General features: G+C 60.9%; 49 protein-coding genes and 4 tRNA genes (2 of these 53 running past the window's edge). 15 read left to right on the top strand and 38 right to left on the bottom strand.

The genetic code is table 11. The features are described 5' to 3' along the window. Nucleotides 1-270, bottom strand: partial view of a TetR/AcrR family transcriptional regulator gene (locus ACS5Q8_RS09525; RefSeq protein WP_443694801.1) — the 5' portion only. It extends 276 nt beyond the left edge of the window; the window shows 270 of its 546 coding nt (coding positions 1-270); its start codon is at nucleotides 268-270; its stop codon lies off the left edge, out of view. 91 nt (nucleotides 271-361) lie between these two features. Here ACS5Q8_RS09525 and ACS5Q8_RS09530 point away from each other — a divergent pair, with 91 nt between their 5' ends. The 3 genes from ACS5Q8_RS09530 (at nucleotide 362) to ACS5Q8_RS09540 (ending at nucleotide 4744) form a co-directional block, all read left to right on the top strand. Beyond that, nucleotides 362-1555, top strand: coding sequence for an MFS transporter (locus ACS5Q8_RS09530; RefSeq protein ID WP_465160103.1), 1194 nt, complete (start codon nucleotides 362-364; stop codon nucleotides 1553-1555). A gap of 107 nt (nucleotides 1556-1662) precedes the next feature. Further along, the gene (locus tag ACS5Q8_RS09535; protein ID WP_465160104.1) at nucleotides 1663-2811 is read left to right on the top strand and encodes a TDT family transporter; all 1149 of its coding nucleotides are present in this window, start codon (nucleotides 1663-1665) and stop codon (nucleotides 2809-2811) included. A gap of 58 nt (nucleotides 2812-2869) precedes the next feature. Next, the gene (locus ACS5Q8_RS09540; protein ID WP_465160105.1) at nucleotides 2870-4744 is read left to right on the top strand and encodes an MFS transporter; all 1875 of its coding nucleotides are present in this window, start codon (nucleotides 2870-2872) and stop codon (nucleotides 4742-4744) included. Nucleotides 4745-4765: 21 nt separating this feature from the next. Here ACS5Q8_RS09540 and sugE read toward each other — a convergent pair whose 3' ends face one another. The 3 genes from sugE to rdgC form a co-directional block, all read right to left on the bottom strand. After that, on the bottom strand, nucleotides 4766-5080 hold the full coding sequence (sugE, locus tag ACS5Q8_RS09545) for a quaternary ammonium compound efflux SMR transporter SugE (RefSeq protein WP_017136389.1): 315 nt from the start codon (nucleotides 5078-5080) through the stop codon (nucleotides 4766-4768). Between the two features lie 106 nt (nucleotides 5081-5186). After that, the gene (locus ACS5Q8_RS09550; protein WP_276197284.1) at nucleotides 5187-6152 is read right to left on the bottom strand and encodes a bile acid:sodium symporter family protein; all 966 of its coding nucleotides are present in this window, start codon (nucleotides 6150-6152) and stop codon (nucleotides 5187-5189) included. Nucleotides 6153-6244: 92 nt separating this feature from the next. After that, nucleotides 6245-7165: a recombination-associated protein RdgC gene (rdgC, locus tag ACS5Q8_RS09555; protein WP_276197285.1), complete on the bottom strand. Its 921-nt coding sequence runs from the start codon at nucleotides 7163-7165 to the stop codon at nucleotides 6245-6247. Between the two features lie 159 nt (nucleotides 7166-7324). On the opposite strand from rdgC, the gene ACS5Q8_RS09560 reads away from it, so the two are divergent. Further along, nucleotides 7325-7400 (top strand) — tRNA-Val (locus tag ACS5Q8_RS09560). Nucleotides 7401-7419: 19 nt separating this feature from the next. Beyond that, nucleotides 7420-7496, top strand: a tRNA-Asp gene (locus ACS5Q8_RS09565). Between the two features lie 210 nt (nucleotides 7497-7706). On the opposite strand, the gene ACS5Q8_RS09570 is transcribed toward ACS5Q8_RS09565, so the two are convergent. From ACS5Q8_RS09570 to ACS5Q8_RS09625, 12 genes are all read right to left on the bottom strand, one after another. Further along, a complete protein-coding gene (locus ACS5Q8_RS09570) occupies nucleotides 7707-8462 on the bottom strand; it encodes an ABC transporter ATP-binding protein (RefSeq protein WP_276197286.1) in 756 nt (251 codons plus the stop codon). Continuing rightward, entirely contained in the window at nucleotides 8456-9502 is a 1047-nt protein-coding gene (locus ACS5Q8_RS09575; RefSeq protein WP_276197287.1) for a FecCD family ABC transporter permease, read from the bottom strand. Before ACS5Q8_RS09575 ends, ACS5Q8_RS09570 begins: the two co-directional genes overlap by 7 nt. After that, the gene (locus ACS5Q8_RS09580; RefSeq protein ID WP_426099375.1) at nucleotides 9499-10653 is read right to left on the bottom strand and encodes an ABC transporter substrate-binding protein; all 1155 of its coding nucleotides are present in this window, start codon (nucleotides 10651-10653) and stop codon (nucleotides 9499-9501) included. Before ACS5Q8_RS09580 ends, ACS5Q8_RS09575 begins: the two co-directional genes overlap by 4 nt. Before the next feature lie 59 nt (nucleotides 10654-10712). Further along, complete coding sequence (locus tag ACS5Q8_RS09585; RefSeq protein WP_443695379.1) at nucleotides 10713-13127, bottom strand: TonB-dependent siderophore receptor; 2415 nt, start codon at nucleotides 13125-13127, stop codon at nucleotides 10713-10715. A 101-nt stretch (nucleotides 13128-13228) separates the two neighbouring features. Beyond that, complete coding sequence (locus ACS5Q8_RS09590) at nucleotides 13229-14206, bottom strand: FecR domain-containing protein (RefSeq protein WP_276197290.1); 978 nt, start codon at nucleotides 14204-14206, stop codon at nucleotides 13229-13231. Next, nucleotides 14207-14722, bottom strand: a complete 516-nt coding sequence (locus ACS5Q8_RS09595; RefSeq protein WP_276197291.1) for a sigma-70 family RNA polymerase sigma factor — start codon at nucleotides 14720-14722, stop codon at nucleotides 14207-14209. A gap of 85 nt (nucleotides 14723-14807) precedes the next feature. Beyond that, nucleotides 14808-15992 (bottom strand): aminotransferase class V-fold PLP-dependent enzyme, encoded by a 1185-nt coding sequence (locus ACS5Q8_RS09600; protein ID WP_443695377.1) that lies wholly within the window; start codon nucleotides 15990-15992, stop codon nucleotides 14808-14810. Nucleotides 15993-16007: 15 nt separating this feature from the next. After that, nucleotides 16008-17252 (bottom strand): MFS transporter, encoded by a 1245-nt coding sequence (locus tag ACS5Q8_RS09605; protein WP_276197293.1) that lies wholly within the window; start codon nucleotides 17250-17252, stop codon nucleotides 16008-16010. A gap of 16 nt (nucleotides 17253-17268) precedes the next feature. Further along, nucleotides 17269-19119 carry an IucA/IucC family protein gene (locus tag ACS5Q8_RS09610; RefSeq protein ID WP_465160106.1) on the bottom strand — a complete coding sequence of 617 codons (1851 nt, stop codon included), beginning with the start codon at nucleotides 19117-19119 and terminating at the stop codon, nucleotides 17269-17271. Nucleotides 19120-19156: 37 nt separating this feature from the next. Beyond that, entirely contained in the window at nucleotides 19157-20305 is a 1149-nt protein-coding gene (locus tag ACS5Q8_RS09615; RefSeq protein WP_276197295.1) for an NAD/NADP-dependent octopine/nopaline dehydrogenase family protein, read from the bottom strand. Between the two features lie 28 nt (nucleotides 20306-20333). Next, the gene (locus tag ACS5Q8_RS09620) at nucleotides 20334-21377 is read right to left on the bottom strand and encodes a PLP-dependent cysteine synthase family protein (RefSeq protein ID WP_276197296.1); all 1044 of its coding nucleotides are present in this window, start codon (nucleotides 21375-21377) and stop codon (nucleotides 20334-20336) included. A gap of 14 nt (nucleotides 21378-21391) precedes the next feature. Then, nucleotides 21392-22786: a Y4yA family PLP-dependent enzyme gene (locus tag ACS5Q8_RS09625; protein WP_276197297.1), complete on the bottom strand. Its 1395-nt coding sequence runs from the start codon at nucleotides 22784-22786 to the stop codon at nucleotides 21392-21394. Nucleotides 22787-23396: 610 nt separating this feature from the next. Here ACS5Q8_RS09625 and ACS5Q8_RS09630 point away from each other — a divergent pair. The 3 genes from ACS5Q8_RS09630 (at nucleotide 23397) to ACS5Q8_RS09640 (ending at nucleotide 27012) form a co-directional block, all read left to right on the top strand. After that, nucleotides 23397-24287, top strand: coding sequence for an HpcH/HpaI aldolase/citrate lyase family protein (locus tag ACS5Q8_RS09630; protein WP_276197298.1), 891 nt, complete (start codon nucleotides 23397-23399; stop codon nucleotides 24285-24287). A gap of 2 nt (nucleotides 24288-24289) precedes the next feature. Then, complete coding sequence (locus ACS5Q8_RS09635) at nucleotides 24290-24715, top strand: ParB N-terminal domain-containing protein (protein ID WP_276197299.1); 426 nt, start codon at nucleotides 24290-24292, stop codon at nucleotides 24713-24715. 98 nt (nucleotides 24716-24813) lie between these two features. Further along, nucleotides 24814-27012: a TonB-dependent receptor gene (locus ACS5Q8_RS09640; RefSeq protein WP_465160108.1), complete on the top strand. Its 2199-nt coding sequence runs from the start codon at nucleotides 24814-24816 to the stop codon at nucleotides 27010-27012. A gap of 434 nt (nucleotides 27013-27446) precedes the next feature. Here ACS5Q8_RS09640 and ACS5Q8_RS09645 read toward each other — a convergent pair whose 3' ends face one another. The 9 genes from ACS5Q8_RS09645 to ACS5Q8_RS09685 all read right to left on the bottom strand — a co-directional run bounded on the left by ACS5Q8_RS09645 (nucleotide 27447) and on the right by ACS5Q8_RS09685 (nucleotide 36477). Next, on the bottom strand, nucleotides 27447-28064 hold the full coding sequence (locus tag ACS5Q8_RS09645) for a PqiC family protein (protein ID WP_443700121.1): 618 nt from the start codon (nucleotides 28062-28064) through the stop codon (nucleotides 27447-27449). Further along, on the bottom strand, nucleotides 28061-29740 hold the full coding sequence (locus ACS5Q8_RS09650; RefSeq protein WP_465160109.1) for a PqiB family protein: 1680 nt from the start codon (nucleotides 29738-29740) through the stop codon (nucleotides 28061-28063). Before ACS5Q8_RS09650 ends, ACS5Q8_RS09645 begins: the two co-directional genes overlap by 4 nt. Next, entirely contained in the window at nucleotides 29733-30347 is a 615-nt protein-coding gene (locus ACS5Q8_RS09655) for a paraquat-inducible protein A (RefSeq protein ID WP_276197303.1), read from the bottom strand. Before ACS5Q8_RS09655 ends, ACS5Q8_RS09650 begins: the two co-directional genes overlap by 8 nt. After that, nucleotides 30344-30973: a paraquat-inducible protein A gene (locus tag ACS5Q8_RS09660; RefSeq protein WP_276197304.1), complete on the bottom strand. Its 630-nt coding sequence runs from the start codon at nucleotides 30971-30973 to the stop codon at nucleotides 30344-30346. Before ACS5Q8_RS09660 ends, ACS5Q8_RS09655 begins: the two co-directional genes overlap by 4 nt. Nucleotides 30974-31292: 319 nt before the next feature. Then, nucleotides 31293-31685, bottom strand: a complete 393-nt coding sequence (locus ACS5Q8_RS09665) for a hypothetical protein (RefSeq protein ID WP_426099365.1) — start codon at nucleotides 31683-31685, stop codon at nucleotides 31293-31295. Nucleotides 31686-31753: 68 nt separating this feature from the next. Further along, nucleotides 31754-33487 carry an FAD-dependent oxidoreductase gene (locus ACS5Q8_RS09670; RefSeq protein ID WP_465160110.1) on the bottom strand — a complete coding sequence of 578 codons (1734 nt, stop codon included), beginning with the start codon at nucleotides 33485-33487 and terminating at the stop codon, nucleotides 31754-31756. Between the two features lie 68 nt (nucleotides 33488-33555). Further along, nucleotides 33556-33876, bottom strand: a complete 321-nt coding sequence (locus ACS5Q8_RS09675; RefSeq protein WP_079443204.1) for an NIPSNAP family protein — start codon at nucleotides 33874-33876, stop codon at nucleotides 33556-33558. Further along, complete coding sequence (locus tag ACS5Q8_RS09680) at nucleotides 33845-35623, bottom strand: FAD-dependent oxidoreductase (protein WP_465160111.1); 1779 nt, start codon at nucleotides 35621-35623, stop codon at nucleotides 33845-33847. The genes ACS5Q8_RS09675 and ACS5Q8_RS09680 overlap by 32 nt, the downstream gene beginning before the upstream one ends. Nucleotides 35624-35658: 35 nt before the next feature. Further along, the gene (locus ACS5Q8_RS09685; protein WP_465160112.1) at nucleotides 35659-36477 is read right to left on the bottom strand and encodes a shikimate dehydrogenase family protein; all 819 of its coding nucleotides are present in this window, start codon (nucleotides 36475-36477) and stop codon (nucleotides 35659-35661) included. A gap of 145 nt (nucleotides 36478-36622) precedes the next feature. Between ACS5Q8_RS09685 and ACS5Q8_RS09690 the strand changes: the two genes are divergently transcribed. After that, complete coding sequence (locus ACS5Q8_RS09690) at nucleotides 36623-37396, top strand: IclR family transcriptional regulator domain-containing protein (RefSeq protein WP_465160113.1); 774 nt, start codon at nucleotides 36623-36625, stop codon at nucleotides 37394-37396. A gap of 29 nt (nucleotides 37397-37425) precedes the next feature. Here ACS5Q8_RS09690 and ACS5Q8_RS09695 read toward each other — a convergent pair whose 3' ends face one another. Further along, entirely contained in the window at nucleotides 37426-39183 is a 1758-nt protein-coding gene (locus ACS5Q8_RS09695) for an FAD-dependent oxidoreductase (RefSeq protein WP_465160114.1), read from the bottom strand. Beyond that, nucleotides 39180-40034 (bottom strand): IclR family transcriptional regulator, encoded by an 855-nt coding sequence (locus ACS5Q8_RS09700; protein WP_426099361.1) that lies wholly within the window; start codon nucleotides 40032-40034, stop codon nucleotides 39180-39182. Before ACS5Q8_RS09700 ends, ACS5Q8_RS09695 begins: the two co-directional genes overlap by 4 nt. Nucleotides 40035-40418: 384 nt before the next feature. Between ACS5Q8_RS09700 and ACS5Q8_RS09705 the strand changes: the two genes are divergently transcribed. The 6 genes from ACS5Q8_RS09705 (at nucleotide 40419) to ACS5Q8_RS09730 (ending at nucleotide 44152) form a co-directional block, all read left to right on the top strand. Further along, nucleotides 40419-41243 (top strand): sugar phosphate isomerase/epimerase family protein, encoded by an 825-nt coding sequence (locus tag ACS5Q8_RS09705; RefSeq protein ID WP_465160115.1) that lies wholly within the window; start codon nucleotides 40419-40421, stop codon nucleotides 41241-41243. 70 nt (nucleotides 41244-41313) lie between these two features. Next, nucleotides 41314-42243 carry a pca operon transcription factor PcaQ gene (gene pcaQ / locus ACS5Q8_RS09710; RefSeq protein WP_465160116.1) on the top strand — a complete coding sequence of 310 codons (930 nt, stop codon included), beginning with the start codon at nucleotides 41314-41316 and terminating at the stop codon, nucleotides 42241-42243. Nucleotides 42244-42373: 130 nt separating this feature from the next. After that, nucleotides 42374-43093 (top strand): protocatechuate 3,4-dioxygenase subunit beta, encoded by a 720-nt coding sequence (gene pcaH, locus ACS5Q8_RS09715; protein WP_465160117.1) that lies wholly within the window; start codon nucleotides 42374-42376, stop codon nucleotides 43091-43093. Nucleotides 43094-43105: 12 nt separating this feature from the next. Further along, nucleotides 43106-43708: a protocatechuate 3,4-dioxygenase subunit alpha gene (gene pcaG / locus ACS5Q8_RS09720; RefSeq protein WP_276197314.1), complete on the top strand. Its 603-nt coding sequence runs from the start codon at nucleotides 43106-43108 to the stop codon at nucleotides 43706-43708. A gap of 272 nt (nucleotides 43709-43980) precedes the next feature. Next, a tRNA-Val gene (locus ACS5Q8_RS09725) sits at nucleotides 43981-44056 on the top strand. A 19-nt stretch (nucleotides 44057-44075) separates the two neighbouring features. Beyond that, nucleotides 44076-44152: transfer RNA gene (locus ACS5Q8_RS09730), tRNA-Asp, on the top strand. A 221-nt stretch (nucleotides 44153-44373) separates the two neighbouring features. Here the strand turns inward: ACS5Q8_RS09730 and ACS5Q8_RS09735 are convergent. The 11 genes from ACS5Q8_RS09735 to ACS5Q8_RS09785 all read right to left on the bottom strand — a co-directional run. Beyond that, nucleotides 44374-45327, bottom strand: a complete 954-nt coding sequence (locus ACS5Q8_RS09735; protein ID WP_276197315.1) for a sensor domain-containing diguanylate cyclase — start codon at nucleotides 45325-45327, stop codon at nucleotides 44374-44376. Between the two features lie 3 nt (nucleotides 45328-45330). Next, nucleotides 45331-46344 (bottom strand): response regulator, encoded by a 1014-nt coding sequence (locus ACS5Q8_RS09740; RefSeq protein ID WP_443694806.1) that lies wholly within the window; start codon nucleotides 46342-46344, stop codon nucleotides 45331-45333. 346 nt (nucleotides 46345-46690) lie between these two features. After that, nucleotides 46691-47461, bottom strand: a complete 771-nt coding sequence (locus tag ACS5Q8_RS09745) for an APH(3')-II family aminoglycoside O-phosphotransferase (protein ID WP_465160118.1) — start codon at nucleotides 47459-47461, stop codon at nucleotides 46691-46693. Nucleotides 47462-47548: 87 nt separating this feature from the next. Beyond that, a complete protein-coding gene (locus ACS5Q8_RS09750; RefSeq protein ID WP_276197318.1) occupies nucleotides 47549-48241 on the bottom strand; it encodes a response regulator in 693 nt (230 codons plus the stop codon). After that, nucleotides 48238-50889 carry a DUF4118 domain-containing protein gene (locus ACS5Q8_RS09755; RefSeq protein WP_426099355.1) on the bottom strand — a complete coding sequence of 884 codons (2652 nt, stop codon included), beginning with the start codon at nucleotides 50887-50889 and terminating at the stop codon, nucleotides 48238-48240. The genes ACS5Q8_RS09750 and ACS5Q8_RS09755 overlap by 4 nt, the downstream gene beginning before the upstream one ends. A gap of 130 nt (nucleotides 50890-51019) precedes the next feature. Further along, on the bottom strand, nucleotides 51020-53089 hold the full coding sequence (gene kdpB, locus ACS5Q8_RS09760; protein WP_276197320.1) for a potassium-transporting ATPase subunit KdpB: 2070 nt from the start codon (nucleotides 53087-53089) through the stop codon (nucleotides 51020-51022). Nucleotides 53090-53101: 12 nt separating this feature from the next. After that, nucleotides 53102-53761: a K(+)-transporting ATPase subunit C gene (gene kdpC, locus ACS5Q8_RS09765; RefSeq protein WP_426099354.1), complete on the bottom strand. Its 660-nt coding sequence runs from the start codon at nucleotides 53759-53761 to the stop codon at nucleotides 53102-53104. 10 nt (nucleotides 53762-53771) lie between these two features. Further along, a complete protein-coding gene (gene kdpA, locus ACS5Q8_RS09770; RefSeq protein ID WP_426099353.1) occupies nucleotides 53772-55478 on the bottom strand; it encodes a potassium-transporting ATPase subunit KdpA in 1707 nt (568 codons plus the stop codon). Nucleotides 55479-55585: 107 nt separating this feature from the next. Then, nucleotides 55586-55684 carry a K(+)-transporting ATPase subunit F gene (kdpF, locus tag ACS5Q8_RS09775; RefSeq protein WP_074851717.1) on the bottom strand — a complete coding sequence of 33 codons (99 nt, stop codon included), beginning with the start codon at nucleotides 55682-55684 and terminating at the stop codon, nucleotides 55586-55588. A gap of 599 nt (nucleotides 55685-56283) precedes the next feature. Further along, a complete protein-coding gene (locus tag ACS5Q8_RS09780; RefSeq protein WP_443694830.1) occupies nucleotides 56284-57414 on the bottom strand; it encodes a catalase family protein in 1131 nt (376 codons plus the stop codon). 29 nt (nucleotides 57415-57443) lie between these two features. Beyond that, a protein-coding gene (locus ACS5Q8_RS09785; RefSeq protein ID WP_465160119.1) for a di-heme-cytochrome C peroxidase crosses the window boundary here: on the bottom strand, nucleotides 57444-57671 show its final stretch. The gene runs 1584 nt beyond the window's last position; the window shows 228 of its 1812 coding nt (coding positions 1585-1812); its start codon lies off the right edge, out of view; it ends in the stop codon at nucleotides 57444-57446.

Genomic DNA, 57671 nt, shown 5'->3' on the forward strand with positions numbered 1-57671 from the left:
CCACGCCTGCAGGTCGCCGCGCAGGCTGCCGGTGTGGGCCGGCTCGCTGTCCGGGCGCATGCGCGCCAGGGCCACATCGGCGAGCAGCACGGAGAGGTCGCCCCAGCGGCGGTAGATGGTCGAAGGTGTGACACCCGCACGCGCCGCAATCATCGGCACAGTCACGCTGGAACGCTCATGAGCTTCCAGCAGTTCGCGTACCGCCGAATGGACGGATTCTTGTACCCGGGCACTACGACCCCCCGGGCGGAGGCCTTCTTTTATCGCCATGCGTGCGACCTTAACACAAAGAATTTGCTTTAAGCGGCGGCCAGTAGCACACTGCACAAAAGCAAAATATTAGCTTTAGCGGAGCGTGCCCATGTCCAGCCTCACTTCTCATCGTTCCAGCCTGGTGTTCCTCGCGATCACCTTGCTGACATTCCTGGCGGCGTCCAGCGCGCCGACGCCGTTGTATCACCTGTACCAGGAAGGCCTGCATTTTTCCTCGGGCATGCTCACGCTGATCTTCGGCGTTTACGCCTTGAGCTTGTTGGCGGCGCTGTTGACCGTGGGCTCGCTGTCGGATCACCTGGGGCGCAAGCCGGTGATTTTTGCCGCGCTGGTCCTGAATATGCTGGCGATGTTGCTGTTTATCAATGAGAGCGGCGTGGCCTGGCTGATCGCCGCGCGGACGCTGCAAGGTTTCGCCACCGGCATGGCCACTGCGGTGTTGGGCGCGGCTTTGCTCGACACCGACCGCCAACAGGGACCGCTGGTCAATAGCGTTGCGCCCTTGCTGGGCATGGCCTGTGGCGCGATGGGCAGCAGCCTGCTGGTGGAATTCGCGCCGCTGCCCACCCAGTTGATCTACTCGACGCTGCTCGCGCTGATGCTCGGGCAGGCCGTGTATGTGTGGCGCCTGCCGGAGACCGTCAGCCGCATCCCCGGCGCGCTGGCGTCATTGCGTCCGACCCTGCACGTGCCGCCGCAAGCGCGCCGCGCGTTATGGCTGTCGTTACCGGTGGACGTGGCGGTGTGGGCCATGGGCGGCTTCTATCTGTCCCTGGCGCCGTCGCTGGTGCGGGCGGCGACCGGCTCGACCTCCAACCTGATCGGTGGCGGCTTGGTGGCGGTGCTGACCTTGAGCGGCGCGCTGATGATCTTCAGCCTGCGCAATCGCCCGGCCAATAAGGTCCTGCGGTTGGGCGCGAGCCTGCTGGCCGTTGGTGTGGCGCTGATCCTCGTGGCGGTTCACAGCGCCAGCCTGCCGCTGTTTTTCATCGCGACGTTGATCGCCGGCAGTGGTTTTGGCGCGGGCTTTCTCGGGGCCTTGCGCAGCGTGGTGCCGCTGGCCTTACCCCATGAGCGGGCGGGGTTGATGTCGGCATTTTACGTGCTGAGCTACCTGGCGTTCTGCCTGCCGTCTTTGCTGGCGGGCAATCTGATCCGCAGTTTTGGGCTCATCGCTACCACGGACGGCTACGGCGCCGTGCTGATCGTGCTGACCCTCGGCGCCCTGGCCGGGTTGCTACGCCAGGATGCATTGCGGGTCGGGTGCAAGGGCAGCGCCTGACGGTATATTGGTAAAATAGATAACAGTTAGAGATATTACCCGTTATATAGATATGTGCTCAGGTTCTACCATGGCCTCAACCTCATGCGAGGAAGAGGATTGCCATCATGACCTGCTCGACCACCCTGAACTACAAACCCTTCAGCCACCTGACCCGACCGCGGGAAGTGATTCGCCAGTTCACCCCGAACTGGTTCGCCGCCACCATGGGCACCGGGGTGTTGGCGCTGGCGCTGGCGCAACTGCCGGTCAATCTGCCGGGGGTGTACGCCATCGCCGAAGCGTTGTGGCTGTTCACCATCGGCCTGTTCATCCTGTTCAGCGCCTTGTATGCGGCGCGCTGGGTAATGTTTTTCGACGAGGCGCGGCGGATCTTCGGGCACTCTACGGTGTCGATGTTCTTCGGCACCATTCCCATGGGCCTGGCCACCCTTATCAACGGTTTGCTGTTGTTCGGCCTGCCGCGCTGGGGCGCTGGCGTGGTGCCGCTGGCCGAAGCGCTATGGTGGTTGGACGTGGCGATGGCAGTGGCCTGCGGCGTGCTGATCCCGTTCATGATGTTCACGCGCCAGGAACACAGTATCGACCAGATGACCGCCGTCTGGCTGTTGCCGGTGGTCGCGGCCGAAGTCGCCGCCGCCAGCGGTGGCCTGTTGGCGCCGCACCTGGCGGATGCCCACGGGCAACTGGTGATGCTGGTGACCAGCTACGTGTTGTGGGCGTTTTCCCTGCCGGTGGCGTTCAGCATTCTGACCATCCTGATGCTGCGCATGGCCCTGCATAAGCTGCCCCACGCCAACATGGCGGCGTCGAGCTGGCTGGCGCTTGGCCCGATCGGCACCGGTGCCCTCGGTATGTTGCTGCTGGGCGGCGATGCGCCGGCGATCTTCGCCGCCAATGGCCTGCCCGCTGTCGGTGAAATCGCCAACGGCCTGGGCCTGATAGCCGGTATTACCCTGTGGGGCTTCGGTTTGTGGTGGATGCTGATCGCGGTGCTGATTACCCTGCGTTACTTGCGCGCCGGTATCCCGTTCAATTTGGGCTGGTGGGGCTTCACCTTTCCGTTGGGGGTCTACGCCCTGGCCACGTTGAAGCTGGCGAGCGTGTTGCACCTGGGGTTCTTCAGCGTATTTGGCGGTGTGCTGGTGCTGGCGTTGTCGCTGATGTGGCTGATCGTCGCCAAGCGCACGGTGCAGGGCGCCTATAAAGGTGAGCTTTTTGTTTCACCGTGTATTGCAGGATTAGGGAATAAGTAAGCGGGATTAGGTAAAGTCGTGGCCTCAAAAAAAACCAGGCCACGCAGGAACACGGACGATGAGCCACCCCTCACAATTCACCTTGCTGCGCACGCGGCGCTTTTTGCCGTTCTTCATTACCCAATTGCTGGGTGCCTTCAACGACAACATCTTCAAGCAATCGCTGATCCTGGCGATTCTCTACAAGTTGACCATCGACGGTGACCGCGCCATCTGGGTCAACCTGTGCGCCTTGTTGTTTATCCTGCCGTTCTTCCTGTTCTCGGCGCTGGCCGGGCAGTTTGGCGAGAAATTCAACAAGGACGCGTTGATCCGCGCGATCAAGGTCGGCGAGATCGTGATCATGGCCGTCGGCGCCACGGGCTTTTTGTTCAATCATCTGGAACTGATGCTGCTGGCGTTGTTTGCCATGGGCACCCACTCCGCGCTGTTCGGCCCGGTGAAGTACTCGATCATGCCCCAGGCCCTGCGCGAGGATGAGCTGGTGGGCGGCAACGGCCTGGTGGAAATGGGCACGTTCCTGGCGATCCTGGCCGGTACCATCGGCGCGGGGATCATGATGTCGTCCACCCATTACGCGCCCGTGGTGGCGGCGGCGATTGTCGGCGTGGCGGTGTTGGGCTACCTGGCCAGCCGCCGCATTCCGCGGGCCGCGGCGTCTACGCCACAACTGCAGCTGGACTGGAACATCTTCAGCCAGTCCTGGGCCACCCTGCGCCTGGGCCTGGGGCAGACCCCAGCGGTGTCGCGTTCGATTGTCGGCAACTCGTGGTTCTGGTTCGTCGGCGCGATCTACCTGACGCAGATCCCGGCCTACGCCAAGGAATGGTTGTACGGCGACGAAACCGTGGTGACCCTGATCCTCACAGTGTTCTCGGTGGGTATCGCGCTGGGTTCGATGCTCTGCGAAAAACTCTCCGGGCGTAAGGTGGAAATCGGCCTGGTGCCGTTCGGCTCCTTCGGCCTGACGGTGTTCGGCCTGCTGCTGTGGTGGCATTCCGGCGGTATGCCGCAGAACGTGCAGGCCAACGATTGGCTGGCGGTGCTCGGTTACGGCCAGGCCTGGTGGGTGTTGTTCGATATTCTGGGCCTGGGGGTGTTCGGCGGCTTCTATATCGTGCCGTTGTACGCGCTTATTCAGTCGCGCACCGCCGAGAACGAACGGGCGCGGGTGATCGCCGCCAACAATATTCTCAATGCGTTGTTCATGGTGGTCTCGGCGATTGTGTCGATCCTGCTGCTGAGCGTGGCCAAACTGTCGATCCCCGAGCTGTTCCTGGTGGTGTCGCTGCTCAACGTCGCGGTCAACACCTACATCTTCAAGATCGTCCCCGAGTTCACCATGCGCTTCATGATCTGGCTGCTCAGCCATTCCATGTACCGCGTCGAGCATCGCAACCTGGAGCTGATCCCGGACGAGGGCGCGGCCTTGCTGGTGTGCAACCACGTATCGTTCGTCGATGCGCTGTTGATTGGTGGCGCGGTGCGTCGGCCGATTCGCTTTGTCATGTACTACAAGATCTACCGCTTACCGGTGCTCAACTTTATCTTTCGCACCGCCGGGACGATTCCGATTGCCGGGCGCAATGAAGACATCCAGATCTACGAAAAAGCCTTCACACGGATTGCGCAGTACCTGAAGGACGGCGAGTTGGTGTGCATCTTCCCGGAAGGCAAGTTGACCGCCGATGGTGAGATGAACGAATTCCGTGGCGGCGTGACGCGCATCCTTGAGGAGACGCCGGTGCCGGTGATTCCGTTGGCGTTGCAGGGGTTGTGGGGGAGTTTTTTCAGCCGCGATCCTAACAAGGGCGTCTTTCATCGGATCTGGTCGCGGGTGGTGTTGGTGGCGGGTGAGCCTGTTCGGGTAGAGGAGGCGACACCTGCGCAGTTGCAGGCTGTGGTCGGTGTTTTGCGTGGGGGTGTCAGGTAGTTCTGTGCTGGAGGTACTGGCCTAAGCGCTGATCTTAAGCCCCACAAGCCCGCAAATGATCAACGCCACACTGGCCAGCCGGAACAACGCCATGGATTCCCCAAACAGGATAATCCCGGCGATCACCGTGCCCACTGCACCCACGCCGGTCCAGATGGCGTAGGCGGTGCCCAGCGGCAATTCCTTCATGGCCAGCCCCAGCAGGCCGAGGCTGATGGCCATGGCGGCAATCGTCAGGGCGGTGGGCAGTGGCTTGCTGAAACCGTCGGTGTACTTCAAACCGACGGCCCAGCCGACTTCAAACAGCCCGGCGAAAAACAGAATGATCCAGGACATGATGACCTTCCTCTATAAAAGCGGGGTCGTCCCCTGATGTGTACGCGATAGCGTCGCGGGGTCGTCCCCGCAGCGCTCGGTAGAGTGCCGAAGATTGATCGGTCGATCAAGTTTTCGCGGTGTTCTCCAGTGCGCGGCGGTCTTCCTTTTCACTCATGCGGCGAAAGTACGTCGACAGCAGCGCCCCGGAAATATTGTGCCAGACGCTGAACAGCGCACTCGGCACCGCAGCCAGCGGTGAAAAATGCGCGCTGGCCAAGGCAGCGCCGAGCCCGGAGTTCTGCATGCCCACTTCCAACGCCAGCGACTTGCGTTGCGCCAACGGCAGCTTGAACAGGCGGCCGGTGAAGTAGCCCAGCACGTAACCGAAGCTGTTGTGCAGCATCACCACGGCCATGATCAGCAGGCCCGACTCGGCGATCTTCGCCTGGCTGGCGGCCACCACGGCGGCGACGATGATCACGATGCTGACCACCGACACCAGCGGCAGCACCTCCACCGCATGGCGGACCCGCTCGCCGAGCAGCCGTTGTGCGACGACGCCGAGCACGATCGGCAACAGCACCACTTGCAGGATCGACCAGAACAACTCCATGAACGACACCGGCAGCCAGGCCGAAGCCAGCAGCCAGATCAGCGCCGGGGTCAGCAGCGGGGCGAGGAGGGTGGTGACGGCGGCGATGGCCACCGACAGCGCCAAGTCGCCACGGGCCAGCCAGGTCATCACGTTCGACGAGGTGCCGCTTGGGCAGCAGCCGACCAGGATCACGCCGACGGCAATTTCGGGCGGCAGGTTGAAGGCCTGGCACAGCAACCAAGCCACGCCCGGCATGATCACAAAGTGCGCGACCACGCCCAGGGCCACGCGCCACGGATGGCGGGCGACTTCGGCGAAGTCTTCGAGTTTGAGGGTCAGCCCCATGCCGAACATCACCAGGCCCAGCAGCGGGACGATGGCGCTTTTCAGGCCGATGAACCAGCCGGGTTCGACGAAGGCCAGCACGGCAAAGATCAGCACCCAATAGGCGAAGGTATTGCCGACGAAGCGGCTCAAGGTGGCGAGTGCGCGCATGGGGAGGTCCTTTTTTGTGCGGTTTTTGAATCGCTATGCGATCAAATGTGGGAGGGAGCTAGCCCCCTCCCACAATGTGATCTTCACAAGGTTTAGATGCCCTGTGGGGTCTCTTCGCCGCCCAGGGCTTCGATCAGCGCCGGCAGGAATTCGCCGAAGGTCAGCATCATCAGGGTAAAGCTGGCGTCCAGTTGGCCCAGGGCTTCTTCGCCGCCGTCCTGTTCAGCCTGGTCCTGCAGCAGGTCTTCGAACTTTAGGCGCTTGACGGTCATCTTGTCGTCGAGCATGAAGGACAGCTTGTCCTGCCAGGCCAGCGACAGTTGGGTCACCACTTTGCCGGTGGTCAGGTGCAGCTGGATTTCTTCGCCGGTCAGGTCCTGGCGCTTGCAGCGCACGATGCCGCCGTCTTCGTGGGTGTCGCGCAGTTCGCATTCGTCGAGGACGAAGAAGTCATCGGCCGGTTTCTGGGTGGTGACCCAGTCGGTCATGATCGCGGTTGGCGCGGTTTTCACGGTGAGTGGACGCACCGGCAGGGTGCCGATCACTTCGCGCAGGGTCGACAGCAGGTCTTCGGCGCGTTTCGGGCTGGCCGAGTTGACGAGGATCAGGCCCTGTTTCGGCGCGATCGCGGCGAAGGTCGACGAGCGACGGATAAACGCACGCGGCAGGAAGGCCTGGATGATTTCATCCTTGATCTGGTCCCGTTCCTTTTTATAGACCTTGCGCATTTGCTCGGCTTCGATCTCTTCGACTTTCTCTTTCAGTGCGTCACGCACCACGCTACCCGGCAGGATGCGTTCTTCCTTGCGCGCAGCGATCAGCAGGAAGTCACCGCTGACGTGGACCAGGGGAGCGTCTTCGCCTTTACCGAAAGGCGCGACGAAACCGTAAGTGGTCAACTCCTGGCTTGCACAAGGGCGCGCCAGTTTGGTGGCCATTGCAGTTTCCAACGCCTCGGCATCAACAGGCAGATCTTGGGTCAGGCGATAGATAAGCAGGTTCTTGAACCACATGGGGTGAGTCTCTCCTTTATACAAAGGGGGGCATTATTGTCTTGATAGCGGCTGAGGCCAACCCTGCCTAAGCCATTGGAAGGGCTGAAAAAAAAGATTTAAGAAAGTGCTTGCCAGACCTTAGGTCGCTCCGTAGAATGCGCGCCACACCGAAACGAAGGGTGATTAGCTCAGCTGGGAGAGCATCTGCCTTACAAGCAGAGGGTCGGCGGTTCGATCCCGTCATCACCCACCATTCGCTTCATGTGTTACGCGCAGCGGTAGTTCAGTCGGTTAGAATACCGGCCTGTCACGCCGGGGGTCGCGGGTTCGAGTCCCGTCCGCTGCGCCATATTCGGTTACCTGGAACGCTGAACGCCAGGTCACCACAGAAAGCCCGCTCATTGAGCGGGCTTTTTTGTGCCTGGGATTCAGCTCGGCGATCCCAACGCCCGCCACGGTTTTTAAGTACACCGCTGGCACAGCCTTATCCGTTGACTGATGGGGATGGCCTTCGCACACCCGCTCGCCGTTCTGCAGATGGTTAGCGTTGGATACGTCGTCAAGTAATGCCGTCGATCAAAATATGTCGTTGTCCCTGACTGCACTGCTCAATCCGCGCCTCAACCTGGTACACCTCGCGCAGCATGCGTTCGGTGATCACCTCATGACTCGCGCCGCTGCCCTGTGCGGTGCCGTCGGCAATCACCAAGACCTGGTCGGCAAAGCGCAATGCCTGGTTCAGGTCATGCAGGGCGATGAACACGATGACCTGCTGTTTGCGGGCCAATGCGCCCATGAAGTTCAACACTTGCACCTGGCGATGCATATCGAGGGCGCTGGTGGGCTCGTCCATCAGCAGGATTTCCGGTTCGCGCACCAATGTCTGGGCGATGGACACCAGTTGCTGCTGGCCGCCGCTGAGTTCACCCAGGTTGCGAAAGGACAAGTCGCTGATGCCAAGGGCGTCGAGCATTTCGTCCACCAGGTTCAGTTCGTCATCGTGGACGGTCCATTGCGGTGACAATTGCTTGCGGGCCAGGAGCACCGACTCGTAGACCGTCAACCGCGCACTGGCATTCAAGCCCTGGGGCATGTAGCAAATGCCCTGCTTACCCTTTTTCGCGTCTTGCAGGATCACCTGCCCAGGTCCGTCGATCAGCCCGGCCATGCGCTTGAACAGCGTGGACTTGCCTGCGGCATTGGGCCCCACCACCGCGACCACTTGACCGCCGGTGAACGTGGCGGTGGTAACGCCACGGATGATCGTGCGCTCACCGTAGCGGGCACCCAGGTCTTCCAGCTGAATCGTCACCATGAGTTTTTCTTCCCGCTGAGGATCAGAGATATGAAGAACGGCACGCCGATCAATGAGGTGACCACCCCGATCGGGAAGATCGCGCCCGGGATCAGGGTTTTGCTCACCACCGAACTGGCGGACAGAATCAGTGCGCCGGTCAGCAGTGAGGCCGGCAGGAAGAAGCGCTGATCCTCGCCGATCAACATCCGCGCAATATGCGGGCCGACCAGCCCGATAAAGCCGATGGTGCCGACAAAGGCCACGGGGAACGAGGCGAGCAGGCTGACCATGATCAGCGTTTGAAAGCGCAGGCTGCGCACGTTGATGCCGAAACTGGCCGCCTTGTCGTCACCCAGTCGCAGCGCGGTCATGGCCCAGGCGCGTTTGGCAAAGATAGGCAGGGTGATCACGATTACCAGGCAGATCACCCCAAGTTTGGGCCAGGTGGCTTTGGTCAGGCTGCCCATGGTCCAGAACACCACGGCCGCCACGGCTTGCTCGGTGGCGAAAAACTGCACCAGGGCCAATAACGCGTTGAACGTGAACACCAGGGCGATACCCAGCAGCACGATGGTTTCAGCGGTGACCCCGCGACGCATGCTCAGGAAGTGAATCAGCAGCGCCGAGAGCATGGCCATGATGAACGCGTTCACCGGCACCATGTACTGCGCCGCCAACGGAAACAGGGCCACGCCAAACGCCAGGCCCATGGCGGCGCCAAAACTGGCGGCGGCGGAAATGCCCAGGGTGAAGGGGCTGGCCAGCGGGTTATTGAGGATGGTCTGCATCTGTGCCCCGGCCAGTGACAATGCCGCGCCGACTGCAACCGCCATCAGGGCGATCGGCAGGCGGATATCCCACATCACCACGCGAACCTGCGCCGGCGCAGTGTCGGGCGCCAATAGCGCACCGAGCACTTCGCTGAAGCTGTAGCTTGCCGGCCCCAGGGCCAGGTCAAGCAGCACACTGCACAGCAACAGCAGGACCAGGCCGCCGAGGATCAGGCGTTTGCGCAGGATCAGGTGACGGTAGGTGTCACGTTGGGTCACGGTGCTCATGGCTTGAGGCTCACGAAGTAACCCGGCTCATAGGGTACGGGCAGGAATCGCTCGTGCAACTCGCGAAACGAGGCTTCGGGGTCCAGGTCGGCAAACAGTGTCGGATGGAACCACTTGGCCAACTGCTGGATGGCCACGAACTGATAAGGGCTGTTGTAGAACTGATGCCAGATCGCATGGAACGCCTGGTTATCTTGCGCCTTGATGCCGGCATAGGCCGGGCGGTGGGTGTACCAGGCCAATTTGCGCCGGGCTTGCGCCATGTCGGCGCCGGGACCCACACCGACCCAATGGCCACCGGGGGCAAACGCTTCCCAGTTGGCACTGGTGATCACCACCTGTTCCGGGTTGGCGACGATCACCTGCTCGGGGTTCAACTGGCCGAAGGTGCTGGGGATGACGTTTCTGGCGATATTGTTGCCACCCGCCATATCGACGAAAAGACCAAAGTTTTCATTGCCGAAACTCAGGCAGCAATCGTCGGTGTAGCCACCTATGCGCTCGATGAATACGGCGGGTCGAGAAGGCTGCTGCGCGTTGATCACGTCGGTGACTCGGCGAATCTGCTGGTTGCGAAAGTCGATAAAGGCCTCGGCCCGCGCCTCTTTGCCAAACAGTTGGCCGAACAGGCGCATGGTGGGCTCGGTGTTTTGCATCGGATGGTTGCGAAAGTCGACGTACACCACCGCAATCCCCAGGGCGTCGAGTTTCTCGATATAACGGGCATCCTCGGTAGCGTGCTGGGCCTCGATATTGAGAATGATCACGTCAGGGTGCTGGGAGATGGCCTGCTCGATGTCGAAGGTGCCGTCTTCAAAACCGCCAAAGGTGGGGATGTTGGCGATGGCGGGGAATTTTTGCAGGTAAGCGCCATAGGTGTCCGGGTCGGACTGGATCAAGTCCTTGCGCCAGCCAACGATACGTTCGATGGGGTTTTGCGTATCCAGCGCGGCGACCAGGTACAGCTGGCGGCCTTCCCCCAGAATGACCCGCCGCACCGGCAGGTGCACCTTGACCTGGCGCCCAAGCAAATCAGTGACGGTGCTGCGCGTCGTATCCGGCTCGGCCGCCGTCGACTGCAGCGCCCACCCCAACAAACCAGCAAACAGCAGCGCGGCGAAGGCGTGGCTGCGTCGAACAATGGTAACCATGGTTAAAGCCTTTGCAGTGGTCGGGCCGGGTGGCGGGTCAGCGTGCCGGGCCGAAGGTTTCAGAAATCGACCGTGGTCGACAGTAGAAGGGTGCGTGGCGAGCCTTGAGAGAACGCACCATACGAGGCGACGCCCGACCAATATTCACGGTCGAACACGTTCTGTACCGTGGCGCGGAAGGTTGTCGGCCGCTGGACGATGCGCGTGCTGTAGCGCACACCCACGTCGAAGCGGGTCCAGGGATCCAGCTGTTGGGTGTTGGCCTGGTCCACGTATTGGCTGCCGGTGTACAGCGCGCCGCTGGTCAGCGTCAGCCCCTCGACCCAGGGCACGTCCCACTCGGCCCAGAGGTTGGCTTGAACCTTGGGCACCCCCACCGGCCGATTGCCCCGGTTGGCCGCAACCCCGGTTTCGGTCAGTTGCGCATCCAACAGCATCACGCCGCCGAGCAGGCGCGTGCCCGGGCTGGCCTCGCCGGACACGTTCAGCTCCAGGCCCCGGTTACGCTGTTCGCCTTGTACCGAAAAGGTTGTGCCTGACAGCTCGCCGCTGGGTTTGGTGATCTGGAACAGCGCGAGTGTGGACATGACCGTGCCGTAGTCGAGCTTGACCCCGACCTCATGCTGGCGTGAGACGTAGGGGGCAAAGATCTGGCCTGCGTTCGAGGCCGTGGCTGGGGCGATATCGCCTTTGCTCAAGCCTTCGAGGTAGTTGTAGTAGAACGACACATGATCCCAAGGCCTGACAACTACCCCGAACAGCGGCGTAGTCTTGCCGTCGTCGTAAGCGGTGGTCACCGCACCTGCCTCGTTGTAGTTGTTGGAACGGATGGTCTGTTTGCGCAGGCCGGCAGTCACCTGCAGGCGCTGATCGAGCATCGACAAGGTGTCGGCAACCGCGACGCCGGACAATTCGGTCGCCGAGACTTTTGGCGTTGCAGGCGTGGCAATATCAACCTCGGGTCGCGCGATCGGGTGGTAAATGTTCGACAGCACCGGCGAGCCGGAAATGATGCCGCGCGACAACTCATCGCGATAGCGGGTGACTTGCAGCGTGGTGTTGTGGCTGATCTGCCCGGTGTCGAAGCGCAGTCGCGCGCCGGTGTCGACCGTGTAGCGCCGGACCTTGAATGTGTAATAGCCGGGGATCGACGAGGTGTCACCGGCGGCGTTGATGATGGTCGGGGTCTGGTCGGACAGGCGTGCCACGTTCGACTTCCCACCGCCGGCATGGGCGAACAAAGTCAGTGTGTCACTCACGTCATACTCGCCACCCAGCAATGCCGATTCATCGCGGGTTTTGGACCAGCCCCAATCCTGGCTGACGTTGGTCCGCCCGTTGGCGGCGTGGGGAATAGGTACCCCAGGATCGATCAGAAAAGGCCGTGAGGCCGCGTCAAATTGCTCTTTCTGGGCAATCAGGTCCAGGCTGGTGCGCAGGCGATCTCCCTGGTAATCCAGGGAGATGGCACTTACACCGATGTCCCGTGATTGCTCGTCGATCACGGTGTCACCCTGCTGCACACTGCCATTGACGCGCACGCCGAATCGACGGTCCTCGCCAAACCGTCGACTCAGGTCGATGTGGGTGCCCAATTGTAGGTCTTGGGCATAACTGGCAGTGACCCGAGTCAGGTCATCGTCCAGGGAGCGCTTGGGGACTACGTTGATCACGCCACCGACGGCGCTGTTGGGTGACATGCCGTAGAGGAGGGCGCCGGGGCCTTTGACCACTTCGATGCGCTCGGCGTAGTCGGTGAACACCCGGTAATTGGAGGCCACGCCGTACACCCCGTCGAACGCCAGTTCCCCGAGGTTGCCTTCGCCCACCGGAAAGCCGCGGATGAAGAATGAATCGACTATGCCCCCCGTCTGGCCGGTGGAGCGGACTGAGGCGTCGCGTTCCAGCACGTCGCCCACGGTGGTCGCCTGTTGGTCTTTGATCAATGACGCGGTATAGGTGCTGAGGCTGAAGGGGGCGTCCATCACATCCGTATTGCCGAGCAGGCCGAGACGCCCGCCCTCGGCCACCTGGCCGCCCGGATACACCGGCGGCAGGCTATCGGTATGCTTTTCTGGAGCATCCACCGTGGTAGCCGATAGCGTCACCCTGCGCAGTGCCAGGGTGTAGCTGCCATCGCTGCGTAACACCATCTCCAGGCCACTGCCTTCGAGCAAGCGTGTGACGGCCTCTTGTGTCGAGTAGGTGCCGCGTAGCTCAGGGCTGACCAGGCCTTCGGTGATCGACGGCTGGAATGACAGGGCAATGTCGGCGTCCACGGCAACGTTTGAGAGCGTCGCGCCGAGTGGGCCTGGGGCAATGTGGTAGGCACGCAGAGCGACCGAGTCCAATGGTGCTGGCGCACCCGCCAAGGCCTGCAGGCACACGGCACCGGCCAGCAACAGGCTGAGCAATACGCCACGCACCATCGGTTTGAACGGACGAGCCGGACGCTGGGGCCGTGCTACGAGCATGAAAGGATGACCCAGTGGACGAGAGGAAAAGGCTGTTCCTACCTTTGCCAGCCGAAATCGAAAAAAGTATCACCCCGGCTGCAGTTTATTTTTACGCGAGATCAGGCAGGAGACAGGGTGACCCAATAACCGCGCAAATGGCTGCTCGCCAGCACGGGGTAGGTGTGTACCAGCATGTTCAAGGTGCGATCGGTATCACTGATTGGAAAGGCCCCGGAAATGCGCAGGTCGGCGATCGAGGGATCACAGCGTAGGAAGCCTCTGCGGTAGCGCGTCAGTTCCGCGACGAAATCGGCCAGGCGCATCTTGTCAGCCATTAACATGCCTCGGGTCCATGAGCCAATGTCGCGATCCGTGGGCGTCAGGCTGCCAAAGGTCTGTGAAGAGAAGTCTGTGCGCTGCCCGGCGTTGACGATCAGCGGCGGGGTCTGGCGGTTATCGGCCAATATCACGCTCACCGCGCCGTCGAGCACCGCGAGGTGAGTGCGTGGGCTCAATTCCCGAACGGTAAAGCGTGTACCCAGCGCCTGCATGCGCCCCTGGCGAGTGCTGATCAGGAAAGGTCGGGGCAGGGTGGCCGTGTCCACGGCGGTCTGCACCAGGATTTCGCCTTCGCGCAGGTGAATAAGCCGTTGGCGGTCGTCGAACACTACGTCGATGGCGGTTTCGGTGTTCAGGGTGATACGCGAGCCATCGGCCAGGGTCAGTTCGCGGCGCTGGCCAACGTCGGTGCGGTAGTCCGCTGACCATTGCTGCGATTGCGCCAGCTTCCAACTTCCCCAACCCACAGGCATCACCGCCAGCAGGATCGCCAGCTTGCCCAAGGCCGCGCGACGCTCCGGGCTGTTCGGCCGGTCCAGCGCCGACATCGCCAGGGAGGGCGGCAGGCCGCCTAACTTGCTCTGCAGCAATTGCGCACGCGACCACGCGCGATCATGCTCTGGGCTGCTGACCTTCCAGCGTTCCCATTCGGCGCGTTCGTGTTCGCTCAATTCGCGCTCGCTCAAGCGCATCAGCCACTCGGCGGCTTCTTCGAGTACCTGAGGGGCAAGGGGCGGTTCCTTGCGCAGGCCGAGCATTCACTCCACCAGCATCAGGCATTGTATGAAGGCCTGCTTCATGTAGCGCTTGACGGTGATCAGCGATACACCCAATTGCTCGGCGATGTCGTCGTACTTGAGGCCGTTGATCTGCGACAGCAGGAAGGCGCGTTTGACCTGCGGCGCAAGGGTATCGAGCATGGCGTCGATTTCGTACAGGGTTTCCAGCACCACGAAGTGTGCCTCGGGCGACGGCGCTTCGTGGGTGGGCACGTTCGCCAGTGCATCCAGGTAGGCGCGTTCCAGTGCCTTGCGCTGGTACCAGTTGATCAGAATGCCCTTGGCCACGCAGCTCAAGTAAGCCCGTGGCTGGTCGATCACCGTGATGTGTGAGGCCAGGATCCGGGTGAAGGTGTCCTGCGCCAGATCCGCCGCGTCCATGGCGTTCCCCAGTTTTCTCTTCAGCGTGGCGTACAGCCAGCCGTGATGCCCGCTGTACAGGGCCTCGATGGCGCGCAGGTGATTGAGGTGATTCGCGGAGGAGGTTTCGCTCATGGCGGCAGGTTTGTTTGTAATTGAGAAGTATTCCCAATGCTAATTGACAAACCGACTTGAGCGCAAGCGCGATCGTATCCCGTGATCAGGCGTATGACAGGCGTATCAAGGCGTCAATCAGTGTGTCGATTTCAGCTTCGGTGTTGTAGGCGTGAAGTGACGCCCGGCTGACTTCAAGCAAGCCCCGATGCTGCATGTCGAGCAGGGTCGAGCCCGCCGTCGAGGTGCTCACGTTGATGCGTTTGGGTTGCGCCGCGAGCCACTGTTGAGCCTGCGCGGCGCTGTTGTGCCGGTGACTGAAGGTGACGATGCCGGACTTTACACGGCCAAGGTCCTGCGGGGTGATATCCGCTACTTCGGTCATTCGGTGGCGCAAGTAGCCCGCCAAATGCTGGATGCGCTGCCACATCGGTTTGATGCCCTGCACCAACGCATACTCCACTGCCGCACCCAGGCCCAGCTTGGCCGCAACGTTGCACTCCCAATTTTCAAAGCGTCGGGCATCCGTGCGAATTTTAAAGCTATCCGCCGTGAGCAACGAGGCCGCATGCAGGTCAAGAAACGCCGGCTCCAGGCGCTGGCACAGGGACTGCTCGACGTACAGGAACCCCATGCCCCTGGGGCCGCGCAGGTATTTTCGACTGGTGGCGGCGAGCATGTGGCAGCCGATTTTTTGCACATCGATCGGCACCTGCCCCACCCCCTGGCAAGCGTCCAGCAAGAACAACACACCCGCCGCCCGGGCGAGGGCGCCGATCTGTTCGACGGGTTGTACCGGCCCACCGTTGGTGGCGATCATCGGCAGCGATACCAGCGCGACGTGCTCGTCTTCGAGCATTGCCGCCAAGGCCACCAGGCACACCTGGCCCTGTTCATCGTTGGGAAGTACCCGGATCTCGATCCCGCGCTGCTGCCTCAATTGCAGGTACGGGATGTAGTTGCCGGCGTATTCGGTCATTGATGTCAGCACGACGTCACCGGGCTTCAGCGCCAGTGAATAGAAGGCCATGTCCCAGGCTCGGGTGGCGTTTTCGACCACCGCGATTTCATCGGGGCGTGCATTGATCAGGCGTCCGATGGCGCCGTAGACATTCTCCAGTTCAGGCGCGCATTGGGCGGCCGCTTCATACCCGCCGATGCGGGCTTCCCGTTGCAGGTGCCTGGTCATGACCTGGATAACCGGGTCAGGCATCAGCGCTGCACCGGCATTATTGAAATGGATCAGTTGCTCGACACCCGGAGTGTCAGCGCGCAGTTGTTCAACGTTCAAAACACAACTCCTTGTTCAGTCGCTGCCCGCAATGCGATTGGAGGGCGCGGCCACCGACCAGTACCGCAACGCAAGCATGGGTATCAGCGCCACTGCATAGGCCAGGCACACGAAAAGATAGGTGTATTGCAGGCCGTAGACCTGGCTCAGCAAGCCACCGATGGAAATGCCGGCAATCGAGGCGAATTGCGCGGTACTTTGCGCAATGCCCAGAACGTAGCCTTGCCGCGAGCTGTCGGCGGTTTTCGAGATCAATGCCATCAGCACGGGGGTGGTCGCTCCCAGCAGTACCCCCCAAATGAAGTAGGCGACGATAAATACCACGGGATTGCGCGTAACGCCTGCCACGGCGGTCAATGCGATGCAGCCCATGACGATGTAGGTGATGCGTTGCAGCGTTTCTTGTTGCGAGCGATGCTCGAAGTAGCGCGACCATGCCGTCGCCGACAGGATGAAGCCCAGCGCCAGCAGCCCGTAGCACAGGCCGACCACTGAGTTGCTGACCTCGAACGTCGAGCTGACGTACAGCGAGAATGACGTCTGCGGCAGCATGCGTGCCAGCAGCAAAATCCCCATGACGCACAGCAGCGACAGCAGCGGAGAACCGCGCCACACGCGGCCGGTGCCTGCGGCTGGAGTGCTGGCGCTGACCGTCGGGGTTTTTTGCACCGGGGGCACATCCGGTAACGTCACGGCGGCTATTACGGTACAGAGGGCGCATAGCACCGAGGCGACGATGTTGATCCAGAAAAACGTCGCGTAATCGAGGATCATGCCGCCAACGACCGCACCCAACAGTGAGCCCACATTGGTCGATATTTGCAGGATCGCAAACAACCGGGCCCGTCGCGACGGGGCTTCGATACTGACCCCGTAAGCCTGCGCGGGGGCGATGTAGCCGGCAAATGCGCCCTGCAGAAAACGCAGGACCAGGATTACCCATATGTCACTGAAAAGCGCTAGCCCCAGCTGGGTCAAGGACAACCCCGCAAGTGCGCGGATCATCATCAATTTGTGGCCGTAGCGATCGCCGATACGGCCCCAGAATGCGCTGGTCAGCATGATGCCCAGCATCGGCCCGACGTACACGGCGATGCTGGCGAAGCTGAATACCGACTCCGAGGCGGCCAGCCCGCGCAGGTGCACGGGCCAGAACGGCCCGCTCATTTCCATCGCGCCCATAGAGACCAGTTGGATCGCGAACAGAAGGTAAATAAGGATTCTTACACTCGAACCCTGGACGGCACCTGCTTGGGACATGAGACGGCCTCGGCGATTAAACGGCAGCTAGCGGGTTGGTCAGGGTGTGCTGCAAACGGTAGTTGGCATACTGCATCAGGTGCATGCGTAACAACGAACGGGTCGGCCACGGGGCCTCGACAAAGGCCTGGCGCTCCACTTCCCAAAGCTGCGGCGATACCCGCTCGCGCACCGCAGCAAAGGCGTTCTCGGTTTCCTCGCGCAATACCGTCCACAGGCGTGTGTTGTCCATTTCGTACTCCTTGGTCAGCCACAGGGCCATTTCATGCAGGTGCGTGAGAAACGCGGCATCGAGCACAAACATGCGCACCGGTTCGATATCGCCGACAAACACCGTCGGCAGAATGCCAGGCTGCACATGCGGCTGTAAGGTATAGCCGCGCTCTTCCAGCAGCGGAGCATAGGTCCGGCCATCGCCAAAATCGCGGATCAGCAGGCTACGTGGCAGGCCGTCGGGCGAGAACAACACCATGGTGTTCTGTTGGTGCGCTTCAAGGCCGATACCGTACAGCAGATAGATCGCCACCACGGGATGGGTGACGACTTTGGCGTATTGGCGAAACCAGTTCTCTACGTTGGAGGCGCTGGCACGCACCCCGTCACGTTCGATCAGGTCGGTAAACAGTGGCCGACCGCTGCCCGGCAAACGGGTGAACAACGAAGCCACGGTGATCGGCAAGCGATCATCGCTGCGTTCGAACGCTTGCCGGCTGGCACGAAACACCACGGACAGGTGTTTGCCCGGTACGTCGTCCTGGGTGATAGCGTGTCTGTAGCGCACGCCGATTTCTTCCGGGAAGATTTCCAGCTGCTGGTCGAAACCCTTTTCGGCTTCCAAAATTTGCGTGATCAGCGTGCTGATGCGCGGTCCCATATGGACCGACTTGGCTTGCAGGCTGCGCAACTCGCTGGTCATCCACAACGCGATGGGCAACTTGATCAGCGGCGCAGCGTGGTCCAACACCGGCATCATCGTGCGGTATGACATGGTCGGCAACGTCTGGATATCCGGCCCCTCAGTGATCAGGAGGCCTTCTTCGATTTCCGCAGCAAACGTCTTGAGCACATACGCCTGCAAATGCCAGGCATGAATCGGCAGTGGCAGCCATTGCGTTTCATCCAAGCCTTTACCCTTGAGCGCCGCCTTCCATTGTTCCCAGTGCGCCGGGAAGTTGCTGGCGAACCAGCTGTGGTAGCTGGTCACGTGAGGCATGCTTTCACTTTTGGCCATGTCGGCTCGCAAGGCGGCAATCCGCAGGGGAACCTGGGCGTTGAACTCCGGAGACAGCTGCTCGACCTCTGCGTCGCTCAACCCGGGGCGGGCTTTCCAGGTCGGGTAGTAGGGGTGGCCTTCCAGCGAGCCCCACTGATCCAGCAGGATGGCGGCGTCCTTGGTACTCGAGTGGTGGCGCAGGTAATCGGTCAGGCTGGTGAGCCCCTGGTTTTGAGCGGCCTGGGCCAGGCGTGCGTTCCAGTGTTGGCGATACTGGCGTGCGTGGGCGTCGTTCAGCAGGCTGTTTTCCATATCCGACTTGAGCCCGGCCACGCCTTCGTCGCTGGGCTCGAAGTCGAAGCTGTCACGCAGTACATCCAGCAGGTCCTGGTGGCTGGTGATCACCTGGCGCACGCCCTCGGCCGTCAGCAGTACCACGTCACCGTCATTGACCAGTGTGTCGGCCGGCCCCAGCGCAATCTCGGAGAAAAACAGCTGCGCACCGCTCTGCTTGAGCGGGTAGGTGGCCTGGTGGCCCCCGTGGGTAAACGCCAGCGCTGCACGATCCAGAATATTTTCCGCAAACAAGCAACGAATCAACCGGCGCAGGGCGTTCTTGCGGGAGTAGGCGATCAAGGTTTTGAGGTCATCCATATCAGCTATCTGCTCGTTGAGTCATTCAGTAAAAGGGTTATGCCGTGCGTGGCCATTGGCTCGGGAAGTAATCCAGCGCCGAGTCGCGCAGGCCTTGCATATAGGCAACGCTCCAGTGCAAGACTTCTTCGATATAGGGCACTTTCAGTTCGAAACGCCTGGCCATTTCCACCAGCAGCACCAGGCCGTAGGCGACGTCTTCGTTGAACGCGCGGCTCTCACGCTCGATCACATACCCGGCGCGGTTATCACCGGCAGGTACCATGGGTGCGAGGATGTCGTTGTAGGCCTGGTTGGTGCGCAGAATGGCCAGCATGCTGCTCTGGTCGCGAATCTGATCGCCGTAAGCCTCGACGATTTCCTGTTTCAAGGATTTGACGGACGACAGGTCGACGCCCATGCGCTCACTGATGACCGCGCACAGTGCCTGGCTCTCCTGATCCATGCGCTCCAGGAAGTAAGCGCCCAGTTCGGGGCACTCTGTCCACCAGCACAGGCGCTGCGGGAAAATCTTGCGGTGCCACTGGCCGTAGGGGCCGATCAACCCGTAGATCACCGAGCTGTGCATGATCGGGTTACCGGGTGTCAGGGTGATCTCCAGGTAGTGATCGAGCAGCGTGACGCAAGGGCCGTAAAGCCGCGTGAGGATATCGTGCAGTTGCTGGCGCGACGCCTGGGATTCGCGGGCATGGGTTGCGACATACAACTGGCTTTTGCCGCCGCCCATTTTTATCGACCGGCCAGGTTTGAGCTCGAAGGCCGTATGAGGCACGTCCTTCATACCCCAGATCACCAGGTTCGGATGGTTGGCCAGTGTGGCCTCGGCCAGCCAGTCGAACCCGCAGAAGCCCGGGATCGCACCGATATACACCGGTTTACTGGTGCTCAGATGCGGCGCGATGGCCTGCAACGTTTTAGCGCGGGCATGGGCGGGAACCGTGATGATGACGATATCGGCGTCTTCGACGGCGGGCCTGGCCTCGGTGGTCACCCGATCCAGTCGGGCGTTTAGTGTGCGACCGTCCGGCAGCAGTGCCTGGAGCGGTACCTGCCGGGCGTGATGGTCAACGACTTCCAGGTTGCTGGTCAGCAGCGAAACCAGGACGTCGGGCAGCTGTTTGAACAGGATGGCGTTGAGATGACCGGTCCGGCCACCGCCACAAATGGCGACTTTCAGCGGTTTCATTAAGAGGCGTTCCTTAGTCGAAAGAGGGTCATGCGACGCTGAGTTGCAGCGGGGCGGAGCTGGACTCCTGCCAGTGGTTCTTGCCCAGCCAGGCATCCAGTTGCGAGGCGACGCCGGGGTCCAGCAAGTCACGTTCGTCAAGCCACTTATCGTCGAACACCGTGTGCAGGTATTTTTCGCCGCCGTCGGCAATCGGCACCACCACATTGCCGCTCAGTACGCCTTTGTGAATCAGCTCCAGGGCCTTGAAAATCGCGCCACCGGTTGAGCCGCCCACCAGCAGGGCGAGGTGGCGGGCGATATAGCGGGAGGTCTCGAAGGCTTGTGAGTCGGTAACCTGCACGCCCAGATCGATGCAGCTGTAGTCGAGCACCAGCCCCACCGTATCCCCGGCGGGCGTCCCGGTGCCCGACTGATAGTACGGATAGCCGGGGTGCCCAAAGACGATGGAACCGGCGGGCTCCACGGCCACGGTCACGATGTTGGGGTTGTGCTGTTTGAGGCCCCGGGCAATCCCGGTCATCGACCCGCCGGTACCGACGCAACCGACATACGCTCCGATAACACCTTCGGCCTGCACGATGGTTTCCCGCACAAAGTCGCTGTAGCCGCCGGCGTTGGCAGCATTGTCGGACTGGTTCATGAAGACGGCGCCCGGAATCTGCTCGGCGAGTTCGGCCGCCAAGCGCTGGCGCTCCACCACCGCGACTTCGTCTTCGCGATAGGTCCCCGCGACAAACCGAATATCGGCGCCCAGCGCCTTCATCACTGCGATCTTGTCCTGTGCCGCGTGATGGTCGACCACGGCGATAAATTGCAGGCCAAATTCGACGGCGGCCATGGCCAGGCCGATACCGGTATTGCCCGAAGATGACTCAACCACCACGCCGCCCGGTTTCAAACGTCCGGACTTGAGCGCGGCGAGCACCATATTGCGCGCCATACGATCTTTGATACTGCCGCCGGGGTTATTCTTCTCTATCTTTAATAACAGCCGGGCGTCAGTGCCCGGGATATAAATACCCAACATGGGCGTATTGCCAATCAGCTCGGAAACCTTAGTCAGTATCATATGAAGTGCTGCCTTTAGTAGTCAGGTGAAAACGCGTAGTTACCTTGCGTGCAACAGGTCGCCACCATTCGCCGGGGCAGGGGGTGACGATGAAACTCGTTCTCCAGCAAGTCCATTTGATAACCGGCGGTATTGGCATAAATCAATAAATCACCGGCCTTGGGGGAAACAGTGAAGTTGATCAGCCGTTGGGTGATGACGTCATCATCCAGGCAACTATGCCCGGCAATATAGGCCTGCATCGGTGTGGCTGAAGTGGGCGCCGTGCTGATTAAAATCGGGTCGACCAGGTATTCGGACGCGAACCATGTTTCACAGGCGCTGAAGCTGCTGCCTTCGACAAATAAGACGGTTTTATTGTTGGCCAGTTTTTTGCTGCGTGTAATACGAAACACCGAGATTGCGGCTTGGTCCACCAGGCTTCGACCCGGCTCCAATGCCAGTATGATGCGGTTGGCCTTTAAGTACTGGGCAATGCTCTGTCGCGGCGAGAATGAGCTTTCCAGGAATAACGTCAACCATTGGCTTGCCGTCAAGTTACTGCCGTAAGGGTAATAAGACTTTGGTACTGACTGGTTGTAATAGTGACTTGGCGTATTGTCGTTTTGTAGAAAGCGCTCGTAGGCTTGCGGCTCGATATAGCGGATGGGCAAGCCTCCGCCAATATCGATCATGCTCGGGTTCAATCCCATCTCCCGAGCGGCATCGATGAAGTCGGCCACCTCACGAAAGGCCTGTGCGCGAGAGTCGAACCCGTAGCCACCGAGGTGGAAATGGAAGCCCTCGAAGTCAATAAAGGCCCGAAATCGAGTCAGTAAGTGCAAGCACACCAACAGGTCCGAAGGGCCCATTCCGAAGCGGCTGGTCGCACAGCTTTTGGGTCTGTAACGCAGTAAAACCCTGGCTTTGGTGGCCTCGGCGCGCGTTTCGAGCAGTGTTTTCAAATGGTCGAATTCCTCCAGTGAATCGACGCAGATCAGTGCGCCGGCATGCACCAGCGCTCGATGAAAATCCTGGGTTTTGGCAGGGCCAGTGGCGCACAACTGATCGGCGGGCACACCGGCGCGCAGTGCCGCTCGCATTTCGTAAATGCTGGAAACGTCGACGCCGATCCCGGACGCTTTAGCCGCTTCCAGCAAACAGTGTGACTTGTTGGCTTTGGCGCCATAGAAGATCGAATACTGAACCTCATGCTGTTCCAGCACTGATTGCAATGCGCACGTGTTCAGCGCAAAGGCATGTGGCCATACAAGATTAAGCGGCGAACCATGCTGTGCGACAAGTTCAAGAAGTTTGTCGGGTTGGCTATGTAGCAGTTGTGCGATGCTGGCGTCCAATAATGGATTAAGCATGTGCGAAATATGGACTTCGGTCCGCACTTCATTGAGGCGTGTCGTTGCAATAGACATAACTATCCCCTGGCGCTTATAGCATCGCCATTCATATGTCGATCATTAAAAGAGATCGATGAATGTGGTCTTGTCACTCGTCGTATTTTCAGCGTTTATGCGTTTGGCGGTGGATGCCACACGAACCCAGTAGGCGAAACTGTGGCTTTGATGGCGATAATCGGTTCACAAAACCATTGCATAAGAACCCAATTCCCTAAGGTTTATACGGATGTAGCGACCGGCCACTAACTGCTGGTTTTCTTGATCTGATTCACCGATGAGTGATGGGCAAATGATATCGCTAGGCCACACTTGCGGTGAACGTTAAGAGTTGCATGTATACGAGAAAAGTTTCTCTCGACGGCGTGAACAATATTGCTATCGAGAACGATTATCAAGTAAGGTTTTCAAATATTCCAAATTAATACCCGCTGAAGGTCAGTGCGCGACCGTGTATTTGCCTGCGCTTACGGGCGTTCATCCCTAGTTTAAAAGCGGCGTTAATTCATTGATCAATAAGGGGTTAAACGTTGATCGGCGAGGGCGGCGCCAGAGGCGCAATTTACTCGCCCGAGGCCCCCGAAAATTTTGCAAAAACCACGACTGATGCACGCCAAGGAGAGATGCAATGAACACTGATCGTCCGAGCACCACTGCGATGCTTCCCATCAGCTACCTGTTCGTTCCGGGGAACCGTCCGGAGCGCTTTGCCAAAGCGGTTGAGGCCGCGGCGGATGCGATCATTCTGGACCTTGAGGATGCGGTTCATCCCGAGAGCAAAGCCGCTGCCCGAGGCGCCGTCTGGGCGTGGCAGGAGAGTACGCAGAGCGTTGCGTGCCAGCGGTTTATCCGGCTCAACAGTGTCGGCAGCGCATCGTTCCGCCAGGACCTGACGTGGCTGCGCGACATGCGTTACCCCGAGCGTTGCACCGGGGTATTCCTGCCCAAGGCCGAGGCTCCGCAAGCGTTGGCACGGGTGGTCGAGCAGTTGCTGGCGTGGCATCCCCAATTGCACATCGTCGCGATCATCGAGACGGCCAAAGGTTTGCAGCAAGTGGAGGCGATTGCCGCGATTCCCGGCCTGGCACGCCTGGCATTTGGCTCATTGGATTTTTCCCTGGATATCAATTGCGGCCAGGTGCCTGAGGCGTTTGTGTATGCACGCAACCGCATCGTGCTGGCCTCCCGCACGGCGGATTTACCGGCGCCGATCGACGGGGTGACCCCTGCGATCAACGACCTGGCGGTGGTCGCCCGGGACGCGCTATACGCGCGCTCCCTCGGGTTCGGGGCCAAGCTGTGCATCCATCCCGCGCAGTTGGCGACGGTGCAGCGCGCCTTCCTGCCCGATGCGCACCAATTGGCCTGGGCGGATCGGGTGATGAGTGCTGTGGCCGGCGGTAGCCACGCGGTGCAAGTTGACGGCGAAATGGTCGATCTGCCGCTGATCGAACAGGCGCAACGCCTGCTGGATATGGCCCACCGCTACGCAGCGGTCGCCAAGACCGGGGCCTGCTGAAAATGCCGCCAGGGCAGGGGGGAACCCTGGAACAGGCCTATCAGATTGCTCTGCGACCTGTGTGCGAAGTACTGCAATCGGAGCAGGTAGACCCGGCCAATGTGCAGTGGCTATGCGACTCGATCATCCGCACAGGGCATTGGCTGGCGCCAATCATCGTCGAGCGCTCGCAAGGCATTGTGATGGACGGTAACCATCGCCTGAACGCGGCGTTGCAATTGGGTTTGCATCGGGTGCCGTGCATCCAACTCGACTATGCGGACCCACGGGTGTGCGTAAGGCACTGGCAGACGGGGCAAGCGTTCGAGGTGGCGCGAATTTTCGCCACCATCGCACGTGGCGAGATCTTTGCGTACAAGACCACGCGGCATGTGTTTGACCCGGCGCTACCGGTCATCGCGATACCGTTGGAGCGCCTGTACGAATGAGCTGTGCAAAAAAACATGTTAGGCGGTGATACTTTTTCGCACGTCGACTGGCATTAGGAGTGATTCCCATTTTCTCTCGTTGAAAGGATCCTCTCGTCATGCCTGTTGCCAGCCGACCTTGCGGTGAGCGCGTGTTAGCACTCGCCATCCGGACCGCCCTGTTGAATTTTGTGATGGTCGCAGCAGGCGCCAATGCCTGGGCTGAGACGCAAACGCCTGGCGCCACGGACACCAGTACACCCAGCCTGACCCTGGACACCACCACGGTTGACGGCCGCTACAACGGCCCGACGGCACTGCCGGAGGTACTCTCCGGTGGGCAAGTGGCTCGCGGAGCGCGGCTGGGCATGATGGGCAACAAAGACGTGATGGACACGCCGTTCAACGTCACCAGCTACACCGCCAAAACCCTCGCCGACTTGCAAACCGTCACCGTTGCCGATGCCCTGGAGCGCGACCCGTCGGTGCGCTCGACCGGTCAGACGGGCGGTATCGTCGATTCATTTTTCATTCGCGGCTTTGCGATTGGCGAAGGCAACCTGGGTGAACTGGCCTACGACGGTGTGTATGGCGTAGCGCCCAATTACCGGGTCTTTACCGAGTACGCCGAGCGCGTCGAAGTGCTCAAGGGGCCAGGCGCGCTGATGTATGGCATCTCGCCCAACAGTGGCGTCGGCGGTGTCATCAACATCGTCCCCAAGCGGCCACTGGAGGAAGACCTGACCCGTTTCACCGGCAGCTACGCGTCGGACTCCCAAGCGGGCGGGCACCTGGATATCAGTCGGCGTTTTGGCGAGGAGAACCAGTTCGGCGTGCGCTTCAACGGCAGCCTGCAGGGCGGTGATACTGCCGTGAACGACCAGCATCGCGACGTGGGGATCGGTGCGATTGCCCTGGATTATCGCGGCGAGCGGTTGCGGCTGAACCTGGACTACATCAGCCAGAAAGAAAGCTTCGAAGGCGCCTCACGCCCGTTCACCATCGAACCGGGCGTAGAGGTGCCATCCGCCCCCAATGGCCGCACCAGTCTGCCGCAAAAATGGGGCTGGTCGGACACCAAGGAGCAGTCCGCATTGCTCGGCGGTGAATATGACCTGAACGACAACCTCACCGTGTTTGCCCATGCGGGGGGTGGCAGGTCGGACGTAAAGCGCATGTCCGACCAGGTGCCGCGCATCCTCAATGACGCTGGCGACACCAGCAATACCCCAGGCTATTACAAGTTCAATGTTGATCGTTCTACCGCCGATGTGGGGGTTCGGGGGCAGTTCGCCACCGGCCCGGTGACCCATATCACCACGCTGATGGCCACCCGTTACCAGGATGAATTGTCTCGGGGTATCAATAACGGCACGAAGGTTTTCTCCAACATCTACCACCCGGTGGACACGCCCCAGCAATACATCAATGCCCCGAAGGTGCTGCGCATCTCCGAGTCGGAGCTGTCCGGCGTGGCGCTGACCGACACCCTGGGTTTTCTGGATGATCGTTTGCAACTGACCTTGGGCGTGCGCCGCCAGGACATCGAGTCGCGTAACTACAATGCGGCCGGTGCGGTCAGCTCCCGCTATAAAGACAACGCAACCACCCCTCTGGTGGGCGTGGTGGTCAAACCGTGGGACGACGTGTCTTTTTACTACAACTATGTGGAAGGTTTGAGCAAAGGCGATATCGCCCCGGACACGGCTGCCAACTCTGGGGAAACCTTCGCGCCCTACGAGTCCAAACAGCATGAGATCGGTGTGAAGTACGAACACGGAACGTTCATGACCACCCTGGCGCTGTTCCAGATAGAAAAGCCCAGTGGCGAGGTGGGCGCGAACAATCTGTTTTCGGTGCAGGCAGAACAGCGTAACCGTGGCGTCGAACTGAGCGTGTTCGGTGAGGTGGCGCCGGGCACGCGCTTGATGGGCGGTGTGACCTTCCTGCATGGCGAGCTGACGGACTCGGCCACTGCCGCCAACCGCGGCAATAAACCGGTGGGCGTGCCCGATATCCAGGCCAACCTGTGGGCAGAATACGACACCCCGTGGCTGGAAGGTTTTACCCTCACCGGCGGTGCAATCTATACCGACAGCCAGTACGTCAACCAGGCCAACACCCAAGAGCTGGACGCCTGGACCCGTATCGATGCAGGCGCGCGCTATGCCACCAAAATTGAAGGGCGGCCGACGACCTTCCGCGCCACGGTGCAGAACGTCTTCGACCGTGAGTATTGGTCGGGCGTGGCCTCCTATGGTGCATTTTCCCCGGGGTCTCCGCGCACCTTGCAACTGTCGGCAACTGTCGATTTTTGACCGGCGCCGGTATGCAGCAATCATGCACCCGCAACGAGCCTATCCGTGAACGGCTGAGGTGTTATGGCTTGCGCGGGTGATCCATGCGCTGCTGCTTGCGCAGCGCAATGGCCACACCTCGGCGCCCACGGCGTGCATAACTTTCTGCAAGCGCTCGACTGAGTTGCGCTTCACCCTTGTCGGGAAGACTTGCACGTTCCTGGCGGACTACGTTGGGACGGTCGGCTCATTACGTTCGACTATTCAAACATTGAACAATACGGCAGCGCCTGGCGGTGGCGGTTTTGTTCGTCCATTCATCGTGAAGCGTCACATGAGTGAGGCACGCACCCATGATTGAGCCTGTCCAAACAAAAAGCCCCGCATCGGCGTAAGTTTTAGCTGCGGCTGATCCCCATACTGATCGCACTCGGTAAAGTTATTCAGGGTGTACATCAGGTTGATGTCTCTGATGGGCATTTAAGGGCTGCGTCTTTCGTCCAGCCATTAGCGGTATCGGCGATAGTTTTCGCCAACAGATCAATCAAGTGTTGATGGGCCAACACCAGGCTTTTCAATTCAACCCCTGCCGGTTGGCGAATCTGGGTGGCGCAGGTCAGTGTGCGACGTCCCTGGCCATTACCGCGCAGCTCAAGGCTCCACACCACCTCCTCTAGCGCATATTGCCCCGGCAAAGAGTCAAAGCGGCGTACCTCGGCCTGAATCGACAGCACTGGGCGCTTAGCGTCTTTGCTCATCCCGGCGAGGTCGTGGGTGCCCAGTCGCGATTCAAGTCGATCGGTGAGCGCGTCATGGAACTCTTCTGCCAGCGGCGCGCCCCAGCGGTCGTTTTCCATGATGGCCAGACTGGTTTGGTTCAGGCGCACGACCAGTTGCGGTTGGTCGACCTGCACCGGTACGCGTATGGGGCGAATCTCGAGCTGGAAGGCCGGAGCCGCCACCGGGGTCTCTGACGGCGGGGTACTGCCTTGCAAGGTGTAGGAGTGCATGACCGGGGCGCTACAAGCCGTTAGGCAAACACCGGTGATCAGGATCAAGAGCGGGGTCTTCATGGTTGTATTTCCGGTTCGACGTCACGTGAAGAATGAATCGAGGCCTTGTAGCTGTCGGGTTTGCCCTGCGCTGTTCGGCCACGTATCAGTGCTTCTGGGTTGCGGCTGAGGAAGTCGCTCAACACTCGCACTGAGCGGGCTGTACGCTGAACTTCGTCCATGGCATTGCTGATTTGCAGGCGTGCGGGCGAGTCCTCGGCAAAGCTTGAATTGACGGTGTCCAGGGTCTTCTGTGTCTGTGCCAAGGCGCCGTGCATCTGCGGTAGTACCTCGCCGTTGACCTGCTTCAAGGTCTTCTGCATTTCGCTGAGGCTGCCGTTGAGGTTTTTGGTAATGTCTTCCAGCGGCAGTTTACTGATCTTGTCGACCAGGCCCTCTAGCTGCCCCTGCACTTTGTCTAAGCTGCCTGGCACCGTGGGGATCACCAATGGTCGCGCCGCGAGGTCGAACGGAGTCGGGGTTGCCTTGGGGATGAAGCTCAGGGAAATGTACAACTGGCCGGTCAGAAGGTTGGCGCTGCGAGCTTGAGCGCGCAGGCCGTGCTCGACGAAGGTGGCCATTAGGCGCGCCATGCTGTTTTCGTCTTCCGAGCCCTGATCCTTGAGGAGTGTTTCGTTGGCATGACCCAAGCGGTTTGGGTAGATCACCGCCCCGACCATACTGGGAAAGGTCATGGTTTTAGTGTCGTAGTCCAGATCGACGGACACCACATGACCAATGTTTACCCCCATGAACTCCACGGGCGCGTTCACCTCCAAGCCGCGTAGTGATTGATTGAAGTTCATGCGGATATAACGAGGCTCGCCATCGGGCTGCGCCAAGGCCGCCTCTTGGTCGCCGAACAGTTCGAAGCGAGCATGCTCGGTCGCAGGTTGGGTGGTGGGGCTGTACTTGGGTTCAACGAACGCGATACCGCCTGAAAGGATGGTCGAGAGCGATTGGGTGTTAACCTTCAGGCCGTTTGCCCCCACTGTCAGGTCAATGCCACTGGCATTCCAGAACCGCGTATCGGTGCTGACGAACCGGTCATTGGGCGAGCGCACGAAGATTTCTACGTCGACACCCTTACCGTCTTCCGAGAGCTGGTAGGACACCACCTGGCCGACCTGGATACGCCGATAGTAGATCGGCGAGCCGATGTCCAGGGAGCCGAGGTCGGTGGTGTGCAGGGTGAAGCGCTTGCCTTGTTCGCCGTAAGTGATCGGCGGCGGCGTTTCCTGACCGACGAAGTTTTTCCCGGTTTTCCCCGAGCTGCCCGCATCGGCCCCGATAAAGGCGCCGGACAACAGGGTATCGACCCCGGAAATCCCATTGGCACCGATGCGCGGACGGACAACCCAGAACATCGAGTTTTCGTCGGTGAAGGCACGCTCCGAAGCATCGAGATCGACTTTCGCGACCACGTGGCTGCGGTCGCTGCTCAAGGCAATGGCCGTGACTTTGCCGATCACCACGTTCTTGTATTTGACCTGAGTCTTGTTGGCCTCAAGACCTTCTGCGGTCTGGAAACTGATACTGATCTGCGGGCCCGCCGACAGTGCGTTGTTGATCAACATCGACGCGCCAACCAACGCCGCGACGATGGGCACAATCCACACGAGGGAAACGTTGAAGCGTCGCGTCTTGATTGAGGGTTTGGCTGCGGGCGAATCGGTGGAAACGTGATGATCAGACATCTTCAACCTCTGCATCCCAGATAAGCCGGGGATCGAAACTCATGGCGGCCAGCATGGTCAGCACCACCACCAGACCAAAAAAGACGATACCCAACATCGGGTCGATGGAACTCAGCGAGCGAAACTGCACCAGCGCGGCGACCAGTGCCACCACCAGCACGTCAAGCATGGACCAGTAGCCGATCAACTCGACCATGCGATACAGCCGGCTTCTTCCTCGCATGGCCCAGCGGCTCTTGCGCTGGCAGGTCACGAGCAGCAAGCCCAGAATCAGGAACTTCATACACGGCACCACGATGCTGGCGAAGAAGATCAGGGCGGCGATATCCCAGGACCCACTTTTCCAGAACTCGATGACCCCGCTCATGATGGTGTTGTCGCTGGCGTTGCCTAACATGTTGGTGCGCATGACCGGCAGCAGATTGGCCGGGATGTAGAGCATCAGCGCCGCCAGCAGCAATGCCCAGGTGCGGGCAATGCTGTTGTGTTTGCGCGCATGCACAGGGCCATTGCAGCGGGGGCAGCGGTGTTCATCCCGCCGGCAAATCTGTGCGCAGGTGTGGCAAGGCATCAGGTTCAGTTCGCGGGCGTAGGCTGGCTGGCTCATATAAGTTGGTCCGCCAGGTCGTCCCAAAGACGGTGAATGTCCTTGCCCGATATCAAAATGAGCAACACGGTGAGCATGCCGAGTGCCCACAGTCCCAAGCCCGGATGCACATTCAGCATGCCGGCCAGCTTGACGATCGCGACCAATATCCCGAGTAAACAGACCTCCAGCATGCTCCACGGACGTAAGTGCTCCAGTGTGCGCATACAGGCCCTGAAACCGGGAGCCGCGCGGCCAGCGTTGGCAAACGCCAATAACCAGCACAGCAGTGCAATCTGCAACATCGGCGCGAGGATTATGGTCAGTCCGGCCACCGCAGCCATCGGCGTAATCCGACCGTGAGCCAGTGCTTCTACGGATGCCCACAAGGTGGCTTCGTTGTTCAAGCCTTCCATGCTGATGCTGATGACCGGGAAGGCGTTGGCAAAGGCGAAGAGCAGGGCGGCGGTAATGGACAGCGCTAACAGCGTCTGCACGCTCATCCGCTGCCCGCGTTTGAGCACTGCGCCACAGCGTGTGCACTCAGCTTTCTGCCATCTGTTCAGCGACACCGACTCGAACAGTGAGTCGCAATGCTGACAGATGATCAAGTGAGAAAAAGTATTCATCGGATTGAGGGTTTTCATGACTTATCGCCTGGAAGAGTTCCTCCTTGGAGCGGTAGTGGCGATACAACGTTGACTTGGCGGCGGCCTGAAGAGTGGCGTCCCGTTTGATTTCGGTGAGTACACGCAAGAGGCGGTCTATTCGATACCAGCCTGTACAGTATTGCTTGGCACAAAAGGTCTGTCAAAATATATTTCGGTACGGATTGGTATCGTTATTTCAGTCGCCTGGAACGCTGAATGCCAGATCACCACAGAAAGCCCGCTCATTGAGTGGCTTTTTTTGGGCCTGGGAGTCGGCTCGGCAATCTCAAGATCAGGTCATCGCCGTTTATTGGATCTAGAAGAAATCAGCAATCACCAAGATTTTTTCCGTGGCGAAAAGTGACTCATATATCGCTTCATGTGGAACTTCACGCGCTAACCAAGCGCTTGCGTTGTAGACCCGCGCCTTGTTGAAAAACACTAGGTGCGTCTCGTCTCCACGCTCAAACAGTTTGAATTGTTGCTCCTCCATGTCGGCGCAAAGCTCGTCGAATAGCGTGGGGTCTCTTTTTGACAGCGCGACGACGATATCGGCCCTGTCCAGGCCGGCTTCGCTGGCCGCCCACAAGACGATACGCGTTGCCACCTCCATTTTTTCGCTCGGGGTGCCAGCGTTCAACGCGTGTTGGACATCGGGGTAGCTGGAGGCCAGGCGCGAAGCAATGGTCTTTTTTCTCGTGGCGCTCATGACTGACTCCCGATGACTTTTCTCGATGACTTCGCGTGCGTTCATCTACCCCGGCGATCTGTTTCCCTTTAGAAAGGGGCCGGTTCAGCGGCTGGCTTTCCGTCGACTGACTGGCCGGCAAGAACGCGTGCGGCGATATAACCGAAGGTCATGCCGGGACCGAGTGTGATGCCGCCGCTGGGGTAATGGCCGTGCATGATGCTGTTCATATCGTTGCCCACAGCGAACAGCCCCGGAATCGGCGTGCCGTGTTCGTCGAGTGCGCGGGCATAGGCGTCGGTGTTCAGGCCGGCGAAGGTGCCGAGGCTGCCGGGCACCAGCTTCACCGCATAGAAGGGGCCTTTGTGCAGGCTGCCGAGGGACGGGTTCGGCCCGTGTAGAGCGTCCCCCTGAGCTCTGTTGTACCGCGATTCACCGCGCTGCAAGAGTGGGTCGTGACCTTGTTCCGCACCCAGATTGAAGGCGCTGACAGTCACTTCCAACTGTTGCGCATCGATGCCGCATTTGCGTGCCAGTTCGATCAACGTCGGCGCCTTGAACAGGTAGCCCGCGCGCACGTACTTCGCTGTTGGAAACGGAAAGGGTTTGGACCAGCCCAGGCCATAGCGACGTTGGGCGCGGTGATCGCAGATCAGCCAGGATATCGGCGTTTCTCCGGGCCCCGTGGCGTTAAACAGTGCGCACATGTAGTCGTGGTAGGAGTCCGCTTCGTTGACGAAGCGTCGACCATCCTGGCGCACAGCAATGAAGCCGGGTTTGGCGCGTTCCATCAGGTGCGGAAAACCGCTGAAACCACCGTCTTCGCGCGGCACCCGGGACACGGGTGCCCATGCGGCCGCATGGACGAGGTCGGTCGCCACGCAGGCCCCGGCGCTTTCGCCCAGACGCAGGCCATCGCCGGTATTGCCCTTGGGCGCTGCGCTCAAATGTTCGGTGCCGTTGGGAGCATGCTTGAACATATCGGCGATGCGCTGCTGGTCGTGGGGGAATCCACCGCAAGCGAGCACCACACCACGTCGAGCGCGGATCTCGATCAGGCGCCCGGCAGATTCGACGCGAGCCCCGAGCACGCGCTCACCGTCACGCAGCAGTTCGCGCACAGGCGTGTCAGTCAGCAGGCGAACCTTGCGATCCAGCGCGCTTTTGAGCAGCCGGGCAACCAGGGCGTTGCCGTTCACCAAGTGCAGGCCTCGGCCATGAAGCAGCAGGTCGCGGGCGTGGCGCGCCAGGCGCTTGCCGGCGTAGAGCAATGAGGACGGCGACTGGCGGGCGTTGAGAAAATGATTGAGGTCGGCACCGCCGGCGATGCCCATTCCTGCCAGGCTGATCACGTCGAGCGGGCGTCGGAGTTGGTTGATCCAGGGGCCAAGGCGGCGACCGTCGAACGGTTGCGCACAGACCGAGCGGCCACCGTTTGCGTGGCCTTCGCTGGCGTGAAAATCAGGCATTTTGCTGCCGGAGAAAAACTGCACCTCGGTATGGCGTTGAAAAAAATCGACCATCTGCGGGCCTTGCGCGAGGAACATCTCAACGCGCGGGTCGAGCACTTCACTGCGCAGTTCATGGCGCAGGTAAATCCGCGACTGTTCCAGGTCTTCAACGATACCGTCGGCGACGGCCAATGGGTTGCGCGGAATCCACAGCCAACCGCCCGACCAGGCGCTGGTGCCGCCTAGCTGCGGCTCCTTTTCCACCACGATGACGTCGAGGTTCAGGTGCGCAGCGGTCACCGCCGTTGCCAGGCCGGAAGCGCCGGAGCCGACGACCAGAACATCACACAGTAGGGGGGCGCTGATGGACATAGGCATTACCGCGAGAAGAAATGAGGTTGGCCGCTCCCGATCAGAAGCGGCGCAACGCTGCGATGGGGTTATTTGAGCGGCGAAAAATCGGTTGGGCGCAGCAGTCGTGATTCCAGCGTCACCACGGCATCCAGCTCCTTGTTCTGCCGTGCGAAGTCCTGCCAGCGTGGATCGGCCGCCATGGCGTTGCGGCGGGTCATGCGCTCGTCAAGGCTGGCGTAGCCCCAGATGTGCACCACTTGATTGACTTCACCGATTTCGGTGGTGAAAAAACCGACCAGATTGCCCAAGTGCTCTTGCTGCACGGCTAAGGCGGCGCTTTTGTACAGAGCCAGCCAGTCGCCGAGCTTGGTGGGTTTAATCGTGTAGGTGCGCAGTTCGTAATACATGCTGTTCTCCAGTGTGGGATGGGTGTGCGCGGCTGTGGTCGAGCCGGTGAGCGATGTCGCTGGCGGCGAGGTAACCGAACGTGATGCCTGGGCCGAGGGTGATACCGGGGCCGGGGTAAGTGCCGTCCATGATTGAATTCATTTCGTTGCCCGCCGCGTAGAGGCCGGGGATTGGTGCGCCGCTGCGATCCAGCACGTTGGCCTGGCCGTTGGTGACCAGCCCGCGTGCCGAACCGAGGTCGCCGGTAAATAAACACACGGCGTAGAAGGGCGCCTTGCGCAGGGATTTCAGGCAGGGATTAGGCTGATGCAGCGGGTCACCCATGTAGCGGTTGTAGGCCGTACTGCCCTTGCCGAATTGGCGGTCGACGCCTTGATCGGCATCCGCGTTGTACTGCACCACGGTCTGCTCCAGCGTGTTCGCCTCCAGGCCGGCGATGAGCGCCAATTCGCCGAGGCTGTCGGCACGCAGCAGATAACCGGCGTCGATCAGTGCGCGGTTGTCGACGGGGCGCGGACGCGCCAGGCCCATGCCGTAGTTGTTCATCGCTTCGCTGTCACAGATCAGCCAGCAGGGCGCATTGGCGCCGCCATTGGCGAACATGGCTTCGACGAAACAGTGATAGGAGTTGGATTCATTAACGAAGCGCCGCCCGGCCCGGTTGACCGCAATAACGCCGGGTTTGGCGCGGTCGGTGACCAGATGCGGAAAGCGTTCCACGCTGCCGTCGCTCTTGTGCAGCACCGAAACCGGGGCCCAGAAGAAATTCGACGCCAGGTTGTCGCCGATTGCCGCGTTGACCGAGGCCGCCAGGCGTTGCCCGTCACCGACGTTGGCCGGCGGCGACATGCTCCAGTGCTCCGAATCAGTCGATGGCCGCTGTTCGGCGGCGTGTGCGCTTGCGGCAAACCCCCCCATGGCCAGCGCCACACCGCCACGCGCGAACACGGAATGAGTTGTTCCGCGCCTGGAAATCTGCACGCCCTTGACCGAACCCTGTTCAACGATCAAGGCCTCGGGGGTTGCTTGCAGCCACAGGTCGACACCCTTGGCCAGCGCAGTGGTGGCCAGGCGTGCGATCAAGGCGTTGCCCACGGTCAGGCGAGTGCCGCGTGGATGGTTGAGGCGGTCGACGGCGTAACGGCCTATCAGTTTAAGGCAGTGCCAGAGGGATTTGGGCGAGCGCTTGAAGCTGAGGAAGTGCTGGATATCGACACGATTGACCATCATGCCGCCGAAAAGCAGCATGCCGTCCGGCGGGCGTTTGAGGTCTTTGAAATGCTCACCGAGGTGGCGGCCGTCGTACTCGTCGATTTCCAGCGCGCGACCTGTTTGCGTGCCACCCGGCAAGTCCGGGTAGTAGTCGGGCGACAACGGTCGCAGGCTGTACTTGAGTTCGCTGTGGGTTTCCAGGTAGCGCAGGGCTTCACGGCCGTGTTCGATGAAGGCATCGATCAACTGCGGGTTGTAGCCGCTGCCGATCACCTCTTTCAGATAACGGCGCATCTGTTCGGCGGGCAGGCAATGCCCGGCGGCCCGGGCCTGGTCGGTGTCGTGCAGCCACACCGCACCACCGGAAATCGCCGACGTACCGCCGAAGGCCTCGGTCTTTTCCACCAACAACACCTTGAGGCCGCGGCAACTGGCAGTCACCGCTGCGGCGAATCCGGCCGCGCCGCTGCCCAGGACAATCACGTCATAGGTCAACTCGGCATGGGCAGAGGGCAGGGAAGTCTTCGTGTTCATTATTGTTATCGCCTGTTAAGGACGCCCCCGGAGAGTCAGATCTCCAGCGGCGTCACGCCCATGAAGTGACCGAGGTTGCCCAACTGCGCCAACGCCATTTCCGGCCCGGTCTGGATCGGGCAGCCGAGGCGTCGGGCCATGGCGAGAAACGGGGTCACCGCCGGTGATGTCACGACATCTGCCACCAGGGTTTTGGCGTTCAGGGTTTCCATCAGCGCAGTCGGCAACGGCATCGGGCCGTTGTCATTGGTTGCACTCATGCCGACGGGCGAGGCGTTGACGACCAGGTCGAAGTGCTCGAGCGACGCCGGGCTGGCGCTGATCACAATCTGCGGGAAGGCACTGCGTAGAAGGTCGCCGAGCACCTCGACGCGCGCATGGTTGATGTCGCTGATGACCAAATGGCTGACCCCGGCCTGGCACAACGAATACGCAATCGCGCTGCCGACGCCGCCGGTACCGATCACCAGAACCCGTTGGTCCTTGGGGTTGAAACCGTGCTTGCGCGCAGCGTTGAGAAAACCTTCGCCGTCGACGATATCGCCCACCAGTCGACCGTCGGTCTCGCGGCGGATCACATTGACCGAGCACAGCGCCGCCGAGCGTTCACTGACGCCGTCTAGGCGGCTGGCCAACAGTTGCTTGTAAGGAACGGTGACCACGCATCCGCGCAGGTTTTGCCAGCCGCGCAGGGTCTGGACGAAATCATCCAGGGCGCTCTGTGCAAGGTCGATGGCAAGCATGGCGACGTTCTGCTGGTGGTCGGCGAACCAGCGATTGAAGTTTTCCGGCGATTTCACCTGGGCTACAGGTGAGCCGACGATGGCGACCAGTTCAGTCGAACCCTGAATCATGGGAGGTACCCGCTTATTAGCTGTGTTGTGCCGCTGATACTGCAAGCGGTGAAGGCAGCGAACAATCGAGCTTGTCAGGGATTAGGTTGATAATCGCAGCATCAGTGCGATAATCGCAGTCTAAGCACGATAAAGAATCCGAGTGATGAAGAAACCCACCATCCACCCGCGGGATTTGATCGTCGGCCTGCAAAAAGGCCTGGCGCTGTTGCAGTTGTTTTCCCAGGAGCATCCGCGCCTGAGCGTGCCGCAAGTGGCGCGTATGGCCGATATGACCCAAAGCGCCGCGCGGCGTTTTTTGCTGACCTTGGTGCATGACGACTTTGCGCAGACCGACGGCCGCCATTACTGGCTGACCGCGAAGGCCTTGCGTATTGGCCAGGCTTACGTCGATTCCGCGGTGCTGCCGCGCATGCTGCGGCCCATCGTCGAGCAGGTGGCGCGGACCACCCAGGAGCATGTGTCGGTGGGTGTTCGCGACGGTGATGACATTGTGCATGTGGTGCGCAGTCGCTATAGCCACATCACCTCGATGTCGATTCGTCCCGGTTCACGGGTGCCGATGTATTGCACCGGCAGCGGACGGCTGTGGTTGGCGAGTTTTTCGCCGGAGGCGCTGTGCGCTTACTTCCAACGCAACCCGCCTCGAGCCATCACGCCTTATACGCTCACCGACGAAGCCCTGATCCGCCGCGAAATCGCCCTGGCGGGCGAGCGTGGTTACGTGATGGTGGATCAGGAATATGAAGTGGGCATGCGGGTGCTGAGCGTGCCGCTGATAGACCGGGAAGGGCAATTGCAGGCAACGCTGACGCTGACGACTCACGCGTCGCGCATGACGGTTGAGGACATGCGCGAGCGGTATCTGTCGCCGCTGTATGAAGGGCAGGCGTTGCTGCGGCCGATCATGACACTTTGAATGTCAGAACAGGCTTCAGTTGAACGGGGTTACGCGACGTCCTGGGCGTTCGGACTCGCATCGGTTGAATGCTGCGCAGCGGCCGCATGAAGCCCGGCGATATAGCCGAACGTCATGGCTGGCCCGAGGTTGATCCCTCCGGAAGGGTAGTAACCGCCCATGACGCTCGCCATGTCGGTGCCGACTGCGTAAAGACCGGTGATAGCGGCTCCACTGCGGTCCACTACCTGGGCATGGCCATTGGTCTTGAGGCCCGCGAATGTGCCGAAGCTGCCAGGGCGGACCTTCACGGCATAAAAAGGGCCGTGTTCGATCGGGGCCACGCAGGGGTTGCCTTCGGTAATAAGGGGATCGCCTTGTTTGCGGTTGTAAGGCGTGGAGCCACGACCGAACGCTGGGTCCTGACCGTTGCGGGCGTGCTCGTTGAAGTTGCGTACCGTTTCAGACAACCCAGCAGGATCGATACCGCAGGCTTCGGCCAGCGCATGGATGGATGCGGCGCGGTGTAAATACCCACTGCGTACCGACGGCCCCACCGGTAGCGGGAACGGCCGCGAATGACCCAGCCCGAAGCGGCGCTGGAAGCGGTGATCGCAGATCAGCCAGGACGCCACTTCTTCACCTTCAGGCGCCGCGGTCATCATGGCAGCGGTGTAATCGTAGTAGCCGTCGGCTTCGTTGACGAAGCGCTTGCCAGTGGACAGCACGCCAATCAGGCCGGGTTTGGCGCGGTCGATGATGTGGGGGAAATGCCCCGTGCTGCCGTCCGCGTGCGGGACCAACGAAACCGGAGCCCATGCGGCGGGTGATGCAACGTCTACCTCCAGCACGCCGCCGGCAGATTCGCCCAGCGAAATGCCATCGCCCGAACAATCGACAGGGGGCAAGGCCAGGTGATCGTTGTCTGTCGGCGTGCGCGGGAAAAGCGCCTTGCGCCGACGCATGTCGTTGGGGAAGCCACCGGCCGCCAACACGACGCCCTGGGTGGCATAAATGTGCGTGGTGCCGTCTGGCGTGTCGACGATAGCCCCCAAGACCTTGCCTTGATCCAGGATCAATTGGCGAGCGGGGGCGGACTCGATCAGCGTCACACCGAGATCGACCGCCGATTTGGCCAGGCGTGCGACCAACGCCTGGCCGTTGACCAAGTGCATGGCCCGACCGTGGAGGGCCAGATCTCGCAGGTGGCGTAGAAAACGCTTGCTGACATGGATAAAGGATTTGAGCGATTGGGTCATGCTCAAAAAGGCCGCCAGATCGGGGCCGGCCATGATCGGCATACCGAGGAAAGACGTCTCTCTCATGGGTTTGCGCATGCGCCGGATTAACCGCCCCATGTGTCTTGCATCGTAGGGCGCAGCGATCACCTGGTGGCCTTGAACGGCGGCGCCGGGAACATGCCCATGAATGTCGGGGATGCCGTTGCCATCGACCCATTTTAACGCGGTGTTTTCTTCAAAGAACGCCACCATCCGTGGCGCATTGTCCAGAAAAGCATCGACCCGTTCGGCGTTGTAGCGTGAACCCAGTTCATTCTTCAAATAGGTGCGCGGTTGCTGTGGATCTTCATCAATACCCGCGCGCTTGGCCAATGGGTTGCCGGGAACCCACAGCCATCCACCCGACCATGCCGTCGCGCCGCCGAATGTTGCATGCTTTTCCACCACGATGACCTTAAGGCCCTGGGACGCGGCGGTCACGGCGGCGGCAAGGCCGGAAGCGCCGGAGCCGATCACTAACAGATCACAATCGAGACGTCTTGACCTGGCGTTGTTCTGGGTGTTCACACTGAGTCACCTTGACTGATATTCATTGCGGTGAGCCCTGGACTCATCAGGGCGGGAGACCCCGGAATCAACTGCTGGATTTCTGCTACAGCAGCGATGAGTGACGGGGCGATTTGATGCAGCCGCGCTTCGGAAAGCCGGAAAACCGGGCCCGCAACACTGACCACCCCAATCACCTTGCGGCTGATTGGGTGAAACAGGGGGACAGCGATGGCTGACATCCAGTCGGCAAATGTCTGAATGGCCATCGCATAGCCGAGGGTCCGTGCCGATTCGATTCTTGGCAGCAATGCCTCAACGGTTTGCGGGGCGGAGGGACCATAGTCTTGGGCCAGACCGAAGCCCTGTCGGCCGACCAGTGCCAACGCCTGCTCGTTATCCAGGGTTGCCATCCAGGCATAGCCGCTCGCGGAGCATGAGAGCTTGGCCGCCATGCCCATGTCCGGGTCATAACGCAGCCCGGAACGTGCGCCTTGCGCACGCGCAACCCAGGTCAGCCGATCCTCGTCCACCACGGACAACCGCACCAGCTCACCGACTTCTGCCGCCAGACGATTGAGCACCGGCTGCACCGCATCAACCGTCCCGTCCGCGCTCAGGTGGGTGAAGGCGAGGACCTGCAACTTGGAGGTCAGCACATACGTGCCACGTTCCTGCTCCTGGCGTGCATAGCCGGTTTCACACAAGGTGTTCAGCAGGCGATGGGTTGCGCTACGAGGGATGCGCAGCTGTTCCGCAATCGCGGTCAGCGGAATCCCTTCACCGCTGTTGGCCAGCATTTCCAGAATGGCCAGACCACGGTCAAACCGCCCGACGTAACTGCTTTCGGTGTGACTCGCTGCGCTTGGCATAACCTGGCTCCTCAGTGGTTTTGTGACGCCCGTCGTTTCGCTGGAATTGGCTTTCGATAATTCTGGAAAACTATTCCAGTTCCAGCGGCAGTGTCAATTCGCCCGATTGCGCCGACAGGGCGCAAGTCCCGGATTACGGGGGCTTCGGTGGGGAGTCTTATTCAGTGTTCGGTTTTTTAGGAAGAATGATCAATCGGAAAATCAGGCTTTTGTGCGGTTATCGAACGCAAACCAACCGCCAAAATCGCTTTCATCCATGCGTGTTTTTTCCACTTGATTTAAAACTGGAACTCAGTTCTAACTAAAAAAGACAGCGGCTCAGGTCGTCACTTTTCGTGACCGAAGCACGTCGCTTTTTTTGGAATTCGAGAACGAGAGTCGACCATGAGCGAACAGATATTTTCCCTGGCTGCCCTGACCGTGCTGGAGCTGTCGCCTCCGGAGATGGTCGAGGTCGCTGCCCGTGCCGGATATAACCATGTCGGCTTGCGGCTGGAACCGGCAACGCCGCAAGAACATCACTTCCCCTTGATGGCAGATGCCGAGTTGCGGCATCGAACGCACCAGCGTCTGCGGGACACCGGGATCAAGGTGCTGGACATTGAGATCCTGCGGTTGAAGCCGGAAACCCGCGTGCAGGATTTCCTTGGCCTTCTGGAAGTCGGTGCCGAGTTTGGCGCGACTGAATTGTTGATCGCCGGCAACGACCCGGACGAAGCCCGCCTGGGCGATAACTTCGCGGCGCTGTGCGACATGGCGGCACCGCTCGGTATCCACCCGCACCTGGAATTCATGCCGTGGACAGACGCACGCGATTTTTCGCAGGCATGGCGCATTGTCGAGAGCGCTGCACGTCCCAACGGTGGGGTTCTGATTGACGCGTTCCACTTCGATCGGTCTGGCTCATCGCTCGCGGAACTGGCCGCCGCCACGGCCAAGGCGCCGCATCGTTTCCGCTACGCACAGCTGTGCGACGTGGCGGGACCGCGCCCCGACGATATGGATGAAATCCTGCGTCAGGCGCGCAATGAACGACGTTTCCCGGGTGACGGCGACTGTGACCTGGACGGCCTGTTGAGCGCGCTGCCCGCCGGTATCCCGCTGAGCCTGGAGACCCCCTCTCGGCAGTTGTTGGAGCAAGGCGTTAGCGCGTTCGACCGGGCGAAGAGGGCGCTCGACAAGGCTCATCACGTATTGCAACGGCGCTGATCGGCAGCGTCGCCCGGACATCGGGCGTACACTTTCGCGGCACCGGACACCTCGAAGGCGGCTAAATACGTTGAATATCGACACCCGAATCAAATTCCGCCATCTGGTGTGCTTTCTCGAAGTGGCGCGCCAGGGCAGTCTGGCGCGCGCCTCGGAAAAACTGGCGATCAGCCAACCGGCGCTGTCCAAGACCCTCAAAGAACTCGAAACCCTGCTGACCGCCACTTTATTCGTGCGCAGTAAAAGTGGCGCGGCGTTGACTGAGGCCGGGGTGGCTTTCCTGCGTTATGCCGGGCCGAGCGTACAAGCGCTGCGTGAAGGGGTGAATAGCCTGCGTTCCGGCGAGCATGAGCCCTTCACCGCGCGGCTCGGCGTGCTGTCCACCGTGGAAAGTTTGCTGGTGCCCGAGGTCGTCTGTCGTTTGCATTCCCGGCATCCGGCGTTGGTCGTGAGCGTGGTGACCGGGCCGAGCGCGTACCTGTTGTCGCAATTGCGTGTGGGGGAGCTGGACCTGGTGGTCGGCCGCATGACGGATAGCCCGCAGATCCTTGGGCTGATGTTCGAGCATCTGTACAGCGAGTCCATGACCCTGGTGGTGCGTAACGGCCATCCGCTATTGGCTGACCCGCAGGCGCATGAACATATCGAACATTATCCGCTGGTGTTGCCGCTGGCGGGGACGACGATTCGCAAATTCGCCGACAGCCTGTTTGTGCAGCACAGCATCAGCCCACCGCGCCAGCGTCTGGAAACCCTGTCGTTGATCTTGAGTCGGCGTTATGTGCAGTGCAGTCAGGCGATCTGGGTCGCGCCTTTTGACGCGGTCAGGCAGGACCTGAGTCGAGGTGACCTGGTTGAGTTGCAGTTGGGTATTCGCGAACCCGGTGGTTCTGTGGGGCTGTGCAGCAATCCTGCGTTGACGATGTCCATGGCGGCTCAATGGTGCGTGGAGGTGTTGCGCGAGGTAGGCGAGGAATATCGCGAGGGTTGCTATCCATAACCATTTGGATATGGATAGGCTCGGTTTTTTCAGTTTTGGATGGCGTCTTATCAAGGGAGACTGGGTCGTTGATTGCTGTTTAGGCAGCGTTAACCGCTGATTTTTATCCATAACAAAAAAGGAAACCGACATGTCTGATGCGGACAACAGCCGTTTCGTCATTCGTGACCGTAATTGGCACCCCAAAGCCCTGACGCCTGACTACAAAACCTCAATCCTGCGTTCCCCGCGTCAGGCGTTGGTGAGCATCCCTCTATCCCAGTCGGAAACCAGCGGCCCGGACTTTTCCCACCTGAAGATGGGGCAGCACGATAACGATCTGCTGCTGAACTTCAATCACGGGGGCTTGCCCATCGGCGAGCGCATCATCGTCGCCGGTCGGATCTGTGACCAGTACGGTAAGCCGATTCCCCATACCCTGGTGGAAATGTGGCAAGCCAATGCCGGTGGTCGCTATCGGCACAAGAAAGACAGCTATCTGGCCCCCATCGACCCTAACTTCGGTGGCGTCGGCCGTGCCTTGACCGACCGCGAGGGCAACTACAGTTTTCGCACGGTCAAGCCTGGCCCGTATCCGTGGCGCAATGGTCCCAACGACTGGCGCCCGGCGCATATTCACTTCTCAATCAGCGGCCCGTCGATTGCCACGCGATTGATCACCCAGCTGTATTTCGAAGGTGACCCGCTCATCTCGATGTGCCCGATCGTCAAGTCGATCGCCAATCCGGATGCGGTGCAGAGCCTGATCGCAAAGCTTGATATGAGCATGGCCAATCCCATGGATTGCCTGGCTTATCGCTTTGATATCGTTCTGCGCGGTCAGCGCAAGACCCACTTCGAAAACCGCTGAGGAGGCACGCCCATGCCCGTTGAACTTCTGCCTGAAACCCCGTCGCAAACCGCCGGTCCTTACGTGCATATCGGCCTGGCGCTGGAGGCGGCGGGCAACCCGCCGCGCGAGCAGGAAATCTGGAACGAAATGGCCAAACCCGGTGCGCCGGGTGAGCACATCCTGTTGCTGGGCCATGTCTATGACGGCAACGGTCACCTGATCCGCGATGCGTTCCTGGAATGCTGGCAGGCTGACCACGAAGGCGTTTACGACAGCGACTACAACCTGGAAAAGCCCTTCAACAGTTTTGGCCGCACGGCGACCACGGAGACTGGCGAGTGGCAGATCCATACCGTCAAGCCGGGCACCCTGAAGAACGCTGCGGGTGTAGGGATGGCGCCGCACGTCAATGTTTCGCTGTTCGCGCGGGGTATCAATATTCACTTGCAGACCCGTGTGTACTTCGACGACGAAGCCCAGGCCAATGCGGTCGATCCGGTGCTGAATCTGATCGAGCAGCCGCAACGTCGGGAGACGCTGGTCGCCAAGCGTTGCACGGTTGATGGCAAGTTGGCTTATCGTTTTGATATCCGGATACAAGGCGAAGGAGAAACGGTGTTCTTCGACTTCTGACGGATCACTCCAAAAAGCCCGCTCATTGAGCGGGCTTTTTGCTGTCTGGGCTTTGGAAAACCCGGTGCGGGGTGGCCTGATAACGGGTCATCAGGTCCACCAGCCCACGCCGCCGCCAAGCGTCAGGTAAGCGTAATAGCGCCGCGTTTGGCCCAGAAGAACCCCGTTTTTACCGGGGCGCGCCGCTCATTGGAAAATATTCTAAATAAATTGCATTTAAATCAACACATTGCGGATTTTTCGTATATGATGCGGCCCACACCGAAAGTGAAGGGTGATTAGCTCAGCTGGGAGAGCATCTGCCTTACAAGCAGAGGGTCGGCGGTTCGATCCCGTCATCACCCACCATTCGCTTTATGTGTTACGCGCAGCGGTAGTTCAGTCGGTTAGAATACCGGCCTGTCACGCCGGGGGTCGCGGGTTCGAGTCCCGTCCGCTGCGCCATATTCGGTTACCTGGAACGCTGAACGCCAGGTCACCACAGGAAGCCCGCTCATTGAGCGGGCTTTTTTGTGCCTGGGATTCAGCTCGGCGATCCCATCGTTTATTGGCGGGACAAGCACTTGCGTATTTCCCTGGGCGCCTATCGCCGACGCGGGCCTCAAGTCGGCTAGTCGGCGCAGAGAGGCCGCTCAGTCGTCGTAAAACCAGGCACTACGATCACGCTACTCATACACCGACACCCGATTGCGCCCGGCCTTCTTCGACGCAAACAGCGCATGGTCCGCCCAGGCGATCAGGTCGGCATAGTTGATCGAGGGCTGGCTCAGGTCGGCCACCCCCAGGCTGATGGTGAAACGGATGCTCTGGCCGTTGTGCAGCACTTCCAGCCCTTCGACTGCCTTACGCAGACGCTCGGCGAACACCCATCCATTGGTTTTATCGGTGTCCGATAGCACCACGGCGAACTCTTCACCGCCATAACGCCCAGCCATATCGGTTTCGCGCGCATGTTCATGGATCAGCCTGGCGATTTCTTCGATGACCTTGTCGCCCGCCAGGTGACCATAGGTGTCGTTGATCCGCTTGAAATTGTCGATATCCAGCATCACCAGGCTGGTGGCATTGCCATAACGCTGGTGCCGCGCATAGGCGCCTTTCAGGCTTTCTTCCCAGTAACCGCGGTTGTACAAGCCCGTCAGCCGATCGGTCCTGGAGAGTTGCTGCAATTGCGCATTGGCGGCCTGGAGTTGATGCCGGTTGGTGGCGACGTCAGTGACGTCATAGATCACCAGGCAAATATGCTTGATTTTGCCGTCGGTGGAGCGCAGCGGTAACAACGTGGTGTTCTGGTACATGAACTCTTCCTGGCCGGTGATCGGCTGGTAGTTCTTGAACCGCACCAGATACGGGCGCTGCTCCCAGATAGTGAACGCGGGTGTGCCCAGGGTCGCGACGCTTTCCACCTTGCGGCTGAACCATTGCGGGTCGATTTCGGGAAACAGACTCAAGAAATTCTGATTTTGGGCGTCCTTGGGCTGCAACCCGGAGCGGTTCTCCATGAAGGTGTTCCAGACCTGCACGCAATAGTTGCGGTCGAGCACCACAACACCGACGTCGATGTTCTGGACGATTGCCAGCAACCAGTGAAACTCGTTCAGATCGAGAGAATCGTTCATGGCTTAGTTCGTCAAGTAGGCGAGTTTGTGGGTCAATCGTTCGATTGAGTCTTCTGTGAACAGCAACAACAGGTCGAAACGAATATCGTGCCCTTCCAGGCTGTAGCTGATTTCCACGGCCAGGGTCTTTTTCCAGCGCTTGCGGTTGACCTGGATCAGCTCATCGATGCTTGCGTGCTGGCCGAGGATCTGCGGGTGACCTTGAGAAAACACCACATCGATCTGTTCGGCAATGCTGCTCAGGCAGGCACCGATCAGAACGCTGGAGAGGTCTAGCAGCATTTCCATGTCCGAATAATCGCTGCTGTGGCGCTTCATCAATTGCGCTATGTCGGTGATTTCCGAGTCGTGAAACATCAGCAGGGCTTCGCCAGCGATGCCACTGCCGATAAAACCCTGGCAAATGGCTGTGAGTTCGTTGCAACTGCTGGCATCGGTCAGCGCCATGTGCAGCTCGCCGACTTCGAGTATGTTCACGTTCGGTACTGGCAACTGCACAAAGACGCCCAACACCTTGGCTATCAGGGCGGCCGCCCGGCCGATGGCAACGTTGATCGTTTCGCGGAACACATCGTGAAAACTGATGACCGTGTTCGCTATCCGACGATTCCCCGGCGACGCGTTGCCGGGTTCTGTCAGGAGCCCCAACTGACTGAGTGTCTGGCGCAGCTCGCTTTCGTCGAAAGGCTTTTTCAGGAACGCCAGCGCGCCCAGCTCAAGCACGCGGCGCACCGCTTCTTCCTGAATGTCGCCGGAGATCACGATGACTTGCGCCTTCAATCCTTCCGCGCGTAAGGCGCTCAATACCTGATAACCATCCATTTCCGGCATGGTCAGGTCGAGCAGCACCACCTGCCCCAAACCCCTGCGTATGGCATCCATGGCCTCGCGCCCATTCCCCGCCTCTGTGACCGAAACCGGCCAGTCCGCCGGTAGAGCCCGTAACACCTGCTTACGGGCCATGATGGAGTCGTCACATACTAGTAGGGGAATCACTGACAAAAGATTGGCACTCATCGGCGTTGAATATCAGGCAAAGCACTGCGGCCCATCATGCCCCATAAGCATGCCAATACCACCTTATTAAACAGGGCTTTATTGAGCGCGACAGCCGAGCCAGTCACTATCGGCCCGCCAACCCCGGCGCCTCACGAATGATGAAGTGATCCAAGTTTTCACTAGGGGCGCTGAACACCCCGAACGTCTGCTTGCATGTCCAGATGCTTCGATTACACCGGGTCATCGTGCGCACGGTTGAGTTTGATAATGTGAGGTTCGGATAGACGCTCGGGCATTGCATCAAGACGCTGCGGTGCGCACATTTTCAGTTGAGGAGTAGGCGTACATCAACGGCCTGCACGGGTTAGAAGAGTTCGTCCAGCAAGCAGTAGAACGCAATGCGCTGTTCATCGGGCTTGACGCCGTACTGGTCAAAGAAAGGCGCCACCCACTCAGGCCCGCAATTACGCGCGATGCTTCGCGCGGCCAGCGCAAGGTCCTGGTAGCGGTCACTGACACCCAGGCGACCACAATCGATAAAACCACTGAAACGATTCCCTTCAGCCATGAAGTTCGGCAGGCACGCATCGCCGTGGGTCACGACCAAGTCATGGGTGCTGGGCCGCGTCGACAGCAACTCGGCGAACACGTCGGCGGCCGTCCGGCCCAGGCGCTCATCGTCGAAGTCAGTCTCATCCACCTCGCCGGCTCGGACACGCTGGCTCGCGACCGCTATGCGTTGTTCCAGTGAGTGGTCGAAGGGGCATCGTGTAACGGGTATCTGGTGCAGGGTACGCAGTGCATTCGCCACGATGGCAATGACTTCAAGCGCAGACAAGTGGCCGTCGCTGGCCAGATCGTGTCCCGGGACGGCGCTCATCAGCAGCCAGCGCCGATGGTTTTCGCTCAGCACATCGAGCACGGTTGGCCCGGGCACGTAGCATTGCTGGAGCCAGCGCAGCCGCTCGATCTCGCCCGCCAGTTCCTCCAAAGGCCCGATGGGCTCTGATTTCAGGAACAAATCCCCGAGCTCACCACCGCGCAGGCGAAAGACATCGGCGCCGGACTCGCCAATGGTTTGGGGTTCGATGAGCGCGAAGGGGAATTGCTCACGCCACTTTCTTGGAATATTCATGCTGGCATTTTTCCATTTTCCTCGGATCGCTGCCAACTCAAGACGCAATGGCGGCGATGTTCCTGGACTTCGCCGCCGCACGCCTGTTCACCACCCCACCAGCCGGTAGCCCACCTGCAACTCGGTAATGAAGTACTGCGGCTGCGCCGGGTCCTCCTCCAGCTTTTGCCGCAAATGCGCCATATGCACGCGAAGGTAGTGGGCGCGGTCGACGTAATCCAGGCCCCACACTTCCAGCAGCAGTTGCCGGTGAGTCAGTACCCGGCTCTGACCGCGAATCATCGCGCAGAGCAGGCGGTATTCAATGGGCGTCAGGTGTACCGGCTGGCCCGAGCGCGACACTTCATGGGTCGCCAGGTCGACTTCAATCTCGCCAAACGTCACCTTGCTGGTCGCCACCACGGTGCCGGTCTGCCCATGCCGGCGCAGTTGGGCGCGGATGCGTGCGAGCAGCTCGGGCACGCCGAACGGCTTGGTCAGGTAGTCATCGGCACCCGCGTCCAGGGCGGCGACTTTTTCTTCTTCGCGGTCACGTGCCGACAGCACCAGGATCGGCACCGCGAGCCAACCGCGCAGTTCGCTGATCAGTTGTTTGCCGTCGCCATCCGGCAGGCCGAGGTCGACGATCACCAGATCCGGCTGACGGCTGGCGGCGTGGATCAGCGCACGTTTGACGCTGTCGGCCTCGAACACCTGAAAGCCTTCATCTTGCAGGGCAATGCCGACAAAGCGGCGGATGTTGGCCTCGTCTTCAACAATCAGAATGCGTGCAGTGCTCATAGGAATTCCATGGACGGCGGGGTGCCCGCCGGTAGCGTGATGATGAAATGCATGCCGCACACGCGGCCGGGGTTGGCGTCGATGCGCCCGCCGTGGGCCTCGACGATGCGTTTGGCCAGCGCCAGGCCCAGGCCGATGCCGGCGACGGACGATTCCTGCTGGCCGCGCGTGAAGGGCTCGAACAGATTGGCCGGGGCGCTACCTGGGCCGGTGTCGCTGACCTCCAGCACAATGCTCTCGCCGACCTGGCTGGCGGCCACGCTGATGAGCGTGCCCGGCGGGGTGTACTTGGCGGCGTTGTCCAGCAGGTTGACCAGCACCCGTTCGATCAGCAGCGCGTCGACTTCCACCAACGGCAAGTGCGCGTCGAGCGTGGTGTTTACGCGGTGCTGCGCCAATGGCTCGCGCAATTGGCGCAGGGCGCTGCCGACGATTTCTTCCAGCGAGTGCCATTGGCGGTTCAGGCGCACGCCGCGCTCTTGCATGCGTGCCATGTCCAATAGGTTTTCGATCAGGCGCTGCATGGACGTGGCTTGTTCGTGAATGCCGTGCAGCAGTTCGGTCAGTGGCCCCGGCGGGGCGTGGGGCAGGGCGGTGTCGGCGGCGCCGATCAGCGTGGTCAGCGGTGTGCGCAGGTCGTGGGAAATTGCCGCGAGCAGGGTGTTGCGCATTTTTTCGCCTTCCATCTGCACCAACGTGCTTTGCGCCACTTCAACGAAATGCACGCGCTCCAGCGCAATCGCCAACTGGCTCATGCAGGCTTCCAGCAGGCGGCGTTCCTGCGGATCGTTCAAGCGTTCGCTCTGGGCCAGTTCCAGCACCAGCACACCGCGCACGCGCATCGGCGCTTTGAGCGGCAAATAGCAGCCCTTGGCCGCCGACAGGGTGTCGGTGCCGTGGCCGGCGGGGTGGCCGTGGTCGTAAGTCCATTGGGCGATGCTGTCGTCGATCGGCAACCCGCCCGCGCTGACGCTGTGTACGCCATCGGCGGCGTCCGGCAAGGCCAGGCCGACCCGTGCTTCGAAGACGCCGCTGAAGGTGCGTAGCGCGACTTCGCTGATGTGCTCCACGGTCAGCGCGGCCGACAGGTCGCGGGCCAAGCGCGCCAGGGAGGTCGCGCGGCGTTCGCGCGCGGCGGCGGTGCGCGCTTCGTGGCGCAGGCGCGCGGTGAGTTGGCCGGTGATCAGGGCGATGCCGAGCATCAACGCAAAGGTGAAAAAATACTGGGTGTCGTTGACGGTGAATGAATAGCGCGGCTGTACGAAAAAGAAGTCAAAACACAGCACCGCGAGCATCGCGGCCCACACGCCGGGGCCGCGTCCATAGCGCAGCGCAACCAGCACGACCGTGAGCAAAAACAGCATGACCACGTTGGCCAGGTCGAACACCTGCAACAGCAGGGCGGCGACGGCGCTGGCGGCGAAACAGGCGAGGCTGGCCCAGACGTAGGCCAGTCGAGTGCCGGGCCGTGCCGTGGGTTTTTCGAGCGCGGCGGGCTTGCCCGGCAGCAGGCCGTGGGCGATCACGATCTGATCGATTTGCGGATGGTGGCGGCTGATCCGGTCGCTGACCGACTGATGCCAGAACTGCCACCTGCGGCGCGGATGATGGCCGAGTACCAGGCGATTGGCGTTGTGCTCGCGGGCGCAGGCAACCAGGGCTTCGGCGACGTCCATGCCCGGCAGTGTGGCCGTGTCGGCGCCGAATTCGCTGGCCAGGGCCAGGGTTTTCATTGCGTTCAGGTAGCGCTTGGCGCCGCGCCCTTGGGCCGAAGCGACGTGGACGACAATCCAGTCCGCTTCCAGTTTTTGCGCCAGGCGCGCCGCTTCACGCACCAGGCGTTCATCGCCGGCGTCACCGGCCACGCCGACCAGCAGCCGTTCGCGGGCCGGCCACAGGGTCTTGATCGATTGTTCGCGGCGGTACACGCGCATCTGCGCGTCGACCCGGTCGGCGGTGCGCCGCAGTGTCAGCTCGCGCAGCGCCAGCAGGTTGCCCTTGCGGAAAAAATTTTGCGACGCACGCGCGGCTGCCGGGCCCAGGTACACCTTGCCGTCCTTGAGGCGTTGCAGCAGATCGTCCGGCGGCAGGTCGATCACCACCACTTCGTGGGCGTTGTCGAACACATGGTCGGGCACGGTTTCCCGCACGCGGATGCCGATGATCCCACTGACCAGGTCATTCAGGCTTTCCAGGTGTTGGACGTTGAGGGTGGTCCAGACATCGATGCCGGCGCTGAGCAGTTCTTCCACGTCTTGCCAGCGTTTGGGGTGGCGCGAGCCGGGCACGTTGCTGTGGGCCAGTTCGTCCACCAGCACCACGGCGGGGTGGCGGCGCAGGGCGGCGTCGAGGTCGAATTCACTGAGTGCGAACTCGCGATGCTGCAGCGCGGCGCGGGGCAGTTGTTCCAGGCCATGCAGCAGCTCGGCGGTTTCTGTGCGGCCGTGGCTTTCCACCACCCCGGCCAGCAGGTCGCGGCCCAGGGCGACTTCGCGTTGCGCTGCAGCGAGCATGGCGCAGGTCTTGCCCACCCCGGCGTTGGAGCCGAAGTAGATACGCAATTTGCCGCGCAAGGCGGCCTGTTCTTTCTGTTGCACCCACGCCAGCAGGGCGTCGGGGTCGGGGCGTTCGTCGTTTAAGGCGGGCATGTCATTCCTCTGGTTGTCTGTAGGAGCGAGCTTGCTCGCGAAAAACCTGAGGGTGCCGCTGGGTGTCAGGTTTCCCGCGTTAGCGTTAACGCCCTTCGCGAGCAAGCTCGCTCCTACAGTGGTTGGCGCGTTATACGAGGCCCAACCCCGTCAGCAACAGGTCGATCAGCTTGATCCCGGCAAACGGCACCAGCACCCCGCCCAGGCCATAGATCAGCAGGTTGCGGTTGAGCAACGCCGCCGCGCCGATCGCGCGGTAAGTCACGCCGCGCAGGGCCAGTGGAATCAGCGCAACAATGATCAGCGCGTTAAAAATCACCGCACTGAGAATCGCCGAGTTGGGGCTGGTCAGGTGCATCACGTTCAATGCGCCGAGCTGTGGATAGGTCGCGACAAACGCCGCCGGGATGATTGCGAAGTACTTCGCCACGTCATTCGCCACGCTGAAGGTGGTGAGGGCGCCGCGCGTCATCAGCATCTGTTTGCCGACCTCGACCACTTCGATCAGCTTGGTCGGGTTGCTGTCGAGGTCGACCATGTTGCCGGCTTCTTTGGCGGCCTGGGTGCCGCTGTTCATCGCCACCGCCACGTCAGCCTGGGCCAGCGCCGGTGCGTCGTTGGTGCCGTCGCCGGTCATGGCCACGAGCTTGCCCTGGGCCTGGTAGTCGCGGATCAATTGCAGTTTGTCTTCCGGGCGGGCCTCGGCGAGGAAGTCATCCACGCCAGCCTCCACCGCAATGGCGGCGGCGGTCAGGCGGTTGTCGCCGGTGATCATCACGGTCTTGATGCCCATGCGCCGCAACTCGGCGAAGCGCTCCTTGATGCCGCCCTTGACCACGTCCTTGAGTTCCACCACACCCAGCGCCTTGGCGCCGTCACTGACCACCAGCGGCGTGCTGCCGCGCCGCGCGACTTCATCGACCTTGGCCTGCAAGGCTGTCGGAAAACTGCCGCCCAAAGCCTCGATATGGTTGCGAATCGCGTCCGCCGCGCCCTTGCGAATCGCCCGGCCTTCGGGCAGGTCGACGCCGCTCATGCGGGTTTGCGCGGTGAAGTGGACAAAGCTGGCGCCGAGCTGGTTGATGTCCCGCGCGCGGATGTCGAACTTCTGTTTGGCCAATACCACGATGCTGCGGCCTTCCGGGGTTTCATCGGCCAGGGACGCCAGTTGCGCGGCGTCTGCCAACTCGGCCTCTTTTATCCCCGGCGCCGGCAAAAAGCTGCTGGCCTGACGGTTGCCCAGGGTGATGGTGCCGGTCTTGTCCAGCAGCAACACGTCGACGTCGCCCGCCGCTTCGACCGCGCGCCCGGAGGTGGCGATGACATTGGCCGACATCATCCGGCTCATGCCCGCCACGCCGATGGCCGAGAGCAGGCCGCCGATGGTGGTGGGGATCAGGCACACCAGCAACGCCACCAGCACCGTGGCGCTGACCACACTGCCGCTGCCGCTCATGGCCACGGCGAAGATCGAGTAAGGGCTGAGCGTGGCGATCACCAGCAGGAACAACAGGGTCAGGCCCACCAGTAGGATGTTTAGGGCCACTTCGTTCGGGGTCTTCTGGCGCTTGGCCGATTCGACCATCGAGATCATGCGGTCCAGAAACGACTCGCCGGGGTTGACGCTGATACGCACCACCAGCCAGTCCGACAGCACGCGTGTGCCGCCGGTGACCGAGGAAAAGTCGCCACCGGCCTCGCGAATCACCGGCGCCGATTCGCCGGTGATCGCGCTTTCGTCCACCGACGCCACGCCTTCAATCACCACGCCATCGAGCGGCACCAGGTCGCCGGCTTCGATCAGCACCACGCTGTCCTTGCGCAGCAGGCTGGCTTCGAGCGGTAACCAGGCGCTGCCATGCTGGGGTTGTTGCAGCAACTTGGCCAACGTCTGGCGCTTCATCCCACGCAGGCTGGCCGCCTGGGCCCGGCTGCGACCTTCGGCCAAGGCCTCGGCGAAGTTGGCGAACAGCACGGTGAACCACAGCCACAAGGTGATGCTGAGGATAAAACCGCTGGGCGCTTCACCCTGGCCACCCAGGGACTGGAACCACAGCAGGGTGGTGAGGATGCTGCCCAGGTAAACCACGAACATCACCGGGTTTTTCCATTGCGCCTGGGGCAGCAGTTTCTTCAGCGCATCCCCACACGCGGTGAGCACGATGGTGCGATCAAACAGAGGTAAACGAGCATTCTTCATGAGGGAAATCTCTTACTCACTGGCCGCAATAGGGGGCTGACGCGATGGCAGGCGGGCGTCTAGCGCAAGGTTGAGTTGCAGCACATTGACCCGTGGTTCGCCGAGCAGGCCGAAGGTGCGCGCACGGGTGTGTTGGTCGACCAGTTGCAGCAACTCGGCTTCGGGGATCTGCCGCAGGCGCGCCACCCGTGGCAGTTGCAGCCGCGCATTGGCCAGCGAGATATGTGGGTCGAGGCCTGAAGCGGAAGCGGTGACTGCGTCCACTGGCACCTGGGCGTCTGCGCCCAGGCCGTTGTCCTGGCGATAGGCGTGGACGCGTGCGGCGACCTGGTCCAGTAGTTTCTGGCTGGTCGGCCCCAGGTTGCTGGCGCCGCTGGAACCGGCGTTGTACGGCTGCGACACGCTTTTGCTCGGGTCTTGCGGGTCGGCGCCGAGGGTCATGCTCGGGCGGCCATGGAAGTACTCCGGCCGGGTGAAGTGTTGGCCGATCAGGGCCGAGCCCATGACCAGGCCGTCGCGTTCAATCAGCGAGCCACGGGCCTGGAACGGGAACATCAGTTGTGCGGTCACGGTGGTGAACGCCGGGTAGGCGAACCCCGTCAACAGCATGAAAAACACCGCCGAAACCAGCACCGGGCGCAACAGCCCTTTGAATATCGATTGAGTCGTCATCCACGTGTCCTCAGTTGTACGTCTGGCCGGACAGCAACTGCAGTTGCTCCACCAGCGGGCCGAGCGCGAGCGCCGGCAAAAAGGTCAGGCCGCCGACCACCAGCACCACGAACACCACCAGCAGCATGAACAGCGGGGTCGCGGTGGGAATGGTGCCGGCACCGGCAGGTACGGTTTTTTTCATTGCCAGGGAACCGGCCACGGCGAGCATCGGCAGCAGGGTGAAGAAGCGCCCGATCAACATCGCCAGGCCGATGGTGGTGTTGAAGAACGGCGTATTCGCGTTCAAGCCGGCGAAGGCCGAGCCGTTGTTGGCGGTGCCGGAGGTGTAGGCGTAGAGCACCTCGCTGAAACCGTGGGGGCCGAGGTTGTTCAGGCTGGCCAGGGTGTCGGGCCACAGGGCGGCGAGGGCGGTGAAACCGAGGATGCTGATGGGGTGCGCGAGCACCGAGAGCATCACCAGTTTCATCTCCCGTGCCTCGATTTTCTTGCCGAGGAACTCGGGGCTGCGGCCGATCATCATGCCCACCAGGAACACCGTCAGCAGGGCGTATTGGATCAGGTTGATAAAGCCCACGCCGTCGCCGCCGAACACGCAGTTGAGCATCATCTGCGCCAGGGGCACGAAACCGCCCATGGGGGTCAACGAGTCGTGCATGGTGTTGACCGAACCGGTGGTCGCCGCTGTGGTGGTGGCGATGAACAGGCTGCTGTCGGCGATGCCGAAGCGCAGTTCCTTGCCTTCCATGTTGCCGCCGCTTTGTTCCAGCGACAGGCTCTGGTTGGCGCCGGCCTGGGTCAGCAGCGGGTTGCCGTTTTGCTCGGCGCCGTAGACCAGTGCGAGGAAGCCGATGAACATCACCAGGAAGGTGCCGAAAAACACCCAGCCCTGGCGACGTTGCAACAGCATGCTGCCAAAGGTGTAGGTCAACGCCGAAGGGATCAGCAACATGCTGAGGATGTGCAGCGCGTTGGTCAGCGGCGTCGGGTTTTCGAACGGGTGCGCGGCGTTCATGCTGAAGAAACCGCCGCCGTTGGTGCCGATGTGCTTGATCGATTCAAAGCTGGCCACCGCGCCGACAATCAACTGTTGCTGCGCGCCTTCGAGCGTTGTGGCCAAGACCTGGGAGGCGAAGGTCTGCGGCATGCCCTGCCAGACATACACCAGCGCCATACCCACGCACAGCGGCAGCATCACGCGGTAGAGCGTGCGAGTGAAGTCGACCCAAAAGTTGCCGATATCGCCCGAGCTGGAGCGGCTCAAACCGCGAATGAAACCGGCTGCGGCGACCACCCCGGAGGTGGCGCCGACGCACATCAGAAAGGTGATGACCGCCATCTGGCTGAAGTTCGACAGGCTGCTCTCGCCCGAGTACGCCTGCCAGTTGGTGTTGGTAATAAAGGAAACGGTGGTGTTGAACGCCAGGTCCGGCGTTTGTGCGGCCAGCCCCAACGGGTTGATCGGCATCACCGCCTGCAGGCGCAGGACCCAATAGCCCAGCAGCATCATCGCCGCGTTCGACAACAACAGCGCCGAACCGTAGCGTGCCCAGCCCATGGTTTCCCGTGGGTCAATGCCCAGCAGGCGATAGGTATAACGTTCCGGCAAGGCATGGTGAGCCCCGGTGAACACCCGGGTCAGCCATTTGCCCATCAGTACTGCGAGTCCCGTCATTACCCCCAGGACCAGCGCAAATTCCAGCAGCGTGCTTAACATGTCGTGGCTCCGTTCAAATCTTGCCCATGGCGACAATGGCCATGGCAGTCGCAACAAAAAACACCAGGGAAAGGCCAATAAACATCAGGTCGTACATGGCGAACTCCCTAGAATTTTTCTGCGCGAATAAGGGCGTAGCCCAAGTAAGCGAACAGCCCCACGGCGCAGAGGCCGCTGGCGATATAAATGAACGTGAGTGTGAGCACGGTGTAACTCCCCTGAATGAATAAGCCGCAATGGCGGACGCGGGGAGGTTAATCGCTGGGGTATCAAGCCCAGGCACTGATTACAGGTGGCGGTATTAAGACGGTATATAGACGGCTTTATCCGGGGCGAACGAAAAAAAGGGATAGCCCGCCGCCCGGGTATCCCTTTGAAAACTGGGGTTCTGCTGATGTTGACGCGCCGCTTATTTGGCTTTCTTTTTCTTCTCGCTACGGGTAGAGAGGTGTTCGAAGCAAAACGCGGCGGTGCCGAAGAGCGCAATCATTGACAGGACGAGCATGCCTAAAGTTGAACTTTCCACGATGACTTCCTACGGGTGTTTGGGGGTAGGAAGTGACGGTAAAGTGTTCGGGCTTAGTGACTCAATAGAGGCAACGTAATCGTTATGGCGAATCGGCAAACTATACGAACTCTTTACGAAAAGCAGAACAACACAGCATCTGCCTGATGTAATGAACTCTGAATGTGGGAGGGGCGGTGCGACGATTCGACTTGCTCCCGATGGCGGTGAAACCGTCAGCTTATTTATAACTGACCCACCGCCATCGGGAGCAAGCCCCCTCCCACACAGCCCCCGGCCTTACAAGTTGCGGCTGTGCCGGTAATCGCTGACTGCCTCATACACCGCTTTACGCAACCGATTGATCCCGCCGATGGGACGGTGCGCTTCCAGCCCGAACCACGGGTTGAACGACTGGTTGTCGCATGCCAGGTTCAACGCCGGCGTATCGAAATCCTGAGCGGGGATCTTCACCCTGGCCACGGTTTCATAGGGCGCATCGCTTTCTTTCCATTCGATGCTGGTGTCTTCGATCGGCATGAACTTCTGCGGGTTCTGTCGCTGGATCTGCAGCACGAAGCACGCCGGCACGCGGTCGGTGGACAGTTGCTGGTTCAGGGCGCTGCGCAGGAAGTTCGGCAGGTCCTGATTCTGTTTGGGCAGCACATAGTCCGGGCAGTTCTGCGGGTCGGGCGCGACGCGGAACTTGGCGTTGGCTGCGCCGAACTTGTAGGGCGAGACGGAAAAGTACGTGGTCTGGGTCGGGCTGGCCGGTGCGGGGGCCAGGGTCGCCAGGGCGATGAACAGGTGGCGCACCTGCCAACTGCGGGGGTCGAGCTTGGGGAAAAACGCCAGGACTTTCTTGCCGTCCGCCTGGGCGCCGATGTTCTGCGCGTACTCGGCCACGTTGCTGACAAAGAAGTTCGGGTGGCTGAACATCACAAAGTCCTGCTCGGCCCGTGCTTGCTGGTCGGCGAGCAACTGTGTGCCCGGCACGTCGAGCAGCTTGATTGCCATGCCGCGCGCATCGCGGATGCTGTCGAATTGCGGGTAGGCGTTGCCGTTGGACAGCCGCATCATGGCTTGCCAGGTCTTGCCCGGTTCGGCAAAGACACCCTGGCGCAGTGCGGGGTCGAGGTCGGCCAGCACCTTGACTTCGGCCTTCACGCAACCGTGGGCCTTGGCATGGGCATCGCGTAGGTAACGCGTGCCTTCGCGGTGTTGGTCAACGATACGCACTGCCGTCTGGATAATGCCCTGGGTCATTGCCGCTTCACCGGACGGGATCTGCTCGTCCGGCGACACCGGGCCGCTGTGCTGCCAGGCGTACCAAGCGGTGGCCGCCAGCCAGCCGAGCAGGCCAAGGGCCGCCAGCCATAGCAGGGTTTTGCCGAGCACGGCGCCGAGGCGCAGCCACAGGCGAGCGAGCATGGAAGGTTGCGGGTTGTGCGAGTGGATAATCATGGCAGTTGTTGCTCCAGCGGGCCGCCGAGGACTTTGAGGTATTCCAGCAGTGCCCAGCGTTCCTGCGGCAACAAGCCGCGGCCGATGACGCCGTTGCCCCGTTGGCCCGCGCGGAATTCATGGCCGCTGTTGTGGTTGCCGGTGATGCGCGTATCGAACAGGAAGGCATTGTTGAACGCGCCGGTCTGAAAGCCCAGGTGGCGCGGGTCGTAGTTGAAGGTGCC

The organism is Pseudomonas sp. PAMC25584 (genome assembly GCF_058135675.1).

Coding starts and splice junctions, on each gene's coding strand:
- ACS5Q8_RS09645 (WP_443700121.1), bottom strand. CDS start 28,064: ATGAAGACCCCGCTCTTGATCCTGATCACCGGTGTTTGCCTAACGGCT.
- ACS5Q8_RS09605 (WP_276197293.1), bottom strand. CDS start 17,252: ATGTCCCAAGCAGGTGCCGTCCAGGGTTCGAGTGTAAGAATCCTTATT.
- ACS5Q8_RS09630 (WP_276197298.1), top strand. CDS start 23,397: ATGAACACTGATCGTCCGAGCACCACTGCGATGCTTCCCATCAGCTAC.
- ACS5Q8_RS09675 (WP_079443204.1), bottom strand. CDS start 33,876: ATGTATTACGAACTGCGCACCTACACGATTAAACCCACCAAGCTCGGC.
- kdpC (WP_426099354.1), bottom strand. CDS start 53,761: ATGACGACTCAATCGATATTCAAAGGGCTGTTGCGCCCGGTGCTGGTT.
- ACS5Q8_RS09665 (WP_426099365.1), bottom strand. CDS start 31,685: ATGAGCGCCACGAGAAAAAAGACCATTGCTTCGCGCCTGGCCTCCAGC.
- ACS5Q8_RS09610 (WP_465160106.1), bottom strand. CDS start 19,119: ATGGATGACCTCAAAACCTTGATCGCCTACTCCCGCAAGAACGCCCTG.
- ACS5Q8_RS09540 (WP_465160105.1), top strand. CDS start 2,870: ATGAGCCACCCCTCACAATTCACCTTGCTGCGCACGCGGCGCTTTTTG.
- ACS5Q8_RS09670 (WP_465160110.1), bottom strand. CDS start 33,487: ATGTCCATCAGCGCCCCCCTACTGTGTGATGTTCTGGTCGTCGGCTCC.
- ACS5Q8_RS09705 (WP_465160115.1), top strand. CDS start 40,419: ATGAGCGAACAGATATTTTCCCTGGCTGCCCTGACCGTGCTGGAGCTG.
- ACS5Q8_RS09535 (WP_465160104.1), top strand. CDS start 1,663: ATGACCTGCTCGACCACCCTGAACTACAAACCCTTCAGCCACCTGACC.
- kdpB (WP_276197320.1), bottom strand. CDS start 53,089: ATGAAGAATGCTCGTTTACCTCTGTTTGATCGCACCATCGTGCTCACC.
- ACS5Q8_RS09740 (WP_443694806.1), bottom strand. CDS start 46,344: ATGAGTGCCAATCTTTTGTCAGTGATTCCCCTACTAGTATGTGACGAC.
- ACS5Q8_RS09680 (WP_465160111.1), bottom strand. CDS start 35,623: ATGAACACGAAGACTTCCCTGCCCTCTGCCCATGCCGAGTTGACCTAT.
- ACS5Q8_RS09550 (WP_276197284.1), bottom strand. CDS start 6,152: ATGCGCGCACTCGCCACCTTGAGCCGCTTCGTCGGCAATACCTTCGCC.
- rdgC (WP_276197285.1), bottom strand. CDS start 7,165: ATGTGGTTCAAGAACCTGCTTATCTATCGCCTGACCCAAGATCTGCCT.
- ACS5Q8_RS09615 (WP_276197295.1), bottom strand. CDS start 20,305: ATGAAACCGCTGAAAGTCGCCATTTGTGGCGGTGGCCGGACCGGTCAT.
- ACS5Q8_RS09780 (WP_443694830.1), bottom strand. CDS start 57,414: ATGCTCGCTCGCCTGTGGCTGCGCCTCGGCGCCGTGCTCGGCAAAACC.
- kdpA (WP_426099353.1), bottom strand. CDS start 55,478: ATGTTAAGCACGCTGCTGGAATTTGCGCTGGTCCTGGGGGTAATGACG.
- ACS5Q8_RS09590 (WP_276197290.1), bottom strand. CDS start 14,206: ATGCTCGGCCTGCGCAAGGAACCGCCCCTTGCCCCTCAGGTACTCGAA.
- ACS5Q8_RS09530 (WP_465160103.1), top strand. CDS start 362: ATGTCCAGCCTCACTTCTCATCGTTCCAGCCTGGTGTTCCTCGCGATC.
- ACS5Q8_RS09635 (WP_276197299.1), top strand. CDS start 24,290: ATGCCGCCAGGGCAGGGGGGAACCCTGGAACAGGCCTATCAGATTGCT.
- ACS5Q8_RS09640 (WP_465160108.1), top strand. CDS start 24,814: ATGCCTGTTGCCAGCCGACCTTGCGGTGAGCGCGTGTTAGCACTCGCC.
- ACS5Q8_RS09585 (WP_443695379.1), bottom strand. CDS start 13,127: ATGCTCGTAGCACGGCCCCAGCGTCCGGCTCGTCCGTTCAAACCGATG.
- ACS5Q8_RS09755 (WP_426099355.1), bottom strand. CDS start 50,889: ATGCCCGCCTTAAACGACGAACGCCCCGACCCCGACGCCCTGCTGGCG.
- ACS5Q8_RS09650 (WP_465160109.1), bottom strand. CDS start 29,740: ATGTCTGATCATCACGTTTCCACCGATTCGCCCGCAGCCAAACCCTCA.
- ACS5Q8_RS09655 (WP_276197303.1), bottom strand. CDS start 30,347: ATGAGCCAGCCAGCCTACGCCCGCGAACTGAACCTGATGCCTTGCCAC.
- ACS5Q8_RS09625 (WP_276197297.1), bottom strand. CDS start 22,786: ATGTCTATTGCAACGACACGCCTCAATGAAGTGCGGACCGAAGTCCAT.
- pcaG (WP_276197314.1), top strand. CDS start 43,106: ATGCCCGTTGAACTTCTGCCTGAAACCCCGTCGCAAACCGCCGGTCCT.
- ACS5Q8_RS09750 (WP_276197318.1), bottom strand. CDS start 48,241: ATGAGCACTGCACGCATTCTGATTGTTGAAGACGAGGCCAACATCCGC.
- ACS5Q8_RS09685 (WP_465160112.1), bottom strand. CDS start 36,477: ATGATTCAGGGTTCGACTGAACTGGTCGCCATCGTCGGCTCACCTGTA.
- ACS5Q8_RS09745 (WP_465160118.1), bottom strand. CDS start 47,461: ATGAATATTCCAAGAAAGTGGCGTGAGCAATTCCCCTTCGCGCTCATC.
- ACS5Q8_RS09580 (WP_426099375.1), bottom strand. CDS start 10,653: ATGGTTACCATTGTTCGACGCAGCCACGCCTTCGCCGCGCTGCTGTTT.
- ACS5Q8_RS09690 (WP_465160113.1), top strand. CDS start 36,623: ATGAAGAAACCCACCATCCACCCGCGGGATTTGATCGTCGGCCTGCAA.
- ACS5Q8_RS09575 (WP_276197287.1), bottom strand. CDS start 9,502: ATGAGCACCGTGACCCAACGTGACACCTACCGTCACCTGATCCTGCGC.
- sugE (WP_017136389.1), bottom strand. CDS start 5,080: ATGTCCTGGATCATTCTGTTTTTCGCCGGGCTGTTTGAAGTCGGCTGG.
- pcaH (WP_465160117.1), top strand. CDS start 42,374: ATGTCTGATGCGGACAACAGCCGTTTCGTCATTCGTGACCGTAATTGG.
- ACS5Q8_RS09570 (WP_276197286.1), bottom strand. CDS start 8,462: ATGGTGACGATTCAGCTGGAAGACCTGGGTGCCCGCTACGGTGAGCGC.
- ACS5Q8_RS09620 (WP_276197296.1), bottom strand. CDS start 21,377: ATGATACTGACTAAGGTTTCCGAGCTGATTGGCAATACGCCCATGTTG.
- ACS5Q8_RS09735 (WP_276197315.1), bottom strand. CDS start 45,327: ATGAACGATTCTCTCGATCTGAACGAGTTTCACTGGTTGCTGGCAATC.
- ACS5Q8_RS09660 (WP_276197304.1), bottom strand. CDS start 30,973: ATGAAAACCCTCAATCCGATGAATACTTTTTCTCACTTGATCATCTGT.
- ACS5Q8_RS09595 (WP_276197291.1), bottom strand. CDS start 14,722: ATGAGCGAAACCTCCTCCGCGAATCACCTCAATCACCTGCGCGCCATC.
- ACS5Q8_RS09700 (WP_426099361.1), bottom strand. CDS start 40,034: ATGCCAAGCGCAGCGAGTCACACCGAAAGCAGTTACGTCGGGCGGTTT.